Raw genomic sequence first — 44,609 nt, 5'->3', positions numbered from 1 at the left:
GCATCGGGATGCTCAGTCCCGACGATTACGAGAAGTCACTCACCGCGGCAACTAAAGCCGCTTAACCCCCTGTCCACGATTCGGGGGGAACCTCAAGATACCGGCCGAGTTGCCTTCGCGGCAGGGTAGATCCGGTGTCCGGCATGAAGTCCTCCCCACTTCGGGCGGGTCGCTCGACCCGCATCGGGTAGATCATGGCAACTGCCACGGGAGGTTTGCTGGGGATTCGGGTGACTTCATTCGGGCCGCCCGAAGCCGCGCACATCACCACCCAGACAGGTGTTTTGTTGATGTGCGCCCGGTGAAGCGGCAGAGAAGTCCACAGCAAACCTAGCAGCTTCATTGATAGCCGGGCGCACCCTTGGATCGGCGATGCGAGTCGAGGCTTCTCATGGACAACCTGATGTTCGCGGACACACCAACTTCGCGCTGCGCCTACTACCGGCGCACCTGTGGTCTACCCGCCGGCATCCACCCGGAGGCGGGTCGGATCATCGTGCGAGTAGGCATCGTCGGTGCGATCACCATGCCTGCCCCGCTCGGCCAGCGCGTCCGCGATGACCTGCTGCAGCACCGAATTCCCCTCGGCCCCATCATTTCCCATCTCCGATCCAGACGCTGGACCTTTCTCTGCCGCCCCGACCTGCCGAACGACATGACTTTGTTCGCGGAACTGTTCCGTCTCAACGTCACCCTGGTCCCGCCCGGCGCTGAGATCGCCTTGCCCGCACCCAGCGACACTCGTACCGGTCACCGGCACTGGATTGTTGCCCCGCACGACACCTTCCGACCTTCCGGCCGGATCGTTCTCGCCGCACTGCGCTCCTGTACCGCGAGAGGACCCCGGTGCTGACCGATCCACTGCCGCCGAAACACCAACTGCTGCAGGCTTGCCGGGGTGAACTCGCAGCGGACCATCCACTGCTGCGGCTCGCACGCGAACTGACCGACCTGCACGAGCGACGGTTGTGCGCGGCCAAGGACACCATTGCTGACCGCCGGTTTATCGACGACATCGACTCGCGGCGTGCCGGTTTGGTCCGCGACATCGACCGCTGGATCACCCTGCAACTGCCGCCTTCGCATGGTGCCGCACACGTCCATACCGAAACCCTCGGCGCCGTGATCGACCGTCTTGCTCAATTCACCGCCTGCGCCTTCGCGGCCCTGGCCAGTGCATCGCAGTGGGAACTAGGCAATGCGTGGGAGCATCTCGCCGAATTAGCTATTGGCTACGACGATTTGGCCGCCGAGGTGTGTGCCGGGCGCAGGCGCTTGCCCGGCGGACCGTAGTGCCCTCGGTGTTCACCACGTGGCTTTGGTCTGCTCGTTTTCCATGCGGTAGTAGCGACGGGTGAGGTCGAGGCGGCGGGCTATCTCGTTTGTCATCGAGGTGGGGCTCATGGGAGTCGCGACGATGGGGTCGCCGGACTTGATGTAGTAGCGGCCGTCGTCGGCGTAGTCGGTCCAGAGGAAGCCGCGGCCGTCGTTGGTCGGCCTGGAATCTATTGCGGGGCCGGGGAATACGGTGATCTCACCGACGGCGGTCCGGTCGCGCTTGAACATGCGGTTGAGTTGATCCTTGATGCTGACTTCGTTCGCGCGGCGGCTGTAGCGCTGCCGGTCGGCGGCGATCTCATCCCTGCGGAAACTGACCGCGGCATGGGTGCCTGCCTGTGCTTTCGGTAGTGCGGCCACCGCGGCGGCGGCCACCTCGTTCGGCGCGCACAAACCCATGATCACGTCGCCGCCGGTGTCCTCGGCGGTGCCGGGTAGCTGGATGAGGGTGGCGCCGGAGCCATTTCGGACCGCACCGTGGAATCGGAACACCGCAGCCAAGCCGGAGCCGCCGAAACCCTTGGATTCGACGCGGGTTTCGGGCTCCAGCAACGTCGACAAGGCAAGCTCCAGGTTCTCGGAGTACTGGGGGAGCAGTGCCTGAACCGCCGCTTCCCGTTGCCGCACAAGGTCATCCCAATCGACCGCCGTGGTCGGCCGAAATGCCAGCGGATAGGGCAACCGGTCGCGCCCGTAAGCCGACCAGAGGATGTCGAACTCCTGGCCGGTGAATCGCCAACCGCGCACGCTCAGTTTTCCCCGATCACCGGCGGCACGGCCTTATTCGGCTCGCCGAGCAGCTCCTCCGACCAGTCCCGGATCAAGTAATCCTTCGTCTGGTGCGCACCTTCGTCATCGTCCTTCTTACCGCCCGCACCACCCATCGGCACGCCACCCATGCCGGGGCGCCCCGCGGCGCCGGTGCTGGTGCCGACGCGGGCCGCCAGCGGGGCCACGGTTCCCGGCGTTTGCGGTGAACCGGGGATGCTGCGGCCCGGGGCCGGTGAGCCGGGAGTACTTGGGCTGCCGGGGCTTCCGGGCGAACGGGTGGTCGAGGGACTGCCCGGAGTCGTGCTGCGGTTTGGCACCGGAGTCACCCCTGGCGTGGTGCCAGGAGCGTTCGGGCTCGTCGTGCTGGCGGGTGTGGTGTTCTGCGTCGACGTGGGATTGTTTGCCTGAGTGGTGGATTGAGGTGTCCTACTGGACGGGTTCGTCTGCGAGTTATCGCTGGCCGTCTGCGTGGCGGAGTTCTGATCCTTCGCCGGATCCCCGGACTTGTCACCCGACTGATCCCCGGTCTTGTCCCCGGGCGAAGCCGCATTCTCCTGCTTCGGCTGATCACCCGTACCGGACGGACTCGGGGAGTTGGCAGCAGGTGATGGCGGACTGACCGGCTCATTCGGATTGTTCACCAGCGTAGGGCTATTCGGCACCACAGGTACACCGTTGTCGGTCTGATTCGCGACCTGCCAGTACACCGTCCGCAGCACACGCCGCGCTTCCGCGGTTGCCTCGGTTTGGTTGTGGTCGTCGACTTTCAGCACACCCTCGCTGGGCAACGTCTTGCCGCGCAGATCGGGGCTGCTATCTCCAGTGCGAGGCATCAGAGTCTGCGTTTGATGCAAGCCGGTATACAGCTCGTTGAGCTTCACCGAGATGAGCTCGGTGGCGAGTGTCAATTGCTGCGACTGATCGACATACCGGTTGACGGACTGAACCGCCTGCTTTGCAGCCTCGCCTGTCCACCCGTTGGTAACTGTCGCGTTGATCGCGTCACCGAACGTGCGCGACTTTTCCCGGAATGAGCTACTGAGGTTCTGCCACATCTGCGAGGCTTCCCACGCCTGAGCGGGTTTCATGGCGTCGACTTTGCTTATCAGGTCTTGCAAGGTACCGGTTTCAATCGCGAACAGGTCCTCGCCGGGATTCGTTATTGACGGCGGATCGTATCCCTGCTCCAGGTCTCGCGCTAGACGGCTGCTGTGCGAGTAGATGGCAGTGCGATCGTCGTTCCACTGCTGCTGAGCCGCGATGATCCGCGCTTGATAGTCATCCTGACTCATGAGGCACCCTCCCCAGGGATGTCGACGGCGATGGCTGCGATCTTCTGGCTGTTGCTTTCATCGACTGCCTGGTAGTTCGCCATCGCCTTGGCGAAGACCTGGCGCATCACTTGGACCTCTTCGATGTGGGTTTGGATCGATACGTCGATCGACTTTTCGCCCTTGCCCTTCATCTGGAACTTGTGTTCAAGAATCGGTCCGGAGGGCATTGTGCCGAAGCCGCCCACGAGGATGTTCAACTTCGTCATGTCCCGGACGTCATCGAGGCCGTCCAAATAGGCCTGGCATTTGGCGTCGAGTTCTTTGCCGACATCAGGGCTCAGCGCTAGCTCGCCAGCGTTCGCCTGGTCCAACAGCATCTGCCACTCAGCCACACTCTCGCCAGCCATGTCAGTTTCCTCCAGGCAGGAACTTCGCGAATTCGTTAGCGTGCCGCGATGCTTCGTCGCACGGCTCCCCAAGCTTGCCCACTGAAGCGCGAGTGAGGACGTAGAAGACTACGGTTCCTTTCGCCTGGCCCTGTGGCACTTCGACTGTCATACCGCAATCAAGACGTTTGTCGTCGCCGACGTCGAGGAACCGCACCGCTGGGCGGCCCTCGACCGTCATAGCCGTGAATTGTTCATATTCGGGCCGTGCTTGAAACTGCGCCAAAGTGGCTGTTCCTGAGGCCACTGCGAGGGTGTACCAGCGTGCAGAGGAACGCCAGCCGCAAACCTTCCAGCCCGTCGGATCGATACCTGAGACATCCTTGGTACGGGTATCTGGGCTTAGACCACCAGCCCGCAACGCATCGTCCGGCAGCGCCGTACACGGATCCCAAATCGCCGCATCCGGATCCTTCGACCCCGACGGCTTCGCACTCACGCTCGTCGCACCAGTCGCAGTCGCGCCCCCACTCGTCGTGGGCGACCCATCCGTCTTCTGACACCCCGCCAACACCAGCACAACACCCACTACCAGGGCGATACCGCGCAGCTTGTTCCCCCTGCTGGTCATCCGTTCCCCTAATCGCCGGTGCTGAAATCCATCAGAGGTGGATGTGTCCCGGTGCCCACCCCCGTTACCTGGGCAAACCGTACCGCTGACCCCGCGCGGGCCGCAACAACACGTGCTTATTTGGCAGCAGATCGGCAGCTCTCCTGGCGAGCCGGGAGTGTTATCCGCGCTGCGCCCCCAGCAACGTGCTGTCATACATCGTCCGCGGGCGATCGGGGTTGTCCCGAATGTGCTCGGTGGCTCGGGTGATCGCCTGGCTGTAGCGTGCGCTCGCCGCGTTGTGGGTGAGCAGCGCGACGCCGATCATCATCGGCGCTACCGCGTGCACGCCCGCGTCGAACCAGCGCGCGTCCCGGACATGCGGGTAGGTGTTCAAGCCGATGGTCAGCGCGAGCAAGACGATTTCGGCGGTGACGACCTGGGTGCGGCTGTTCAGCACGCCCCATTCGGCGAGCTTGGTGGTGCCGATCATGATGATCACCAGGCAGACGCTGATCATCGCCTCGACCAGGTAACTGAACCAGTACAGCGGATCGGTGACGCCGTCCGGTGCGATGTTGTGCTGCACGTTGACCGCCGACCACAGCATGCCCGCGATCACCACGCCCGCGAGGGCGCGCAGCGACCAGGCGCGGTGCCGGTACAGCGAGGCGAGCTGGGCGTGCGGGCTGGACTCGCGACGCTGTGCGGCAATGGCTTTGCGTGCCATCAGCAGGTCGCGGATGTCGGCCTTCTCGATGGCTTCTTTGGTCTGCCTGGCGCGGTCGGCGGCGTTGGAGACGGCCTCGGCGTACTTCCAGCGCTGCCCGCGGTCCTGGGTGCGGATGCGCTCGGCCAGTTCACGTTCGGCTTCCAGCTCGTCCTCGGCCAGTGCCTCGGTCAGCGCGGGATCGAACTGGTAGGCCAGTCGGCCGCGGGCCCGCTCGACCCGCCTTGCCAACTGCGCGACTTCGTCGAAGGGGTGTTCCTCGGGCATGCTGCTCCAAAAGTGGATGGGCTGAACGGAACTCGACAAATCGGGAGATGCCGGGCTGCCCGATCACCGGGAGCTGGGTAGTAGCTCGCTGCGAGGGTAGCGGACAGGTGGCATCGACACCTACTCTTCATAGTCGATTCCGCGCGCCGAGGACACGCTCCAGCGTTATCTGCGCCGAAAATCCCGGCGAGTCACTCGGCCTCGATGGCCATGTCTTCCTGGCTCCAGTAGGCGCGCATGCGCGTGATCTTGCCCGCGTCGTCGAATTCCATCACATCGATGGGGCTAAGGGTGAAGCGCTGTCCGGCGACCCTGGTGACGATGGTGAACTGGAAGGCGACCTCGTTGCCCGCCACGCGGACGGTGTCGGCCTGCAACTCGGTGTCCCGATCGAGCGCGCCGATCACGTCGTAGAACTCGCGGATCGCGGCGTGCCCGTGCCGGACCGGGGTGCCGACGGGGTCCTCGACGCTCGCGTCGGAGGCGTAGAGCTCGACGATGGCCTCGGTAGGCCCCGCGCCGACCAGCTTGACGTACTGCTCGACGGCATCGCGGATCTGCTCGGTCATCGGAACTCCTGTCGAATTGGAACGTGTTCTAATTCGGCACAGTAGCAGCACAGCCGCGGGGGCGGTCAAGGATCGGTTCCGCGCTCTCGATGCGCTGTCCACGACCCGGTCCAGGTGGCTCGGGCCGTGGGAAATCCCCCCGAAAGTTGGAATGCCCCCGCAGACGCTGTGCTGTTGTCGGCATCCGCGTGATAGGACACGGTGACGACCCGAAAACTCGATCGCGCCCGGTGCCGGAGATCGCCGTTGATCTCCCGTGGTTCGCCGTTGAACCTTTATCCCGCGCTGATGCTTTCGTAAATTCTGTCGCTTCCACCCGGCTTGTTGTTACCGCCGGTCCGTCCAGCGGAACAGGTGTTGTTTCGGTCCGCTTTGCCCGCTGATTACTGCTTTCGTCGGCCCCGAGCCAGGAAACTCATCGCTAACTCCGCCGAACCGGTCCCGGTGTGTCGGCCTTGTGCTGCCGGTGAAGTGCTGTTTACTCGGTCCGGTCAACCAGATGTTCGAGTGACGAGTGGAAGCGGAGGAGACATGGCACTGCCTACCATGACCGCGGAGCAGCGCACTGAAGCGTTGGCCAAAGCGGCAGCGGTCCGCAAGGCGCGCTCCGAACTGATCGGCAAGGTGAAGGCGGGCAAGGTTTCGGTCGCCGACCTGCTGAAGAAGGCCGACTCTGATGAGCTGGTCAAGAAGACCAAGGTCGCCGCGGTGATCAAGGCTCTGCCAGGTGTCGGACCGGTGAAGGCCGCCAAGTTGATGGATCAGGCGGAGATCCCGGAGGATCGTCGGATCGGCGGGCTCGGCGCACGTCAGCGTGCGGCGCTGCTCGACGCCCTGAAGGACTGACCAGCTAGATTCGCGGTTGATCTAACCGGGGAACGAAACCTCACGTCGGTGGCGCGGCTTTGCCTCGCGAAGGACCGCCTGCTCGCGGCCCTGACCACGTAGCTCAGCCCCCAGCCGCACAGACAGTGCAAACGCCCCACAGCGCCTCGAACGGCTGTGGGGCGTTGGCGTCGGTACGCCAGGGAGTGCGAAAGAGCGCCAGCAGCTGGATGCGTGCCGTTTGCTCAGCGCCGGCGCCGCGGGAACTTCACGTTGAACGGTGCCGGGTCCGACATGGTTATGTCGCCGCGCGGCGGCAGCACTACGCAGGCGAGGCCGAGGGCGATCAGCAGGGCGGCCGCGACGAGGCTGCATGCGAAACTGACGCCGCTCATGTCCATGGGCTGATGGAAGGCGTGGTAGACGAAATGCGGCACGCTGAAGACCAGCCAGCCGATGCCCGCGATGCGCGCCGCCGCGGTGCTGTTGAGGACGAGGGCCGCGATGGTGACCGCGGTGAGCGCCAGGAAGAACGCGCCGACGTCGCCCGCCAGGTGATGGTTGTACGGGCCGTCGGCGGCGATCCAGTGCATGCCGAAGCCGGGGAAGCTGGTGTACCAGGAATGCGGCGCGATGGTCGCCCACAGCCCGACGACGGCGCCCTGAAGGGCCAAGACCGCCAAGACTATTCGAGTGATCAGCAAGCGGCGCCGGTATTGCTCGAAGCGCATCCGCACGCGTAACCCCTCTTGCGTGCCCTGCACCGAAATCCGCATCGGTCTCTCCGTTCCCGCCGAACTGCTCCGATTACGTGCTGTCACGGTAAATCGGCCACCCGGTCCGGGCAAGGGGCGATCAGGCCAGCATCGATGTCGCGTTCGGTGCGGCGACGATCCGATCCGGATGGGTATAGACGTTCATCGTGTCGCCGCGCAGGAAAGCGGCGAGGGTGAGCCCCGTCTCGGCCGCTAGATCGACCGCGAGCGAACTGGGTGCGGAGACGGCACCGAGCATCGGAATGCCCGCCATCGCCGCCTTCTGGACCAGCTCGAAGGAGGCGCGCCCGCTGACGATGAGCACCAGATCGCTTGCGGGAACCAGGTTTTCCCGTAACGCCCAGCCGATCACCTTGTCCACGGCGTTGTGCCTGCCGATGTCCTCGCGGACCGCGAGTGCCGTGCCGTCGGTGGTGAACAGTCCCGCCGCGTGCAAACCGCCGGTCACCTCGAAGAGGATCTGCTTGCTGCGCAAGGTATCCGGCATGCCCGCCAGCACCTGCGTATCCACCGCGGCCCCGCCCTGGACGATCGGGTACTTGGACAGGGTGCGCACCTCGTCGAGCGCGGTCTTGCCGCACAGGCCGCAGGCGCCGGTGGTCAGGAAGTTGCGCGGCCGCATCGGGCCCGGGTTGCGCAGCGTTAGGTCGAGGACGTTGTAGGTCTGGCGGCCTTCGTCGTCGGTGCCCGCGCAGTAGCGGGCCGCCATGATCTCCTCGGCGACGCCGATCATGCCCTCGCTCAACAGGAATCCGTGCACGAGGTCGACATCGTTGCCCGGGGTGCGCATGGTGACGGTCAGCGAATCACCGCCGATCCGGATCTCGAGCGGCTCCTCGACGGCCAGGGTATCGGGGCGTTGGATCTCACCCGTCGACGAGATCCGGCGCATTCTGCGGCGGGCGGTGACTCTACTCATGGCTGGCCCGTTCGAGTCTGATGGTCACCGACTTGGACACCGGTGTATTCGACCGTGCCGCGACATGGTCGAGTGGGACAAGGGGATTCGTCTCCGGATAGTAGGCCGCCGCGTTGCCGCGCGGGGTCGGGTAGGCGATGAGCCGGAAACCCTTGACGCTGCGCTCGGTACCGTCGGTCCACTCCGAAATCACATCGACGAGATCGTCTTCCGCGAAGCCGAGGGCGGTGATGTCGTCGGGATGCACCAGCACTACCTTGCGGCCGCCGTGCACGCCGCGGTAACGGTCGTCGAGGCCGTAGATGGTGGTGTTGTACTGGTCGTGGCTGCGTAGCGTCTGCAAGATCAGCCTGCCCTCCGGCACCGGGGTCCAGTTGAGCTCGTTCACCGCGAAGTTGGCTTTGCCTGTGCTGGTACGGAATTCGCGGCTGTCCCGGGGCGGGTGCGGTAGCACGAAGCCGTTGCGGGCGCGCACCCGCGTGTTGTAGTCGGTGCAGCCGGGGACAACCCGGGAAATCGCGTCGCGGATGGTGTCGTAGTCGCGCCGGAAGCGCGCCCACGGGACCGGGTGGTCGGCGCCGAACAGGGTCAGCGCGACATCGCAGACAATGGCGACCTCGCTGCGCAGATGCTCGCTCACCGGCTTGAGCCTGCCGGTGGACAGGTGCACCATCGACATCGAATCCTCCACCGACACCTGCTGTTTCAGACCGTCACGCAGATCCTGATCGGTGCGGCCGAGAGTCGGCAGGATCAGCGCGGTCTTGCCGTGTACCACGTGGCTGCGGTTGAGTTTGGTGGAAACCTGCACGGTCAGTGCGCAATTGCGCAGCGCGGCCTCGGTCACCGCGGTGTCCGGAGTGGCCGAAACGAAATTGCCGCCCATTCCGAAGAACACTTCCGCCCGCCCGTCCCGCATGGCGCGGATAGCGTCGACCGTGTCGAAGCCGTGTTTGCGCGGGCTGGTGATGCCGAATTCCTGGTCCAGCGCGTCGAGGAACGCGTCGGGCATCTTCTCCCAGATGCCCATGGTGCGGTCGCCCTGCACGTTGGAATGCCCGCGAACCGGGCAGACCCCTGCGCCAGGCTTGCCGATCATGCCGCGCAGCAGTAGCAGATTCGTCGCCTCCTCGATGGTGGCGACGCCGTGCGCCTGCTGGGTGAGGCCCATGGCCCAGCAGATGATGATGTTCTTCGACTCGGCCAATTGCTTTGCGGTGCGGTCGAGTTCGGCCCGGGTCAGGCCCGTCGCCTCGAGCACAGTGGCGAAATCTACCGCACGGACCTGTTTTTCGTATTCGGCGAATCCGGCGCAGTGCGCGTCGATGAACTCCTGGTCGACCACCGTGCCCGGCGCGCGGTCCTCGGCCTCGAACAGCAGCCTGCCGAGGGCCTGGAACAACGCCATATCGCCGCCGAGGCGGATCTGCAGGAAGTCGTCGGCGATGGACACTCCGGTGGTGAAGCCCTTCACGGTCTGCGGATCGCGGAAGCCGAGCAAGCCGGTTTCGGGCAGCGGATTGATCGCGATGATCTTCGCGCCCTTGGTTTTGGCGTCGGCCAGCGCGCTGAGCATGCGCGGATGGTTGGTGCCCGGGTTCTGACCGGCGACGATGATCAAGTCGGCGGCGGCGAAGTCATCGATCGAGACCGAGCCCTTGCCGATGCCGATCGAGCTGGTCAGCGCGGCGCCCGAGGACTCGTGGCACATGTTCGAGCAGTCCGGCAGATTGTTAGTGCCGAAACTGCGGACCAGCAGCTGGTAGAGGAACGCGGTCTCGTTGCTGGTGCGGCCGGAGGTGTAGAAGACGGCCTCGTCGGGAGATGTCAAGGCGCCCAAGTGATCCGCGACCAATCGGTAGGCGTCGTCCCACGCGATGGGGGAGTAGTGGGTATCGCCGGGGCGCAGCACCATCGGATGCGTCAGCCTGCCCTGCTGGCCGAGCCAATAGCCCGACTTGTCCGCCAGCTCATCGATCGAATGCGCGGCGAAGAACTCGGGGGTCACCGTGCGCAGCGTCGCCTCCTCAGCGACCGCCTTCGCGCCGTTCTCGCAGAACTCGGCCGGACGGCGATGACCGGTCGGCTCCGGCCAGGCACAACCGGGACAGTCGAAGCCGTGCACCTGGTTGACCCGAGCGAGGGTACGGGCGGTCCGGATCACGCCCATCTCGTCGACCGCGCGCTTCAGCGACACCGCGACCGCGGTGACACCCGCGGCCTGCTCTTTCGGCGCGGTCACGCTCAGCGCGGACTCATCGATATCCTCGGTCGGCCCATTACGGTGCATAGTTCGTATTGTCCTCTTCGCGGTGTCTGAGTCGGGCAGGGGACCAGCTAACTTCGATGGTATGCACTCGGCGCGATGCTGGTGCGGAACACGCGCTGACCCTAATAGGCGTTCGGCATCGGCGCCCGTCCCCAGATCCCACACCCCAGCGCTGACTCGGCGATAGCACCACAACTGGACTCACCCGAGTTGACTCCGCACAGGCGCACACCGCATTACGATGCTAGGGATCGCACGCACGTAGGCGCGGTCGTACAGAGTCCGTCATCGAACCGTGCAGGGTCGGATCGAAGGCGGTGGTACGCCTAGCGAGAGCATGGCCGATGGGGACGCTGGCACCAATTGCTGCGCGTGCCGACGCAGTGCGTCGGCAGGTGGGGAAGAGGCGCGCGACTCGGGTATTGGTCGAGGGTGCCGGAGCTCTGTGTTGGGTTGTGCTGCTTGGGTTTCCGGGGGCGTCCGCGGTCGGGGACACGGGTTCAGCCGGGTCGCCTGAGGTGGTCGGGTCGCAATGGTGGTCGCCAGATGGCGGGTTGACGGACCTTGGCGCTCGTGCGGGGCCAGCGGTGCTGGTTCCCGTCCGGCTGCCGAACAGTCCGCTGCCGCCACCGCCGAGAGATGATGGTGGGCCGGTGTCGCCCCCTCCGGCGCAGCAGCCGCCACCGGATGGCACCGGGACGCACGATGGGCCGTCGCCGCGTCGGGCGCACCAGCCTTGCGGCGGGGAGGGTGGTCCTACTTGTCCGAGTGTTCCGCCGTCGAGTGAAACGAAACCGCCGGACGTCACGACTCCGTCCGTCACTACTCCGCCGGTCACGACATCACCTGTTACGACACCACCTGTTACGACACCGCCGATAACGACCACACCGCCACCCGATACCTCGACGACACCGCCTGACACGACGACCGAAGTGGCCCCGCCGCCCCCAGAAGAGGCGATCCCGCCGCCACCTCCGCAGATCAGGCCACCGAATATTGTTGTGCCACCGCAGAATACGTTTCGGACACCAGCGGTCGTGCCACCTGCTCCTGAAGTGTTGCCGCCTCCTCCGCCGCCCCGATTGCTGCCTGCTGCAATGGATCTCACGCCGTCGGCGGTGGAACCCGGTGCCGGTGTCACGGCCAGTGGGCACGGGTGTGATCCGCAGGCGCCGGTCGATGTGACGATGGGGGAGGTTGCCGTTGCCAAGACGGTCGCCGGGGCGGACGGGGCGTTCGAGGTGCCGCTGGCCACCGGGGCGGCGGATGTCGGCAGGTACCAGGTGACCGCGAAATGCGGGCGCACGCTGGTCGCGCCGCTGGACGTGGTGCTGGTCGGCAGTATCGGGACGGGCACGTCGACGCTGACCGTGATCCTGTTCTTTCTCCTGCTCGGCGGGTGGTATTACGGCCACCGCCTCGTTTCGCAGCTACCTGCGCGGAGGGGCGAATGAGCGGTGGCACCCATGGCATTCGGCATGTTGTCTGGCTGGTGCTGATCGTGCTGGTGTGGACGGCGGCGCAGGCGGGTGCGCGGCCCGATGGGGTCGACATGTCGGCGAATATCGATGAGCACGATATCGCGGGGACGTCGGTGGAGAAGCCGCTGCGGCTCGAGCCGGACAGCACCATCCGAGTCGCGATCGAGTTGACGAACAATACGAGTGACCCGCTGGAGATCCGGCACGTCGATCTCGCGGGGCACGTGCTCGGCCTGAGTTTCTACTCCTACTCCACCGCCGTCGAATTGACCGTTGCGCCAGGCAAATCCGAGTCGCTGCGATATCGCCTGGAGTTGCGCGGGCTGTCCGGGCAGGCCGTCGGCTTGATCGGCGGTGAGCTCGCGGTCTACGACGGGAGCGGCGCGGCGGTGGCCGCGATTCCGGTGATCACCGATGTGCGCGGCTCATTGTGGTCGGTGTACGGACTGTTCGGGATCGCGCTCGCCGTGCTCACCGCGCTCGGCATCGCGGACGCGGCATTGACCATTGCGCGACATCGGCTTTCGGCCAATCGATGGCGGCGCGGGTTGCGGGTGCTCGCGCCGGGGCTCGGCATCGGGCTGGTGTTCGCGTTCACCGCGTCGGTGGCCAGGTGGTGGGTGCCCGACACCGGTCTGTGGCTGGCCTTCGCGGGGGTCAGCGCGACGGTCGCGTTTCTGCTCGGCTACGCCTCGCCGACGCCGGAGCCGGACGAGGAACTCGACGACGACTCCGACGACGTCGATGAAAACGTCGATGAGGCCGAGCCCTACCGGTTCCCGGCCGAAGGGCCGAAGCCGTGACCGAGTAGGTACCGCAACGCGATCTGCGCCTCCGGCTCTTGCGAGCTGAGCCCGGAGCGCGCGGTCGGTAAACTTTCCGGGATGCGGATCGGCGAATTGTCCAAGCGCACGGGCGTGAGTCAGCGCTCACTGCGGTACTACGAAGAGCAGGGTCTGTTGAGCAGCTCGCGCTCCGAGGCCGGGCAGCGTCACTATTCCGATGCCGGGGTCCAGCGCGTATCGCTCATCCGGCAGCTGTTCGACGCGGGGATGTCCAGTCGGGTGATCGCGACCGTGCTGCCGTGCGTGGAGACCCCCGATGACGAGCGCGTCGTCGAGCTGGCCTTCGAGACGATGGTGCGCGAGCGGGATCGGATCGACGCCGACATCGTGCACTTGATCGAGACCCGCGCGGCGCTCGACGTGCTGATCAAGGCCAACAGTCAGCACCGGACGAAGCTGTCCGCGTCGACCTGATGCTGTGACCTGCACCTCAGCCGCTTGCCCCTTACATCTGTGTCAGGGATGAGGATGGCGACAGAGCCCGGAACCACCGGGGTCGGTCACGCAGGAGGCGGCAGAAGATGGGACAGGCGTGGGGTTTCGGCAGGTACGGCGGGCCCGAGGTGCAGGAGTTGTTCGATCGTCCCGATCCCGTCCCCGGTCGCGGCGAGGTGCTGATCCGGGTTGACGTCGCCGGCGTGAATCCACTCGACCATCTGCTGCGCTCAGGTCTGGTCCCCGGGCTCGACGGCGGGCGGCCGTTTCCCCGCGTGCTGGGCATGGAGGCAGCGGGAACTGTGCTCGCCCTAGGCGCGGACGTCGACGGTCTCGCGGTGGGTGACGCGGTCTTCGGCTTCGCATTCACCGGTGGCGGCACCTACGCCGAGACGACGGTGCTGTCCGCACCGAACACCGCGCGCATCCCGGCGGGTCTGTCCGCGACCGTGGCGGCAACGCTGCCGGTGGCCGGAACGACCGCGGTGGACGCGCTCGACCAGCTCGGCCTCCCGGCCGGTGCTACGGTCATGGTCAACGGGGTCGGTGGCGGGGTCGGTCTTGCGGTCGCCAGGCTGGCTGCTGGACGCGAGCTGCGGGTGATCGGCACGGGGAGTACCGCTAAGCGCGAGCACGCCGAGGCCATTGGGGTGCGCTTCATCGACTACTCCGCCGGGGACGTTGTCGCCGCGGCACGCGAGCTGGTTCCGGACGGCGTCGACGGGATCATCGACCTGGTCGGCGGCGTCTCGCTGCGAACGGTCGCGCCACTGGCCAGGGACCCGCGCAACGTGATCGCCGTGGGTGATTCGGCTGTGGCCGACCTCGGTGGGCGTTTCGTCGAGCGTCGCCTCGACCGCGCGAACCTGGACCGGTCCGCCAGGCTGGCCCTCGACGGCGTCCTCGCACCCGTGATCACCGCGGTCTATCCGCTCGCCGACGCCACGGCCGCCCTCGCGACCGTCGAGAACGGTCACACTGCGGGCAAGGTCGTTATCAAGGTGGCATGAGAAGTGCCCGGACGACCGCCGCCAACCCGACGGGCGGTCGATCCGGGAACGCGCGAACGGCGATCGGTGGGTGGCCCACCGATCGCCGGTCGTACTTATGGATTTGTCATCGCGAGAGCGAGTTGCGCAGATCGGCGATGGTGGCGCGGCGCTCGTAGGCGATCCAGGCGAAGATCGCGGCGAGCACCAGCGGGAAGATCGCCATTCCGGGCTGCCCGGCGATGAAAGCCTGTGTCCCGGCGGCCAATACGGTGAGAACGGACAGACCCGAGGCAGCCAGGGCGCTGAGCCGCGGCACCAGCAGGCCGATACCGCCCGCGACCTCGGCGACGCCGATGAAGATGAGCAGGCCGAGCGGGATGGTCAGATTCGCCGGGGCGCTTTCCATCAAGGTGTTCGGCATCACGAGCTTCGGCCCGCCGGAGGCGATGATGAAGAAGAGGCCGAGCACGATCTGCAGGGTCCACAGGACGCGGTTGCGGACCTTGCCCGGGCGGGCGGTGACGTTGTCGGCGAAGTTGGCGGTGGGGTTGGCGGTGGTCATTTCTCTGGTCCTTCTCGTCGGTCGCGCCGGGTTGGTAGCGCGTTCAACGGATAAGACGGGGCACCCGCCGAGAACTCATCGCTGTCCGCGAAAATTTTTGAAACCGCTGGGCCCGGTCGCTCGCGGCGGAACTTCAGTGGTCCTGGAAGACCTGAGCCACAACAGGTTTCGTCCGCCGGATGCCTCGCGGTATGCGCGGCGCTGTCCGGCAAGAACTTGCTCCCCCGATGTCCGGTATTGACTGTGCCCCTACGACCGGGTGTTTACTGCCACCCGCACCCATGCACGACAGCAGTAAGGACACCATGACCACCACAACCCATCCGGCACGTGCCGCCAGCCGGGCCTTGCACGCCGCGGTCCAGGCCCACGACAAGGACGCCTGGCTGGCTATGTTCGCGGCGGACGCCATCGTCGAAGACCCGGTCGGCCCTTCGGATTTCGATCCGGAAGGTGCGGGGCACCGGGGCCGCGACGCCATCTCGGCGTTCTGGGACAAGACCATCGCGCCCAACGAGTCGATCGAGTTCCTGTTCGACGACTCCTTCGCCTGCGGAAACGAAGTCGCGTTCACCGGCAAGGTCCGCAGCCGCAACGGCGGCCAGGTGATCGACGCCGAGGGCGTGTTCATCTATCGGGTCGACGCGGCGGGCAAGATCGTCGCCGTGCGTGCCTTTTGGGAGTTCGAGCGCACTATGCGGACCATGAGACCTGCCTGACTTCGCGCTGTCGGGCAATGCCAATCCACTCGCACGACGCTCCGCCAGATCGGATCGGTCAGCGCCCGGCCGCCAGGAACGGCAGGAACCGCGACAGGAATTCGTCGACGCTGGGCAGCGCCAGCACGCGAGTCACCGCGCCGCACACCGCGATCAGCTGCGCGACGGCGGGCACGGTATCGATACCACCCGCGACGGCGACCACGGGAATGAGCGAGGCCAGTGCGACCAGCACGGCGAAGACCGTGCGGGCGGTGGCCTGCCAGGGGTAGACGACCTGGGTAGGGGCAGCAGCCTCAGACATAGTGAATCTCCTTGTATTCGTGCACTTTCCGGCATTGCGGGCGGTGCGGACGCCATCGAGCTCGCGGTCGGCCTCCGCTACCGCTCCGCGCCACCCACCAGCGGCGTAAACCGTCGACCCAGGATGGCGGATCCCCGCCTGATCGGATACCGACTGTTCCGGCCAGCCGAACGGCGGCTGCTCAGCGCCAGTCGATCGCGCGGTCGGGGCCGCCGAGCGGATCGCCACTGACCACCGTTTCGGGCACCCGCAGGGTGGGTTCGCTCTCGAAAAGCTTGCGCGCCTCGGTGCCGTTGCCCGCCGCGTCGGTCACGGCTGCGGTGTGATCGAGCAGAGCCAGTTCCGCGTCGGTGAACGTCCGGTTGTCACCCCAACCCCAAGTGTCCCAGAGAATCATCTCGGTACGGTTGAGCGTTGCCAGGTCGTGGACGAGGTCGCAGGCGATCTGCGGCCAGCCACGTGTCTCCGGAATATCGAGCCCGGGATCGACGACGAACGTAGCCGGGTCGGCGATAGCCGCACGGCATTGCTGCCAAGCAGAGCCGGCCAGGACGAACTGATCCGTTGTCACATCGAGCGGGTCGATGGAGATGCCGTCCGGGCGGGTGTGGTCATCGGCGAGTTCGGCGTCAACCCTGCGCCACCGCCGTTCCGACGCGTCCCAGACCTCGGCAATCTCGTGGTCGATGCCGAAACCGGGGACGAAGTACGTGGCGAATCCCACGCGCGCGCGGGCCGGAATACCCTTGGCGCGCAGCAACGATACGAACAGCAAGGTGACGTCGCGACAGCAGCCGACCAGGCGCTCGGTGAGCGACCGTGGCGTGGTCAGCGGACCGTCGGCCAACTCGCCGAGCCTGGCGAGCATCGCCTCGACGTAGCGAGTATCTATCTCGCGCAGGCGCTCGACCGGAACGCCGTTCTCGACCGGGTTCTCGGCCCGGTAGTGGACGACCAGGCCCGCCACCACCCGCCGCAGCTCGGCGAGGTCATCGGGAAGGTCGGCCAACAGGTGGCTCATCCGGCCCGGCTCGGTCATGCGGCTCTGGAGGGTGTAGTACGAAAGGTCGTCGTCCATAACTGGATGCTAGGTCTGCGACGAGATAAGCGGAAGCCGTCGACATCCGACTTGGTCAGTGCCGCAACAGATTCAGGCGGTCGCGTTTCGTCATCGCCGTGTTGGTTCTTATCCGGCCCGCTGCCTTGATGTTGCTCTAGCTTGATCTCATGACCATCGAATCAGATCAAAACGCCGGGTGCGGCGTGGATTCGGTTGTCAGTGAGTTCGAGCGCACTATGCGAACCATGAGACCTGCCTGATTTCAGCCGGTTTGGCCGGGACGTGACTGCCGGATTCGGGGGACGATCTTCGGCTTGCACCTGACGTAAGGTCAGGTTCTAACGTCAGCGACACCGACGCATGGTGCGTCGGTGGAAGTGGGATGAAACGGATGGACCTACCCGAAACCGAGCGTGTATGGAAGGTCGGTGAGCTCGCGGCCGAGGCCGGACTGACGGTGCGGACGCTGCATCACTACGACCACATCGGGTTGGTATGTCCGGCGGAGCGGACTGGCACCGGCCACCGGCTCTACGTCGCGAGCGATGTCCAGCGTCTGTATCAGGTGCTGGCCCTGCGTCAGTTGGGCCTGGGACTGGACCAGATCACCGGCCTGCTCGAGGGCGCCGTACCGGTGACGCAGGTGCTTTTTGCTCATCGCGACTATCTGGCCGCGCAACTGGCCGCGACCCAGGACCTACACGCCTTGGTCGCTGCGCTGGCCGCCACGGCACAGAGCAGGCCGGACACATCCGCGGATCGCTTCCTGGAATTGATCAGGAGGACCGTCATGGTGGACGACACCATCAAAGAGCATTTCACCGAGGAACAGCTGACGCAGCTCGCTGAGCGCCGAGAAGCCCTGGGAGAAAAGCGCATTCAGCAAGCCGAAGCGCAATGGGGTGAACTCATCCCCAAGGTCGACGCGGCAATCGCCGCGGGAATGGACCCGACCGCACCCGAGGCACAGCAGTTGGCGGCGCAGTGGATGGAACTCCTGGAAGGGTTCCATGGTGGTGACCCAGGGTTGCGCGACAGCATGTACCAGATGCAGGCCAGCCGGACCGAAAGCGCCGCATGCGGCCCGTCACCCGCCCAGATCGAGTTCATCACGGCCGCGAACTCGGCACGTCGATAGCGAATTCGGGAGGCGCCAGCGTATCGATTGAGACGCGGGGCCGCACTGAGGTTACGCACGGCGCCTGTGCGCGAGAACCTTTCTCGCGCACAGGCGCCGTGCCCAGATTTCGGATGGTGTCGCAGAGCCTGCCGCAACTCTGCCGGACCCCCAGAAAATGGGGGGATAGCCGTCAGCGCTCGGTCGCAGCATGCTCGACGCACGCAGTGGCCCGCGGGTCATGCCGACGGGCCAGCGGAAAGGAATTGAGAATGAGTAGGACACCACTGCGGCTTTACATGTCCATGTCGGTCGACGGGTACATCGCCGGGCCGGACGACCGGCCGGGCCAGGAACTCGGCCGCGACGGCGGGCGGCTGTTCAACTGGCTCGACGACCGGATGTCCGAGGGCATCAACGGGCAGGTGTACGCCGAGGCCTCGTCCACCGGTGCCGTGATATCCGGCCGCCGCACATTCGAGCTGGCCAACCGATGGCACGGCGACCACCACGACGGCGTGCCGATCAACGTGCTCACCCACCACATCGACCCGGCCGACGAGCCACCCGGCAGCGCGAAGTTCTACACCGACGTCGACGCGTGTGCCGCCGACGCTCGAGCGGCAGCCGGAGATCGAGCCGTGCTGGTCCATGGCGCCGGTGCGGCACAGGCTTTGCTGGCAGCAGGTCAGCTCGACGAGCTCGAACTGCATCTGGTCCCCGTGCTGCTTGGCGCGGGACGGCGGCTGTTCGAGCCGACCGGACTCGGCCACGTCGAACTCGAGCTGGTCCGGCGACTCGAAGGACGCAACGTCACACATCTGCGGTACTTGGTCCATCGAGAAGAACAACGGCCCTGACTGCTTTCGGCGTCAGAGTTGCCCGTAGGCAGCGGAACCTCGGTAGCGGCGGCCTCCGGTGAAAGGCGACGGGTATCGCACCGGTTAGATCAGGTGTCGCGGTGGTCTTCGGTTTGGCAACGGTAGGTGAGGACTCGTTCGCTGATGCGGACGCTCCAACCGGGCAGAAGTTCGGTGGGGGAGGTGCCTATTCGGGTCCACTGGTCGGTGCCGGGCGGGGCGATGTAGGTGCCGGAGGTGGCGGTGGCGTCGCGGACGAAGACCTTGCCTCGGTCGACCGAGACGTAGGCGTGTACGCGGGAGACGTGGCGGTCGCGCTGGATGACGATGGGTGCGGCGCTGGCAGTGCGCACCGCGTCGTCGGTTTGCGGGCCACGACCGATGACGTAGGGGCGGTCGAGCGGGTAGGCGGTGCCGTTCTCGAGGACCAAAGTGCCTGCGGCTTGGTCGTGTTCGGCGGCAGGGCGGATGAAGCGGGCGGCACGGTCGGCCGAGGTCTTGTGCAGCGCAACGGGTTCGGGGCGTGCGCCGGGCTGATGGGTTTGGGACCAAGCGAGTTGGCGGTCGGCAGCGGGACGGTTGCCGATCGGCGGGCGTGGTCGCGCCCGTGGTCGCGCTGATTCGCTCGGACGGAGTGCGGTGGCGGAGGTGGCCGACGATGCGGGCGCGGTGGTTCGGGTTGCCGAGCGTGCGGGCGTCGACGAGGAGGAGTGTTCCGCGCCGGATCGCGCGGCCGACGACACGCCCGCGGTCGAGGACGTAGCTGAAGCCGCGGCAGTCGGATTATCGGAGGTAGGAGAATCAGACCTGTCCGAAGTTGCCGAGGTCGCAGGATCGATGGCATCGGCGGCGCCGGTAGGTTCGGGCATCGCGGCGAAGCCGGCGGCGACGGTGGGCGGGGGCTCGGATGTCGATCGGGCGGTTGTCGCCTTGGATTTGGAGGTAGATCCGGTGGTGCTCGCCTTGGACTCGGGTGCCGACACGGCGGACGGCTGCGGCGCCGAGGCACCCTTGGCCGCTTTGCCCGCGCGGCGAACGGCGACGTTCAGGACGAAACCACCGCCGGGCACCACACCAGCACGTAGATCGGTGCGCGGCAACGCCTTCAGTGTCGCGCCGATGTCCGTGCCAACGGTGATCCGGCGCAGCGGTTCGCGCACGATCTCATCGACCCAGGTGAACGCTCGCGCCCCGTCGAGCCGCCGGGTTCCTTCCGCACCGTTGATCTCGGCGAAGACCGGCCCGCGCAGCAGGATCAAAGTGCCGTCGCCGGTCGGTGCCACCACGCCGAACGGTGGCACCTCGGAGGTGCCGCCGAAAACCACGGCCGCCAGCCGTTGGGCCAGCGCCGCTCCGGGATGTTCTGCCTCCGCGACGGCCTCGACGGTGCCGAGGATTCGATCGCTGGAGGCGGTGTCACCAGCCAGATAGACAACTATGCCACCGAAGCGCGCGACAAGGCCATGACCTTGCGCGATACCAACGGTCGGGGGTTTGCTGCGCATCCGCGCCCTCCTTTCCGGCGCACTTACCGACATTCGAGCCCAGCATAGAGCGTGTGCCTCGCGCGGATCGGCGCGTGGCGGCGGCAATGGGCTGCACGCGGATACGTTGTCGTCCTGGGCCGCGGGAATTGGTGGGCCGCCTAATTCGGTAGTGCCGCCAGGATTCTGGTCGTGCATCGGGTGGCGGTCCGATCGGCGCGTGGAACTCGATGGCGCGATGTTTGTCCCGGCCGCAAGTGTGGCGACCATCTCGCTCGACACCTGCGCTTCATCGCGCGGTCGTGTCGCACTCCGCGTGTCGGCACGCAAAACGTCTCTGCCAGCCATCGGGTGGCTGGCAGAGACGGATCAGTGAGCGTGACCCACGGTGTTCAGCTGGTGAATTCGGCGGCGTGCTCCTCGAGCCAGCTGGTGAAGGTGCGCGGCGGGCGGCCGGTGAGGGTGGCGACGGTGTCGTTGACCTCGGTCGGGACGCCGTCGCAGCGACGCCAGTAGTCGAGCAGACCGTCGGCGTAGTTGGCGGGCATGTAGTCGGCCATCTGCTGTTTCCAGGCGTCGGGCGTGACCTGCTCGACAGCGATGGTGCGGCCGGTGATCTTGGCGACGAGGTCGATCTGCTCGGTGAAGGTGAGCGTTTCGGGACCGGTCAGCGTGTGCTGTCCGCCGCGGTGTTCCGGCGCGGTGAGCAGGGCGTACGCGGCAGCGGCGACGTCGATTTCGTGGATCGGATCGGCGTAGGCGTTCGGGTAGGGCAGGTTGATCGGCCGACCGGCCTTGATCGCCCAGGCCCAGCTGCGGGCATTGCCTGCGAAGGCACCCGGACGCAGGACGCTGACCGTCATCGGGGCGTCGGCGAGCCCGAGCTCGGCGTCGAGATGCGACTTCGCGACCGGGTTGGTGGCGGCGTCGGGATCGAGCACCGAGGACGAGGACAGCAACACGATGTGCTCGACCCCGGCCTCCGTTGCGGCGGAGACGAATTCGTTGATCGCGGCGGCTTCCGCATAGAGGAACACGGAGGTGACACCGGCGAGGGCGGTGGGAAACGTGTTCGGGTCTTTGAGATCCAGGGCTACGGCTGAGACGCCGGCGGGCAGCTGGAGTTCCTCGGGTCGGCCGGAGCCGACCCGGACGGCGAGTCCATCGGCGTGCAGGAGGGTGCAGAGCTTGGTGGCGACCGCGCCGCGGCCTCCGGTGATGAGGATCATGAGAAGTCCTTGCAGAGTGGTGAATTGGGATAGTTGACCATGAAAAGCGTGGGCTCAGTGCTCGGCGGGCGCGTTGCGTGGCAGCAAACGAACCAGCCCGCAGCTGGCGAGGGTGATGGCGGCGACGAGAACCAGGCTGATGGTCAGCGCGTGGACCTGGCCGGTGTCGGCGGAGTGGAAGTACACCGTGGTGATGGCGGCCGCGCCGACAGCGTTGGCGAGCTGTTGCACGGCGGTGAGTGATCCACTGGCACTACCGGTTTCGGCCTGTTCGATGTCACCGATGGTGACCCGATAAATGGTGCCGAAGCAGGTGCCGAGACCGAGGCCGAGGATCAGGATCGGCACGGCCAGCGCCCATGGGGCGACGCCCGTTCCGGCGGTCACGGCGAGCACCAGCAGCAGCCCGGTGCCGACCAGGGTGATCAGCAGGCCGACCAGGATGAGGTTGCGGCCGAGCCGGGCGATGAACTGGTGTGCCGCGACCGAGGAGACCACGATGCCGACGGCCAAGGGCGCGAGGCCGAGCGCGGCACCGGTCGGCGGGTAGCCGAGACCGAGTTGCAGGAACAGCGACAACACGTAGAGCAGGCCGGAGACCGCGGCGAAGAACACGAGACCGAGCAGCAGTCCGGAGGTGAAGCCCCGGTTCTTGAACAGCGTGGGTTTGATCAGCGGGTTGGTGGCGGTCAGCTGGCGCCGGGCGAACAAGCCGAAGCAGACGAGACCTGCGGCGAGGTAGCCGAGCGGCACGGCGCTCCAGCCATGGGCAGAGCCGTCGATGAGGCCGAACAGTGCGCCGAACATCGCGACGCCGAGCAGCCCGGCGCCGAGTCCGTCGATGGACACCGTGCGGTCGCCGCTGTCGAACGGCAGCAAGCGGTAGGCGGCGGCGAACGCGGCGCCGCCGAGCGCGATATTGATCAAAAACATGGCGCGCCAGCCGAATCCGAACAGATCGGCATCGATCAGGAAACCGGCGAGGATCGGGCCGCCGACCCCGGAAAGGCCGAGGGCGGGGCCGAACACGCTGAACGCCTTGCCGAGCTGTTCGCGGGGGAAGACGGCCGTGAGGATGCCGAAACCCTGCGGAATCAGCAGCGCGCCGAACGCGCCCTGGATCAGCCGGGCGGCGATGATCGAGGTCGGATCGAAGGCAAGGCCGCAGGCGACCGAGGCGACGGTGAATCCGGCCAGGCCGATCAGGAACAGGCGGCGCTTGCCGAAGCGATCGCCCAGTCGGCCGCCGACGACCAGCAGCACGCCGAGCGCGAGGGCGTAGCTCGCACCGAGCCACTGGATCAGCGACTCGCCGCCGAGTAGATCCCTGGCGATGGTCGGGGCGGCGATGTTGGTGATCGTGGAGTCGAGCAGGTCGAGGATCTCGACCGCGAGGATCACGGCGAGTACGGCCCACATCCGGCGGTTGACCTGGGGTGTTGCGGGGGTGGACGTGATGGTGGTCATGGGCACCTCCTTCGAGGTGGAGTAGCTTCGATCGAACTGCGATCGTTACGAACGTTGTTCGTTGATGGAACAATACGAGACGAACGCCGTTCGTGTCAAACGGCGTTCGTTACGGGCGTATGCTCGACACCATGAGAGAGAGCGGAGAGCGACAAATGAGCACAGCCACCGCTGCGGTCATGGCGGATTCGAGCGCTGCAGAGGCCCAGGCATGAACACTGCGCCCGTCAGCCGCCGGGCCCGTCCGGCGAAGGCTCCGCTGAGCCGTGACGTGATCATCGAAACCGGCCTGCGCATCCTCGATGAGGACGGCCTCGCCGCGCTGACCATGCGCCGCGTCGCGCAGGAACTGGATACCGGCGCGGCTTCGCTCTACGTCTACGTCGCCAACCGCGACGATCTGATGGCCGCCATGCTCGACCACGTGCTCGGCACGCTCGCGGAACCGACCGGCGGCACCTGGCGCGAGCGTCTGGTCGCGCTGGTCGACGCGGCGGTGGCCGCGATGAGCCGCCATGAAGGGCTGGCGCTCGTCGCGCTCGGTTCGATCCCGACCGCGCCGAACACCCTCTTGCTCATGGATCGGATGCTGGCCCTGTTCGCCGAGAGTGGGGTGGACGAAATGACCAACTCGTGGGCCGTCGACCTGCTGTTCCTGCACGTCACCGCGGCCGCCGCCGAACAGAGTGCCTACAACACCAAGGGCATGCGCGCCGAAGAACACCTCGCCGAGGTCGCCAAGCGGTTCGCCGAACTACCGGCCGATCGCTATCCGATGATCGTGGGGATGCGCGAAAGTCTGATGACCGGCGACGGCGACGCGCGCGGAAAGTGGGCGCTTCGGGTGCTTATCGAGGGCATTCTCGCCACACCGGTCACCTGAACTCTAAGATGTCAGGGGTGTCCGTGATCCGACCGGCGACCGAGGTCGATTTACCAGCCATGCAAGAGATCGAGATCGCGGCGGGTAAACCGTTCGCTGATATCGGCATGACCGCCGTGGCGGAGGATGAACCGCCCTCGATCGAAACGCTACGCGAATTCCAGCGCGCCGGGCGCGCGTGGGTGTGGGCCGACGAGGGCGACCATCCGATCGGCTACCTGGTGCTCGGCGTTGTCGATGGCAACGCTCATATCGACCAGGTGTCGGTCATGCCAGGATATCGGGGCAAACGCATCGGTAAGCAACTGATCGACCACGCCGTTTTCTGGGCGAAAGACCATGGGATGCAGTCGATCACCCTCACCACGTTCATCGACGTCGCCTGGAACGGCCCCTATTACGAGCGGCTCGGTTTCCGCTACCTGAGCGACGCGGAGCAGACGCCGGGTCTGCAAGCGATCCGCGCGGCCGAGGCGGCGCACGGCCTGGACGGCTGGCCGCGCGGCTCCATGAGCGCCGATCTCGACTCGTGGTCCTTCGACGGGACCGTCTCGGAGACCTAAGACGCGGGTGCCAGCGCGGCCATCGCGGCCGGGGTGGCGGCCGCGCGGTCTTCGGCGACCAGGCCGATGCGGGTGCGACGGTCGAGCAGATCGTCGGCGTCCAGCGCCGCCTCGTGGGTGACGGCGAAGTGGAATTCCGCTGCGGTGACATCGATTCCGGCCGCCACGGGCTTGGCGAGGGCCGGATTGTGTTGTGCCGCGGCGAGCACGGTGGCGGCTTCGCTGCCGTAGCGGTCGATCAGGACCGGTGCGGCGTCGATGCGGTCGCGGGCGGCGCCGGAAACCGCGCCCACCAAGGGAAGTCGTTTGGTGCGGCACGGTCCCGCGGCGAGTCCGGCGCGGGTGACGGCGGCGTCGACGACGTCCTCGGCCATCCGGCGGTAGGTGGTGAGTTTGCCGCCGACGATGGTGATGACGCCGGTGGGGGAATACAGGACCGCGTGTTTGCGGGAGATGTCGGCGGTGCTGTCGTCGGCGGTCTTCAGCAGTGGGCGCAACCCCGCGTAGCTGCCGCGAATGTCCTTGCGGGTCAATGGTTCACGCAGGGCGGTATTGATGGTGTCGAGGAGGAAGTCGATCTCGGGCTCGGTCGGTTCCGGCTCGTCCGGGACCGGGCCTGGCGCGTCCTCGTCGGTCAGGCCCAGGTAGACGCGGCCGTGCGCGGCGGGGAAGGCGAACACGAAACGGCTGGTGCTGCCCGGCACCGGGACGGTCAGCGAGGCGGTGAGGCCGCCGAACGACTCGGCGGCGAACACCAGGTGGGTGCCGCGGCTCGGGCGCAGCTCGATGCTTGGATCGACCTCGTCGGCCCACACGCCGGTGGCGTTGACGACCGCGCGGGCGCGCACGGTCATCGTCTCGCCGGTCATGGTGTCCCGGAGGTTCGCCGAATTGCCGGTCACGTCAAGGGCTGCCACGCGGGTCAGTACCGTCGCGCCCTGCGCGGCCGCGGTGCGTGCCAAGGCGACCACCAGGCGGGCATCGTCGACGAGCTGTCCGTCCCAGGACTGCAGCCCGCCGCGCAGTCCGTCGCGGCGCACGGTCGGTGCGAGCCGCAGCGCTTCGGCGGCCGCGACGCGGCGGGAGCGGGGCAGGATCGCGGCCGGGGTACCCGCCCCACGGCGCAGCGCGTCGCCCGCCAGGAAACCCGCCCGCACCAGGGCGCTGTGCGTGGCACCGATGCTGGGCAGCAACGGCACGAGCTGCGGCAGTGGACGCACCAGGTGCGGTGCGGTGGTGCGAATGAGAATGCCCCGCTCCACGGCACTTTCGTGGGCGATGCCGACCTGACCGCCTGCCAGATACCGCAGCCCACCGTGCACCAGCTTGGAACTCCACCGGCTGGTGCCGAACGCCAGGTCGTGCCGCTCCACCAGCACGGTCCGCAATCCGCGTGCCGCCGCGTCGAGTGCGGCGCCGACGCCGGTGACGCCGCCGCCGATAACCAGGACGTCGACCTCCGGCTTATCGCCGAGCCGTCGCAGTTCGCGGGTGCGCCGGTCCGCGTTGAGCGCGGAATCTCCCCTCGACAGTGAATCCGCCATCGTCACAGCACCTTTCGATCGGTCGGTACGAGATAGCCGTCGAGCGCGTTGGCCAGTTCGGTGTCCAGGTCGGTTCCGGCAAGCAGCGGGGCGACCGTGCCCGCCGACTGGACCGCCGACTGCGCGATCAACAGCAGCATGGTGGCCAGCTGCTCCGGGTCGCCGTCGCGAATCGACCCGTCCTGCTGACCCTCGCGAATTCCCGCGGCGAACAACTCGATCAGTGCGCGCTGGTTGCGGCCGAGACGGCCGAAGACGTAGGTGAGCATCAGGTCGGTGTCGGTGCGGAAGATCTTGCCGAACAACGGATTCGAGCGAATCTTGACCGCGCCCGCGACGATGCCCGTGACCAGCTTGGTGCGGCCGATGCCCGCGCTCGGCATGGTGGCGGCGACGATCGCGCGCAGCTCGCGCACCAGCAGTTCGGCGACCAGCGCTCCGGTGTCGGGCCAGCGCCGGTAGACGGTCGGCCTGCTGACTCCGGCCCGCCGGGCCACCTCGGTGAGGGTGGTGCGGCGCACGCCGAACTCTTCCACGCAGCGCCGGGCCGCGTCGAGGATCGCCAGGTCGATGGCGGAGAGCGCGTCGTCGTCGGCGGGGCCGGCTGGAGCGGTCAAGGCGTCACCTTCGGGAGGTCGGGTTCGTTACTGCTTGACATTCTATGTCAAACTGTAACGCATGGTCGAGACGCAGAAGCACACCGGCGAGGGATCGGCTCCGGCAAAGAACTCGGGCGTAACCGGGGGCGCGGCGAGTATGGTCTGGGATGCCTGGGGCATTCCGGCCGGACACAAGCCGTTATCGGCACAGATCCGGGGCCTCCTGACGCAGGTGTTCGGAGTGTCCGGCGACCCGGTGGCGCGCCGCGATGAGGGCGAAGTGTCACTCCGAGAGTCGGCGCTCACGCCTGCCCAACGAGACGGGTTGGTCGAGGTGGTCGGCGCGGACAACGTCTCGGCCGACCACCAAGATCGGCTGCGGCACGCGGGCGGCAAGAGCACCCCTGACCTGCTGCGTCGCCGGGCCGAGGGCCCGCAAGACGCACCGGATGCCGTCGTCTTCCCCGCCGATCACGACCAAGTACTCGCCGTGCTCGCCTACTGCGCCGAGCACGCCATCGCGGTCGTCCCGTTCGGCGGCGGCACCAGCGTGGTCGGCGGCGTCGACCCGGCCCGCGGGCGCTTCGACACGGTGATCGCGCTCGACCTGCGCAGGCTCGACGCGGTGTCGGAGATCGACCCGGTCAGCGGCATGGCCACCCTCGGGGCCGGACTCACCGGGCCGCGTGCCGAGGAACTGCTTCGCGCCCAGGGACTTTCGCTCGGGCACTTCCCGCAGAGCTTCGAATTCGCCAGCATCGGTGGATTCGCCGCTACTCGGTCGTCCGGGCAGGCCTCGGCCGGCTATGGGCGCTTCGACGACATGGTGCAGCGGCTGAAGATCGCGACACCCACCGGTGCGGTGGAACTCGGCCGCCCACCCGCGTCTGCCGCGGGTCCAGACCTGCGTGAGTTGTTCGTCGGCTCGGAGGGCGCGCTCGGGGTGATCACCGAGGTCACGGTGCGGGCACACCCGGTGCCGGAAACCACTGCCTACCAAGGATGGTCGTTCCCCGACTTCGAAACCGGCGCCGCCGCACTGCGTTCGGTCGTGCAGGCAGGTGCGGCGCCGACGGTGCTTCGACTATCCGACGAGGCCGAGACCGGGATCAATCTGGCGCGGGCCGGCGATATCGGCGGCCAAGCGATATCCGGCTGCCTGGCCATCACCACCTTCGAAGGCTCGGCGGCGCACGTCGCCGCACGCAGCGCCGAAGCGGGCGCACTGCTCACCGCCGCGGGTGGCACCGCGCTCGGCGAAACTCCGGCCGAGGAATGGGAGCACGGCCGCTTCGGCGCGCCGTACATGCGCGATGCGCTGCTGGACGTCGGCGTGCTGTGCGAAACGCTGGAGACCGCGACCACCTGGGCGAACCTCGCCAACCTCAAGGCGAAGGTGACTGCGGCGCTGACCGATTCGCTCGCCGGACAAGGCACCCCGCCGCTGGTCATGTGCCACATCTCGCACACCTACCCGACGGGTGCGTCGCTGTACTTCACCATCGTCGCCAAGCAGCTCGACAATCCGATTGCCCAGTGGCACACGGCGAAACAGGCCGTCGGCGACGCGATCGTGGCGGCAAGCGGCACCATCACGCACCATCACGCGGTCGGCACCGACCACCGCCCGTGGCTACCCGCCGAGATCGGTGACCTCGGGGTGCGCGTATTGCGCGCGGTGAAGGCGGAAGTGGACCCCGCGGGCATCCTCAATCCTGGAAAGCTGGTTCCGTGACGCAGAATTCATCCCGAGCCGTGCGTGCGGTCACCGTGGTGACCAATCGGCACGCGGGGCTCGGCGCCGGCCAGGACGTCGCGACCGCGGCGCTGGCCCGGTTACGCGAACGTGGGATCGAGGTCGCCGAGGTGCGGGCACCGTCGGCCGCCGAAACGGTACGGCTGGTGCGGGATTCGATCGAGCGCGGCAACTCCGACGCGGTGGTCTGCGTCGGCGGCGACGGCCTGATCAACGTGACCCTCGACGCCGTCGCGCGAACGGGCGTGCCGCTCGGTTTAGTCCCCGCGGGCACCGGCAACGACCTGGCCAGAGAACTCGGTGTGCCCACCGAGGATCCGATCGCCGCGGCCGATGTCGTGGCCGACGGGCGCACCAGGACCATCGACCTCGGCCAGATCGACCTGCCCGCACCGGAATCCGCGCCGATGTGGTTCGCCACCGTCACCGGCACCGGGTTCGACGCCCGAGTCACCCTGCGCGCCAACGCCATGCGCTGGCCGAGGGGACGACTGCGGTACACCGTCGCCGCGCTGGCCGAGATCTCCGGCCGGTTCACCGTGCCCTATCGGATCGAGTTGACCGGCGCGGTCACCGAAGGCCTGACGAACCCTGGTGCGGGCTCGGCGTTGGCGTCGAACGCGGTGATGGTCGCCGTCGGCAACACCCGCACCTACGGCGGCGGCATGCTGATCTGCCCGGACGCGGCGCTCGACGACGGCCTGCTCGACCTCACCGTGGTCGGCGCGCTGTCCCGATCGGAGATGCTGCGCCTGCTGCCCGCGCTGTCCGCGGGCAAGCGGCAGAATCACCCGGAGGTCAAGCAGTATCGAGCCGCCGAAATCACCCTGACCGCGCCCGGTGCTCCCGCGACCGCGGACGGCGAACCGGCGGGCATGCTGCCGATCACTATCCGTGCCGTCCCGGGCGCGCTGACAGTGTTGGTCCCCTGAGACCTTGACGCCCTGGGCTGTGTTGACGGGCAAGGCTTTCCGATGACCGCAGCGGTCTGCTATGCGGCGAACGTGACGCGCCGCATGCGATCGACGGTGATCCGGTCGATGATCACCAGCGACTCCGGCGTGGGTCGCAGGCCACCACCGGCGCGTAGGCGTTCCATCAGCCGTCGCCAGCGAAAGCAGTGCAGCACGAAGGTCATTCGATTGGACCGCCGCCCGCGTGCGTGCTGCCCGGCGCGGGCCACCGCGGTCGGCACATCGAGCAGGATCAGGTGCAGCTCCCTGCCGTAGCCCGCGGCCCAGAACGAAATGATCCGCCGCGCCCAACCGGTGGTCGCACAGTCGTGGATGACCACCGGCCCGTCCGTATCACGCAGTGCCGCACGAATTCCCGCGAAATGCGCGACATGCACGACCGGTCGCCACAGCGAATACGGCAGCCAGCCGAGCCGGTGCCGCAACCTGTTCCGGGCTTGCAGCGAGTCCAATACCATCGACCCCTCCGGCCCGCAGGATGGATCCTCGGCCTCAGTGGTCGCGCCGAAGAATCGGCGCAGCACCGTGCTCTTGCCCGCCCCGGGTATCCCGGCGACGACCAACGCCGACATGGGCGGATAGTGCAACTCGTCGACCGCCCTACCTCGTAGATCGTGCACGGCATCCGGCGCGAGGCGGGGCAGTAATGCCTCGGGGGCGAGGGCGAGCGGAGGGTTCACCTCTTCCAGGGTCCCCAGCGGCCGCCCGTCCGACAACGGGGAAAACCCTGCATTTTCACTGAGATCTCCCTGAATCGGACTAGCGGATGCGTTCACGCCTTCCAGGGTCCGCACCTGCGGCCGATCTGGCAAGAACGGACAATATGGACACGTTCGTCGACCTCACGCTAGCCGCCCAGGTGCCCGTTTTCACCGGTTAATTCGGAGATCAAGGGTAGAAAATGCCAGATTCTGAGAATTGCTTATGGATTCCCGATCCCTTCCAGTTGGGACGGTAGGCTTTCAGGTGTAGGCGGAGTCTTCGGTGTCCCTCATCCACCGAAGACTCCGCCTTCCTTTCTGTCCGATCCCGTTGTGCGGCACCATGAGCAGCCGCAGGTACGACTGCTCGGCCTCGGTCAGCAGCAGCGCACGCGCGATGCCGTCGAGTACCTGATCCGAGACGCGGGTCACTCTCCCCAGCTCCAGCCGGGTGTACTGATCGACGCTCATCGAGGCAAGCAGCGCGACCTCCTCGCGGCGCAACCCGCTCACCCGTCGCGGATTGCCGACCGGCGCGAGGCCGACCCGCTCCGGCACGATCGACGCACGCTTGGCCCTCAGGAATTCGCCGAGCTCACTCACACCGGCAAGTCTCACACGACGCGCAGGACATAACGCCAACCATGGGCATTCGGCCCGACCGTCCGGTGCCGCCTCACACCCTGCGGAAATCGATTGAGCCGGACCACTAGAATCGTCGGGTGACCAGCGCAGCCCCTGACAAGACGCGTAATCGTGCCGATGCCCTCCCCAAGAGCTGGAACCCCGGCGAGGTAGAGGCCTCGATGTACGAGCGCTGGGTAGCCGCTGGCTATTTCGCGGCCGACCCCGCCAGCGACAAGCCGCCTTATTCGATCGTGCTGCCGCCGCCGAACGTCACCGGCAACCTGCACATGGGCCACGCCCTCGACCACACCATCATGGACGCGCTCACCCGCCGCAAGCGCATGCAGGGCTACGAGGTGCTGTGGCTGCCGGGCATGGACCACGCGGGCATCGCCACCCAGACGATCGTGGAGAAACAGCTCGCCGTCGACGGCAAGACCAAGGAAGACTTCGGCCGCGAGCTGTTCATCGACAAGGTCTGGGACTGGAAGCGCGAATCCGGCGGCGCCATCCAGTGGCAGATGCGCGCGCTCGGCGACGGCGTCGACTGGAACCGCGACCGGTTCACCATGGACGACGGCCTGTCCCGGGCCGTGCAGACGATCTTCAAGCGGCTCTACGACGCGGGCCTGATCTACCGCGCCGAGCGACTGGTCAACTGGTCGCCCGCGCTGCGCACCGCCATCTCCGACATCGAGGTCAACTTCCAGGAGATCCCCGGCGAACTGGTCTCGCTGCGGTACGGCTCGCTCGACGACAACGAACCGCACGTGATCGTGGCGACCACCCGCGTCGAGACGATGCTCGGCGACACCGCGGTGGCCGTGCACCCCGACGACCCGCGCTACCAGGCGCTGATCGGCACCACCCTGGAGCACCCGATCACCGGGCGGCAGATCCCGATCATCGCCGACGACTACGTCGACCCCGAATTCGGTTCCGGCGCAGTGAAGATCACCCCCGCGCACGACCCCAACGACTTCGAGATGGGCGTGCGGCACAACCTGCCGATGCCGAACATCATGGACGAGCGCGGCCGAATCATCGGCACCGGAACCGAATTCGACGGCATGGACCGGTTCGAGGCGCGCGTCGCGGTGCGTGAGCGGCTGGCCGCCGAGGGCCGCGTGGTCGCCGAGAAGCGGCCGTACCTGCACAGCGTCGGGCATTCCGAGCGCAGCGGCGAGCCGATCGAACCGCGACTCTCCATGCAGTGGTGGGTCAAGGTCGAGTCGCTGGCCAAGGCCGCCGGTGACGCGGTCCGCAACGGCGACACCGTGATTCACCCGGCCAGCTCGGAGCCGCGCTGGTTCGACTGGGTCGACAACATGCACGATTGGTGCATCTCCCGGCAGCTCTGGTGGGGACACCGCATCCCGATCTGGTACGGCCCCGAGGGCGACGTGATCTGCGTCGGCCCCGGCGAGACCGCGCCCGAGGGCTACGTGCAGGACCCGGACGTGCTCGATACCTGGTTCTCCTCGGGTCTGTGGCCGTTCTCCACCATGGGCTGGCCCGACGCCACTCCGGAACTCGAGAAGTTCTATCCGACAAGCGTTCTCGTCACGGGTTACGACATCCTGTTCTTCTGGGTGGCGCGGATGATGATGTTCGGTACGTTTGTCGGCGACGACCCGGTGCTGACTGCGGGCAAAGAGGGCCATCAGGTTCCGTTCAAGGATGTGTTCCTGCACGGCCTGATTCGCGACCAGTACGGCAAGAAGATGTCGAAGTCGCGCGGCAATGGCATCGACCCGCTGGCCTGGATCAACGAATACGGTGCCGACGCACTGCGATTCACCCTGGCCCGTGGCGCGCAGCCCGGCGGCGACCTCTCCGTCGGCGAACAGCACGCGCTTGCCTCGCGCAGCTTCGTGACGAAGCTGTTCAACGCCACCAAGTTCGCGCTGATGAACGGCGCACGGACCGGTGAGCTGCCCGATCGCGCCCTGCTCACCGATGCCGACCGCTGGATCCTGGATCGGCTCGAAGAGGTGCGCGCCGAGGTGGATTCGGCGCTGGACAGCTACGAGTTCGGCAAGGCCTGCGAGGCGCTGTACCACTTCGCCTGGGACGAATTGTGTGACTGGTACCTGGAATTGACCAAGGTGCAGTTCGCTGAGGAAGGCCCGCGCACCGACGCCACCCAGGTGGTGCTCGGCACCGTGCTCGACGCGGTGCTGCGCCTGCTGCATCCGGTCATCCCGTTCGTCACCGAATCGCTGTGGCAGGCGCTGACCGACGGCGAGTCCCTGGTGATCGCCGCGTGGCCGCAGGCCTCCGGTGTGCCGACGGATCAGGTGTCGGCGCAACGTATTTCGGACACCCAGCGGTTGATCACCGAAATCCGCCGGTTCCGCGGCGATCAGGGCCTGGCCGACAAGCAGAAGGTGGGGGCCAAGCTGATCGGCCTGGACACCGCAGGCCTGACCGCACTGCACGACTCGGTCGCGAACCTGGCCCGGCTCACCGAGCCCGGCGACGAGTTCGCGGCGACCGCGACCGTGGAGGTCCGGCTGAGCGGTGCCACCGTCACTGTCGAGCTGGACACCTCCGGCGCCGTCGACCTGGACGCCGAACGCCGCCGCCTGGAGAAGGACCTGGCCGCGGCGGAAAAGGAATTGGCAGGCACCGCAGCCAAACTCGGCAACGAGGCGTTCCTCGCCAAGGCGCCGGAGCCGGTGGTCGCGAAGATCAAGGACCGGCAAGCGGTCGCCGCCGCCGAGGTGGCGCGCATCGGTGCCCGACTCGCAGAACTGAGCGGTAAATGAACCACGAACCCGAACCGCAGTACGGCGACGACCTGCGCCACCCGGCCGCCGGGCCGCGGCTGAGTTCCGGGCCGTCGCCGGTCGAGCTGGCCGAAATGGCGCTGGTGGAGGCCGAACTCGACACCCGCTGGCCGGAAACCAAGATCGAGCCGTCGCTCACCCGCATCGCCACCCTGATGGACCTGCTCGGTTCGCCGCAGCAGAGCTATCCGGCGATCCACGTCGCGGGCACCAACGGCAAGACCTCGGTGACCAGGATGATCGACGCGCTGCTCACCGCGTTGCACCGGCGCACCGGCCGGATCACCAGCCCGCACCTGCAGCTGGCCACTGAGCGGATCAGCATCGACAACGCGCCGATCACGCCGGCCAGGTATGTGGACACCTACCAGGAGCTGCAGCCGTTCATCGAGATGATCGACGCGCAGTCGGCCGAGGCGGGCGGTCCGGCGATGAGCAAGTTCGAGGTGCTCACCGGGATGGCGTTCGCCGCCTTCGCCGAGGCGCCCGTCGACGTGGCGATCGTGGAGACCGGCATGGGCGGCACCTGGGACGCCACCAACGTGATCGACGGGCAGGTCGCGGTGATCACCCCGATCGGCCTCGACCACACCGACTACCTCGGCACCGACCTCACCGCCATCGCGGGGGAGAAGGCCGGGATCATCAAACGCGCACCGGAGAGCCTGGTGCCGCGCGACACCGTCGTCGTCATCGCCGAGCAGGACCCGGAGGCGATGGACGTGCTGCTGCGCCGGGCCGTCGAAATGGACGCCGCGGTGGCGCGCGAAGGCGGCGAATTCCGAGTACTGGCAAGGCAGATCGCGATCGGCGGCCAGCAGCTCGAACTGCAGGGCCTCGGCGGGGTGTACGACGAGATCTTCCTGCCGCTGCACGGCGAGCACCAGGCACACAACGCGGTGCTCGCGCTCGCGGCGGTCGAGGCGTTCTTCGGTGCCGGTGCCGACCGGCAGCTCGACATCGAAGCCATCCGGGCCGGTTTCGCGAACGTGACCAGCCCGGGCCGGCTCGAGCGGATGCGCAACGCGCCGACCATCTTCATCGACGCCGCGCACAACCCGGCGGGCGCGCAGGCGCTCGCCGCGACGTTGACCGCGGAGTTCGACTTCCGCAAGCTGGTCGGTGTGGTCTCCGTACTCGCCGACAAGGACGCCGACGGCATCCTCACCGCGCTGGAGCCGGTGCTCGACGAGATCGTCGTCACCAGCAACGGTTCGCCGCGCGCGATGGACGTCGACGTGCTCGCCGACCGCGCCGTGCAGCGCTTCGGTGACGAGCGGGTGATCACCGCGCCGACCCTGCCGGACGCGCTGGAGACCGCGATCGCCATCGCCGAGGAAGTGGGCGAAGCGGGGGAGATGGTGTCCGGTGCCGGCGTAGTGGTGACCGGCTCCGTGGTGACGGCAGGCGCGACGCGCGCGCTGTTCGGAAAGGACCCCGCATGACCGAGCCTGCCCAACCCGATTCGGTACCGGCACCGACGACCGATCCGTGGAAGGGCTTCCGCGGCGTCATGGCGGGCACGCTGATCCTAGAGGCGATCGTGGTGTTGCTCGCGCTGCCGGTCGTCGGTGCGGTCGGCGGCGGAGTCACCTGGGCGTCGGGCACCTACCTGGTGGTGCTCGCCGTGGTGATGTTCCTCGGCGCGGGCGTGCAGCGCCGGTCGTGGGCGATGCCGTTCAATCTCGGGCTGCAGGTGTTCGTGCTGCTCGGCACCTTCATCCATCTGTCCATCGGGGTCATCGGCATCGTCTTCGCGGTGGTCTGGGGCTTCATTCTGGTGCTGCGCGCCGACGTGCGCGGCCGGATGGAGAAGGGTTTGCTGCCGAGTCAGCGGGCCCCGCGTTCCTCCTGAATCTGGCCGCTCCAGGACGGTTTCCGGCCGTTCGCCGCAGCGCGCCGGTGCACCGATCTCACCGCGAGTTCGGTACCCGCCGGGGGTGCCGGTTAGAGTGTGCGCCGTGACTGAGCAGACGTTGGTACTCATCAAGCCGGACGGTGTGGCCCGTGGCCTCGTCGGCGAGGTGCTGGTACGAATCGAGCGCAAGGGCCTGAAGATCGCGGCCCTCGAGCTGAAGCATGTGTCCGAGGACCTGGCCAAGGGCCACTACGCCGAGCACGCCGAAAAGCCGTTCTTCGGCTCCCTGATCGAATTCATCACCTCCGGCCCCGTTGTCGCGGCCATCTTGGAGGGGCCGCGCGCCATCGCGGCGTTCCGGCAGATCGCCGGCGGCACCGACCCGGTGGAAAAGGCCGTGCCGGGCAGCGTTCGCGGCGACTTCGCCCTGGAAACCCAGGAGAACTTGGTACACGGGTCCGATTCGCCCGAATCGGCCAAGCGCGAGATTGCTCTGTGGTTCCCGGAGTTTCCGGCCTGAAAATAGTTTGCGATTTGAACACAGTTGTGAGTGAGCGCTGCGGGCGAAGCAAAGACATAGCGCCCAGCGGTGTGCGACTGACCGAACCTCGGCGAGGTTAGTCGTGCGCCGCGGTCAGCCCGCGGCGCTCGGTATGGGATACTGACATCGGCTGCTTTTGATGCCGACTGTTCGCGCAGGTACGTGGACTATCGGGGCCATCGCAGCCGGATGACACACCGCGGTTCGATGCCGATCATCGCTGCCACGGACAAAAGGCCCGGTCGCTGGGCCCGCTGTTCGCGTCGGCACGCTGGATGAGCGCTCACAACTGTGGAGTTCAGCCAACAGCCAGGCGCCGCGTGACCAGTTAGCCCAAACCGACGAACACCATGGTGATAACCGGACATGCGGGGCGAGACCATATGACCTTGCGCCAAGCGGCGTGAGGCGAACGGACAGTGCCCCCGCGTCGGCCGCTTCACTCCTTACCGGGAGGGACGCGCCCGGGGGTCCGAGGAGACTTCGTGGCCGAAAAAGAGCCATTGGAAACAACACCACAGGATGCCGAACAATTGCCGGAGCGAATCCGAGTTCACGCACTCGCCAAGCTGCTGGGGGTAACGAGCAAGCGCATCCTGGCCAAGCTCACCGAGTTGGGGTCCGACGCGCGCAGCGCGCAATCGAACGTCGATCGGGCGATCGCGGAATCTGTCCGCGACGCGCTCGGTCCGCCGGAGGGCGACGCCCAAGCGCCGCAAGCCGCGGCCGAGCAGCCGGTCGAGCCGCCGCCCGCGGCGCCGGTCGAAGCCCCGGCCGAGCCGGAGCCCGCGCCTAGCCGCGGTCACGGCGGGCTGGTCTTCTCCGCGCCCGAGCCGCTGATCGGCAACTCCGGCGCCGAGAACCCGAACGAAGTCGCGCACCAGCCCTCGGTGCAGCTGTTCACCCACCCGGTCCGGGAAGAGCCGCACGTCGCCGCGCCGGTGGTCTTCGAGTCCGCCGCCGTCGTGCAGGCACCGCTGTTCCTGCCGCCCGATGCCGCGGCCGCCGAGCAGACCCGCCGCAAGCGCCGCACCGAGCGTGTTGTCCAGCGCGAAGAGCCGGTGGTCGAGGAGCCGCAGCCGGAGGAAGAGCCCGAGACGATCGAGGACGACCAGGAGTCGACCGATCAGCAGGGCGACGCCGACGGTCAGCCGCGTCGCAGGCGCCGTGGCCGTCGTGGTCGCGGTCGCGGTCGCGGCGAGCAGCAGGGCGACGCCGACGACGAGAACGACTCGGACGACAACGAGGACGAGCAGAGCGGCGACACCGCCGACAACACCACCGCGGACGCCGGCGACTCGTCCGATGACACCAGCGATTCCGACGACGACGAGAACGAGCCGGAGGGCGCGAGCCGTCGCCGCCGTCGTCGTCGCCGTCGCAAGGTGGCGGGCGACACCGCCGAGGCCGAGGCCGTCGCCGCCACCGAGGACGACCCGCCGAACACCGTCGTGCACGAGCGCGAGCCGCGGAACAAGAGCCGCAGCCGGGCCACCGCCGTCGACGAGGTGCAGGGCATCACCGGTTCCACCCGGCTCGAGGCCAAGCGGCAGCGCAGGCGCGACGGTCGCGAGGCCGGTCGGCGTCGGCCGCCGATCCTGACCGAGTCGGAGTTCCTGGCCCGTCGCGAAGCGGTGGACCGGGTGATGGTGGTGCGCGAGAAGGCGTTCCCCGACCACCCGACCGCCACCCAGGTCGCCGTGCTCGAGGACAACATCCTGGTCGAGCACTTCGTCACCAGCACCGGTTCCGCGTCGATGGTCGGCAACGTCTACCTCGGCAAGGTGCAGAACGTATTGCCGAGCATGGAGGCGGCGTTCGTCGATATCGGCCGCGGCCGCAACGGCGTGCTGTACGCGGGCGAGGTGAACTGGGAGGCCGCCGGTCTCGGCGGTAAAGAGCGCAAGATCGAACAGGCGCTCAAGCCCGGTGAACTCGTGCTCGTGCAGGTCTCCAAGGATCCGGTCGGGCACAAGGGCGCCCGGCTGACCACGCAGATCAGCCTGGCCGGTCGCTTCCTGGTGTACGTGCCCGGCGGCACCTCCACCGGCATCAGCCGCAAGCTGCCCGACACCGAACGCAAGCGGCTCAAGGAAATCCTGCGCGACATCGTCCCCAACGACGCCGGTGTGATCATCCGCACCGCGTCCGAGGGCGTCGCCGAGGACGAGCTGGCCCGCGACGTGGAACGGCTGCAGGCGACGTGGCGAACCATCGAGAAGGCCGCCGAAGGCAAGAACGACGGCCAGCCCAAGACGCTGTACGAAGAGCCCGACCTGCTGGTCAAGGTCATCCGCGACCTGTTCAACGAGGACTTCTCCAAGCTCGTCATCGAGGGTGACCGCGCCTGGAGCACGGTCGAGAAGTACATCGGCACCGTCGCGCCGGAAATGCTCGCCAGGGTGTCCCGGCACGAGAACAACGGCGTCGACGTGTTCGAGGCCTACCGGATCGACGAACAGCTCGCCAAGGCGCTCGATCGCAAGGTGTGGTTGCCCTCGGGCGGCACCCTGGTGATCGACCGCACCGAGGCGATGACCGTGGTCGACGTCAACACCGGCAAGTTCACCGGTTCCGGCGGCAGCAACCTGGAAGAGACGGTCACCCGCAACAACCTGGAGGCGGCCGAGGAGATCGTGCGCCAGATGCGGTTGCGCGATATCGGCGGCATGATCGTCGTCGACTTCATCGACATGGTGCTCGAATCGAACCGGGACCTGGTGCTGCGCAGGCTCACCGAAGCACTCGGCCGGGACCGCACCCGCCACCAGGTGTCCGAGGTGACCTCGCTCGGCCTGGTGCAGATGACCCGTAAGAAGCTGGGCACCGGCCTGGTCGAGGCGTTCTCGACCACCTGTGAGCACTGCCATGGGCGCGGCATCCTGGTGCACGCCTACCCGGTCGAGCCGTCCTCCGGCGACGACGGGGGCGCACGGGGCGTCGCCCGGGAAACCGGATCGCGTCGCCGCCGTGGCCGCGACAAGGGTGCGGCACCGGCCGTGCCGGTCGTCGCGACCAACGGGACCGCGCCGGTGGAGTCCGAGGAGGACATCGCCGTCAAGCGGGCGCACCCGGTCGCGTTGGCGATGGCCGCGCACCACGGTGACGCGGACGAGGCGGATATCGCCACGGACGAGTCGGTGGCGGGTCCGGACGAGTCGATCGCCGCGGCGAGTGCGTCGGTGTCGGCCGAGCCGCTCGAAACCGAGGTCGTCGCAGCCGAGCCCGACGCGCCCGTTGCGGACGCGCCCACCGAGGCCGCACCGGTCGCCGAGGCCCCGGAGCCACCGGCTCCCGCGGAATCGACGGCACCGCCCGCCGCGGATCGTGCGGTAACCAACGGTGCGCCAGAGGCGGCACCGCGCACGAGCCGGCGGCGCAGGGTCGCTCGTTCGGCCGCGGCTCCGGCCGCGGACAGCAGTGGTGCGGTGTTCGTGCTGCCGACCGCGGATCAGGCGCCTGCGCCCGCTGTCGACTTCACCGCCGATGTCCCGGTCGAGGTGCCGGTCCGCAAGCCGCGGCGTCGTGCCGTCGGACGTCCTGCGGGCCCGCCGCCTGCGGAGTCGTAGCAGCTGATCTGACAGCTTCGACGCGGCCGATCACACCCTTGGGTGGGATCGGCCGCGTCGTTGGGTACCGGCCGCACAGGGCCCCGCTACGGCGGTGTCCGAGGTGCTTCGCCGCAGCGCCGGAAACGCACGGGCAAAGGGTTGCTCGCAGGCTGCCGACGGGCGGATTGTGTCGTTGAAGGGGTGCTCTGGTAACCTTGGTCGGTCGCTGCCTGGCGATGGGCGTTATACCACGCCCCGCGCAGCAAGCCAGCCAAGAACATCTCGCGTCGCGCAGTTGTGTCGCGAGAAGAAACATGACTGTACTTAATCGAGTGGAGGAAGCCGACCGATGGCAACGTACGCGATCGTCAAGACCGGCGGAAAGCAGTACAAGGTCGCGGTCGGTGACCTGGTGAAGGTCGAGAAGATCGAGGGTAAGCCGGGTACTTCCGTCGCCCTGGATCCGGTTCTCGTCGTTGACGGGGCCGACCTGACCACCGACGCCGCAAAGCTGGCCAAGGTCTCCGTGGCCGCAGAGGTCGTCGAGCAGACAAAGGGCCCGAAGATCCGCATCCACAAGTTCAAGAACAAGACCGGCTACCACAAGCGTCAAGGTCACCGTCAGCCGCTGACGGTCATCAAGGTCACCGGCATCAAGTAAGACATCCCGAGGAGATTCAGCTATGGCACACAAGAAGGGTGCTTCCAGCTCCCGGAACGGTCGCGATTCCAACGCCCAGCGCCTCGGCGTCAAGCGTTTCGGCGGCCAGAAGGTCAACGCAGGCGAGATCCTGGTGCGTCAGCGCGGAACCCACTTCCACCCCGGCGTGAACGTCGGCCGTGGCGGTGACGACACCCTGTTCGCCCTCGCGGCGGGCGCGGTCGAGTTCGGCACCAAGCGCGGACGCAAGACCGTCAACATCGTCGTCCCGGAGCCGGTCGAGGCCTAGGCCTTACCTCTCCAGACAACAGCCGAGCGGGTCAGGGTCGCAACCCTGGCCCGCTTTCGCGTTTTCAGAAGACGGCGCGCGTTTTCAGAAGACAAAGCGCGTTTCCCGCGCACCACTGCGATCGACCAGTCCTGAAGGAGGATGATTCGGAAATGTCCAAGTTCATCGACCGCGTCGTACTGCACGTGCGTGCCGGCAAAGGCGGACACGGGTGTGCTTCGGTACTCCGCGAGAAGTTCATGCCGCTCGGCGGCCCCAACGGCGGCAACGGCGGCAACGGCGGGGACGTGATCCTCGAGGTCGACCCCAACGTGCACACCCTGCTCGACTTCCACTTCCACCCGCACGCCAAGGCGGGCAACGGCAAGCCGGGCGAAGGCAGCAACCGCGACGGCAAGCAGGGCACCGACCTGCTGCTCAAGGTGCCCGACGGCACCATGGTGCTCGACGGCGACGGCAAGGTCCTGATGGACCTGGTCGGCGCGGGCAACCGGTTCATCGCCGCCCGCGGCGGCCGCGGTGGCCTCGGCAATGCCGCACTCGCCTCGAAGGCGCGCAAGGCCCCCGGCTTCGCGCTGCTCGGCGAGGACGGCGAAGAGATCGACCTGGTCCTCGAACTGAAGTCCGTCGCCGATGTCGGCCTCGTCGGCTTCCCGTCCGCGGGCAAGTCCTCGCTGGTGTCGGTGCTGTCGGCGGCCAAGCCGAAGATCGCCGACTACCCGTTCACCACCCTGGTGCCCAACCTCGGTGTGGTACTCAGCGGAGACACCACCTTCACCGTGGCCGACGTGCCAGGCCTGATCCCCGGTGCCAGCGAAGGGCGCGGCCTCGGCCTCGACTTCCTGCGGCACCTGGAACGCTGCGCGGTGCTCGCGCACGTAGTCGACTGTGCCACCCTCGAACCCGGCCGCGACCCCGTCTCCGACGTGGACGCGCTGGAAGCCGAGCTCGCCGCCTACCGCCCGGCGCTCAGCGCCGACGCCGACCTCGGCGACCTCGCCGACCGGCCGCGCGTGGTGATCCTGAACAAGATCGACGTGCCCGATGCCGCCGAGCTGGCCGAGATGGTCACCGCCGAATTCACCGCCCGCGGCTGGCCGGTCTTCGAGATCTCGGCGGTGAGCCGAGAAGGCTTGCGGCCCTTAACCTTCGCGCTCGCCGACCTGGTACTGAAATACCGGGAGGCACATCCGAAGGCGGCGCCGGCGCGCCCGGTGATCCGGCCGATCGCGGTCAACCAGACCGGCTTCAGCGTGATCGCGGATCCGGCGGAGCCCGGTGGCTTCATCGTGCGCGGTTCGCAGCCCGAGCGCTGGGTCGTCCAGACGCAGTTCGACAACGACGAGGCCGTCGGCTACCTCGCCGACCGCCTTGCCCGCCTCGGCGTCGAGGACGAGCTGGTCAAGCAGGGAGCCGAGCCGGGCGCCCCGGTGACCATCGGCAACGTGACCTTCGAATGGGAGCCGCAGATCACCGCGGGCATCGACCGGGTGCCCACCGGCCGCGGCACCGATATCCGCCTGGAACAAGACGATCGGATCAGCGCCTCCGAGCGCAAGCACGCCTCCCGGGTGCGCCGCGGGCTGGTGCAGGACGACGAGGAGTAGCCGTGCGCGCTTCGGCATCGGCGAGTTCTATTGCTGCGCAGGGAGTTCGATTGCGATGACAGTGAGTTCGGGTGCTACCGAGTCGGATTCGGGCCTGAGTGAGGCGCGTCTGGCGATCGCGTCGGCGCGCCGGGTCGTGGTGAAGATCGGGTCGTCGGCGCTGACCAGTCTGAAGGGTGGGCTCGACACCGCGCGCCTCGATCTGCTCGCCGATGCGGTCGAGGCGCGGATGCGCGCGGGATCCGATGTGGTGGTGGTGTCTTCGGGCGCGATCGGCGCGGGGATCGCACCGCTCGGACTCAGCAGCCGCCCGCGCGATCTGGCCACCAAGCAGGCCGCCGCCAGCGTCGGTCAGCTCGCACTGGCGCACGCGTGGGGTACCTCCTTCGGCCGTTACGGCCGCACAGTCGGCCAAGTCCTGTTGAGCGCGGACGATTTCGCCCGCCGCGAGCACCACCGCAACGCCCAGCGCACGCTGGACCGCCTCCGTTCCCTCGGCGCGATCGCCGTGGTGAACGAAAACGACACCGTCGCAACGGAAGAGATCCGCTTCGGCGACAACGACCGTCTCGCCGCCCTGGTCGCTCACCTGGTTGGTGCCGACGCCCTGGTCCTGCTCTCCGATGTCGAAGGCCTCTACGACGGCGACCCACGCAAGGGTGCCGCCACCTTCATCCCCGAGGTGCACAGCAGCGCCGACCTCGACGGCGTAATCGCAGGCAGCGGTGGCGCACTCGGCACCGGCGGCATGGCATCCAAACTCTCCGCGGCCCGCCTCGCCGCCGACGCGGGCGTCCCCGTCCTCCTGGCCGCGGCCACCTCCGCAGCCGAGGCCCTGACCACCGGCCAGGTCGGCACCGCCTTCGCCGCCCGCCCAATCCGCCTGTCCGCCCGCAAGTTCTGGGTCCGCCACGCCGCCGACAGCCGTGGCGCCCTCCTCATCGACGACGGCGCCGCCCAAGCCGTAGCCGCCCGCCGCTCCCTACTAGCCGCAGGCATCACCGCCCTAAAAGGCCGCTTCTACGGCGGCGACGTAGTAGACCTGATAACCACCGACAACCACATAGTCGCCAGGGGCGTGGTCGCCTACGACAGCACCGAACTAACCCCCATACTCGGCCATTCCACCGCCGAACTCCCAGAAACCATGCAACGCCCCGTAATCCACGCCGACGACCTCGTAAACGTCTAACCCCCAACGACTTAACGTACGTTGCATGCTCATGACGTAGGTTGCAGCGTGCGTCAAGAGCATGCAGCGTGCGTCAAGTGGGTCTGCCGTAGGCGCGGGTTCGGTGGCGTCGGTGCGGTGGTCACTTTTGGGAGGGCACTACGCCGGGTTGGTTGGTGGTTGAGGGGGGTTGCTGGTCGCCTTCGGGTGGGATCGGGCCGGTTACGCCTGGCTGGCCGCCTGGGTCTGGGAGGGGGACAGGCGGTTGGGCTGGGGCGGGGGGTGGCGGTTGTGGCGCTGGGGGCGGTGGTGGTGGCGCGTGTTCGGTTGACGATGGTGGTGCTTGTTGAGTTGGCGGCGGCGCCTGTTGTGGTGCCGGGGCCGGTTGCGTCGACGGGGGTGCGTCGGGAGTCGGCGGGGCGGGCGGAGGTGCCTGCTGGGTCGACGGTGCCTGCTGAGTGGGCGGGGGTGCGTCGGGGGTCGGCGGTGGTGGGGCGTGCTGGGGGGTCGGGGGTGGTGTCGGCTGCGGGTCGGGGACCGGGCGTGGCGGCGTTGTAGTGCTCGGTGGCGCTTGGGATTCCGGTACCGACGGAGCGGGGGTCGTGGGGTGACCGTTCGGTTGTGCGGGGGGAGGGTTTTGGGGTGGCGTGTATTCCGGCTGGCGTTGCGGCGTCGGCCGACGTTGTTGTGGCACAGCGGGTGCGGGTTTGGCTTGGTCCGACGACGCCGGCGGCGAAGGCAGCGCCGGAACGGCCTTGCCTGCCAGCCCGTAGGCCGGTTTGTACACCATGTTCATCGCGAGCACGGCCTCTTGGCGCAGCGCCTCCTCGGCCATTTTCGCGTCGATGACGTGCGCGGCCTCGAGTAGTCGTGCCACCGCGCCGATCGGACCGGACGAGCCGGGCGGTGCTACCGCGATCTTGACCGCTTCGGCCGCCGCGGCGACACCGCCGAGCCGGGCACCCACCTGGCCCATGACGGCGGCGAGTTCGTCCGCCGAGGCGGCGAAGCTGCGGATGCTGGCGAACGCGGCGTCGGCGGTCGCACCCTTCCACTCCATCGAGTTCATCACTCGGTCCACGCTGCCGCGGGTGAGCGGGAAGGAGGTGCTGAGCGTGCCCGCCACCTCCAGCCACGCGACGGACGCGCGCAAAACCTCCGCGGCATCGATCTGCTGGGTCTTGGCGTAGATCTCTTCGT

43 protein-coding genes (1 of these 43 only partly in view) are annotated in these 44,609 nt (G+C 67.5%); 22 read left to right on the top strand and 21 right to left on the bottom strand.

All coding sequences use genetic code 11. The features are described 5' to 3' along the window. Window positions 1-457: 457 nt before the first annotated feature. Entirely contained in the window at window positions 458-604 is a 147-nt protein-coding gene (locus ACIA8C_RS33575) for a hypothetical protein (RefSeq protein WP_397141695.1), read from the bottom strand. Window positions 605-846: 242 nt separating this feature from the next. Between ACIA8C_RS33575 and ACIA8C_RS33570 the strand changes: the two genes are divergently transcribed. After that, window positions 847-1,293: a DUF4254 domain-containing protein gene (locus ACIA8C_RS33570; protein ID WP_397141693.1), complete on the top strand. Its 447-nt coding sequence runs from the start codon at window positions 847-849 to the stop codon at window positions 1,291-1,293. Between the two features lie 12 nt (window positions 1,294-1,305). Here the strand turns inward: ACIA8C_RS33570 and ACIA8C_RS33565 are convergent, their stop codons facing one another. The 6 genes from ACIA8C_RS33565 to ACIA8C_RS33540 all read right to left on the bottom strand — a co-directional run bounded on the left by ACIA8C_RS33565 (window position 1,306) and on the right by ACIA8C_RS33540 (window position 5,945). Further along, window positions 1,306-2,085, bottom strand: coding sequence for an ESX secretion-associated protein EspG (locus ACIA8C_RS33565; protein WP_397141691.1), 780 nt, complete (start codon window positions 2,083-2,085; stop codon window positions 1,306-1,308). A 2-nt stretch (window positions 2,086-2,087) separates the two neighbouring features. Next, a complete protein-coding gene (locus ACIA8C_RS33560; protein WP_397141689.1) occupies window positions 2,088-3,401 on the bottom strand; it encodes a hypothetical protein in 1,314 nt (437 codons plus the stop codon). Then, window positions 3,398-3,790 (bottom strand): hypothetical protein, encoded by a 393-nt coding sequence (locus ACIA8C_RS33555; protein ID WP_397141687.1) that lies wholly within the window; start codon window positions 3,788-3,790, stop codon window positions 3,398-3,400. Before ACIA8C_RS33555 ends, ACIA8C_RS33560 begins: the two co-directional genes overlap by 4 nt. Window position 3,791: 1 nt before the next feature. Continuing rightward, the gene (locus ACIA8C_RS33550; protein WP_397141685.1) at window positions 3,792-4,400 is read right to left on the bottom strand and encodes a DUF3558 domain-containing protein; all 609 of its coding nucleotides are present in this window, start codon (window positions 4,398-4,400) and stop codon (window positions 3,792-3,794) included. A gap of 160 nt (window positions 4,401-4,560) precedes the next feature. Next, entirely contained in the window at window positions 4,561-5,376 is an 816-nt protein-coding gene (locus ACIA8C_RS33545) for a hypothetical protein (protein ID WP_397141683.1), read from the bottom strand. A gap of 191 nt (window positions 5,377-5,567) precedes the next feature. Next, window positions 5,568-5,945 carry a nuclear transport factor 2 family protein gene (locus ACIA8C_RS33540; protein WP_397141681.1) on the bottom strand — a complete coding sequence of 126 codons (378 nt, stop codon included), beginning with the start codon at window positions 5,943-5,945 and terminating at the stop codon, window positions 5,568-5,570. Window positions 5,946-6,476: 531 nt separating this feature from the next. Between ACIA8C_RS33540 and mihF the strand changes: the two genes are divergently transcribed. Then, the gene (mihF, locus tag ACIA8C_RS33535) at window positions 6,477-6,791 is read left to right on the top strand and encodes an integration host factor, actinobacterial type (protein ID WP_029895202.1); all 315 of its coding nucleotides are present in this window, start codon (window positions 6,477-6,479) and stop codon (window positions 6,789-6,791) included. Between the two features lie 224 nt (window positions 6,792-7,015). Here mihF and ACIA8C_RS33530 read toward each other — a convergent pair whose 3' ends face one another. The 3 genes from ACIA8C_RS33530 to ACIA8C_RS33520 all read right to left on the bottom strand — a co-directional run bounded on the left by ACIA8C_RS33530 (window position 7,016) and on the right by ACIA8C_RS33520 (window position 10,755). Beyond that, window positions 7,016-7,546 carry a hypothetical protein gene (locus ACIA8C_RS33530; protein ID WP_397141679.1) on the bottom strand — a complete coding sequence of 177 codons (531 nt, stop codon included), beginning with the start codon at window positions 7,544-7,546 and terminating at the stop codon, window positions 7,016-7,018. 79 nt (window positions 7,547-7,625) lie between these two features. Continuing rightward, window positions 7,626-8,465, bottom strand: coding sequence for a formate dehydrogenase accessory sulfurtransferase FdhD (fdhD, locus tag ACIA8C_RS33525; protein ID WP_397141677.1), 840 nt, complete (start codon window positions 8,463-8,465; stop codon window positions 7,626-7,628). Next, entirely contained in the window at window positions 8,458-10,755 is a 2,298-nt protein-coding gene (locus tag ACIA8C_RS33520) for an FdhF/YdeP family oxidoreductase (RefSeq protein WP_397141675.1), read from the bottom strand. Before ACIA8C_RS33520 ends, fdhD begins: the two co-directional genes overlap by 8 nt. A gap of 1,079 nt (window positions 10,756-11,834) precedes the next feature. Here ACIA8C_RS33520 and ACIA8C_RS33515 point away from each other — a divergent pair. The 4 genes from ACIA8C_RS33515 to ACIA8C_RS33500 all read left to right on the top strand — a co-directional run bounded on the left by ACIA8C_RS33515 (window position 11,835) and on the right by ACIA8C_RS33500 (window position 14,508). After that, on the top strand, window positions 11,835-12,191 hold the full coding sequence (locus tag ACIA8C_RS33515; RefSeq protein WP_397141673.1) for a hypothetical protein: 357 nt from the start codon (window positions 11,835-11,837) through the stop codon (window positions 12,189-12,191). Beyond that, a complete protein-coding gene (locus tag ACIA8C_RS33510; protein WP_397141671.1) occupies window positions 12,188-13,021 on the top strand; it encodes a hypothetical protein in 834 nt (277 codons plus the stop codon). Before ACIA8C_RS33515 ends, ACIA8C_RS33510 begins: the two co-directional genes overlap by 4 nt. Before the next feature lie 81 nt (window positions 13,022-13,102). Beyond that, window positions 13,103-13,477, top strand: a complete 375-nt coding sequence (locus tag ACIA8C_RS33505) for a MerR family transcriptional regulator (protein ID WP_397141669.1) — start codon at window positions 13,103-13,105, stop codon at window positions 13,475-13,477. Window positions 13,478-13,584: 107 nt separating this feature from the next. Continuing rightward, window positions 13,585-14,508, top strand: a complete 924-nt coding sequence (locus tag ACIA8C_RS33500) for an NADP-dependent oxidoreductase (RefSeq protein WP_397141667.1) — start codon at window positions 13,585-13,587, stop codon at window positions 14,506-14,508. A 106-nt stretch (window positions 14,509-14,614) separates the two neighbouring features. Here ACIA8C_RS33500 and ACIA8C_RS33495 read toward each other — a convergent pair whose 3' ends face one another. Further along, entirely contained in the window at window positions 14,615-15,052 is a 438-nt protein-coding gene (locus ACIA8C_RS33495; protein ID WP_397141665.1) for a DoxX family protein, read from the bottom strand. A 305-nt stretch (window positions 15,053-15,357) separates the two neighbouring features. Between ACIA8C_RS33495 and ACIA8C_RS33490 the strand changes: the two genes are divergently transcribed. Continuing rightward, window positions 15,358-15,771, top strand: coding sequence for a nuclear transport factor 2 family protein (locus ACIA8C_RS33490; RefSeq protein ID WP_397141663.1), 414 nt, complete (start codon window positions 15,358-15,360; stop codon window positions 15,769-15,771). 58 nt (window positions 15,772-15,829) lie between these two features. Here ACIA8C_RS33490 and ACIA8C_RS33485 read toward each other — a convergent pair whose 3' ends face one another. Both ACIA8C_RS33485 and ACIA8C_RS33480 read right to left on the bottom strand, forming a co-directional pair. After that, a complete protein-coding gene (locus tag ACIA8C_RS33485; RefSeq protein ID WP_397141661.1) occupies window positions 15,830-16,075 on the bottom strand; it encodes a hypothetical protein in 246 nt (81 codons plus the stop codon). Between the two features lie 181 nt (window positions 16,076-16,256). Continuing rightward, entirely contained in the window at window positions 16,257-17,153 is an 897-nt protein-coding gene (locus tag ACIA8C_RS33480; RefSeq protein ID WP_397141659.1) for a transglutaminase domain-containing protein, read from the bottom strand. 364 nt (window positions 17,154-17,517) lie between these two features. On the opposite strand from ACIA8C_RS33480, the gene ACIA8C_RS33475 reads away from it, so the two are divergent. Both ACIA8C_RS33475 and ACIA8C_RS33470 read left to right on the top strand, forming a co-directional pair. Continuing rightward, window positions 17,518-18,273, top strand: a complete 756-nt coding sequence (locus tag ACIA8C_RS33475) for a MerR family transcriptional regulator (protein WP_397141657.1) — start codon at window positions 17,518-17,520, stop codon at window positions 18,271-18,273. A gap of 251 nt (window positions 18,274-18,524) precedes the next feature. After that, window positions 18,525-19,112: a dihydrofolate reductase family protein gene (locus ACIA8C_RS33470; RefSeq protein ID WP_397141655.1), complete on the top strand. Its 588-nt coding sequence runs from the start codon at window positions 18,525-18,527 to the stop codon at window positions 19,110-19,112. 89 nt (window positions 19,113-19,201) lie between these two features. On the opposite strand, the gene ACIA8C_RS33465 is transcribed toward ACIA8C_RS33470, so the two are convergent. The 3 genes from ACIA8C_RS33465 to ACIA8C_RS33455 all read right to left on the bottom strand — a co-directional run bounded on the left by ACIA8C_RS33465 (window position 19,202) and on the right by ACIA8C_RS33455 (window position 23,292). Then, complete coding sequence (locus ACIA8C_RS33465) at window positions 19,202-20,617, bottom strand: FHA domain-containing protein (RefSeq protein WP_397141653.1); 1,416 nt, start codon at window positions 20,615-20,617, stop codon at window positions 19,202-19,204. A 371-nt stretch (window positions 20,618-20,988) separates the two neighbouring features. Further along, the gene (locus ACIA8C_RS33460) at window positions 20,989-21,825 is read right to left on the bottom strand and encodes an NAD(P)H-binding protein (protein ID WP_397141651.1); all 837 of its coding nucleotides are present in this window, start codon (window positions 21,823-21,825) and stop codon (window positions 20,989-20,991) included. Between the two features lie 54 nt (window positions 21,826-21,879). Then, a complete protein-coding gene (locus tag ACIA8C_RS33455) occupies window positions 21,880-23,292 on the bottom strand; it encodes an MFS transporter (RefSeq protein WP_397141649.1) in 1,413 nt (470 codons plus the stop codon). 211 nt (window positions 23,293-23,503) lie between these two features. Between ACIA8C_RS33455 and ACIA8C_RS33450 the strand changes: the two genes are divergently transcribed. Both ACIA8C_RS33450 and ACIA8C_RS33445 read left to right on the top strand, forming a co-directional pair. Beyond that, entirely contained in the window at window positions 23,504-24,175 is a 672-nt protein-coding gene (locus ACIA8C_RS33450; protein ID WP_397141647.1) for a TetR/AcrR family transcriptional regulator, read from the top strand. Between the two features lie 17 nt (window positions 24,176-24,192). After that, window positions 24,193-24,738 carry a GNAT family N-acetyltransferase gene (locus ACIA8C_RS33445; RefSeq protein WP_397141645.1) on the top strand — a complete coding sequence of 182 codons (546 nt, stop codon included), beginning with the start codon at window positions 24,193-24,195 and terminating at the stop codon, window positions 24,736-24,738. Here the strand turns inward: ACIA8C_RS33445 and ACIA8C_RS33440 are convergent. Both ACIA8C_RS33440 and ACIA8C_RS33435 read right to left on the bottom strand, forming a co-directional pair. Then, window positions 24,735-26,282 carry a glycerol-3-phosphate dehydrogenase/oxidase gene (locus tag ACIA8C_RS33440; protein ID WP_397141643.1) on the bottom strand — a complete coding sequence of 516 codons (1,548 nt, stop codon included), beginning with the start codon at window positions 26,280-26,282 and terminating at the stop codon, window positions 24,735-24,737. The genes ACIA8C_RS33445 and ACIA8C_RS33440 overlap by 4 nt on opposite strands. 2 nt (window positions 26,283-26,284) lie before the next feature. After that, window positions 26,285-26,899, bottom strand: coding sequence for a TetR/AcrR family transcriptional regulator (locus ACIA8C_RS33435; RefSeq protein WP_397141641.1), 615 nt, complete (start codon window positions 26,897-26,899; stop codon window positions 26,285-26,287). A gap of 139 nt (window positions 26,900-27,038) precedes the next feature. Here ACIA8C_RS33435 and ACIA8C_RS33430 point away from each other — a divergent pair, with 139 nt between their 5' ends. Then, entirely contained in the window at window positions 27,039-28,616 is a 1,578-nt protein-coding gene (locus ACIA8C_RS33430) for an FAD-binding oxidoreductase (RefSeq protein ID WP_397141717.1), read from the top strand. Then, entirely contained in the window at window positions 28,613-29,569 is a 957-nt protein-coding gene (locus ACIA8C_RS33425; protein ID WP_397141639.1) for a diacylglycerol kinase, read from the top strand. Before ACIA8C_RS33430 ends, ACIA8C_RS33425 begins: the two co-directional genes overlap by 4 nt. 59 nt (window positions 29,570-29,628) lie before the next feature. Here the strand turns inward: ACIA8C_RS33425 and ACIA8C_RS33420 are convergent, their stop codons facing one another. After that, window positions 29,629-30,291, bottom strand: coding sequence for an AAA family ATPase (locus ACIA8C_RS33420; protein WP_397141637.1), 663 nt, complete (start codon window positions 30,289-30,291; stop codon window positions 29,629-29,631). Window positions 30,292-30,573: 282 nt separating this feature from the next. Next, on the bottom strand, window positions 30,574-30,915 hold the full coding sequence (locus ACIA8C_RS33415; RefSeq protein ID WP_397141635.1) for a helix-turn-helix domain-containing protein: 342 nt from the start codon (window positions 30,913-30,915) through the stop codon (window positions 30,574-30,576). A 119-nt stretch (window positions 30,916-31,034) separates the two neighbouring features. Between ACIA8C_RS33415 and ACIA8C_RS33410 the strand changes: the two genes are divergently transcribed. The 9 genes from ACIA8C_RS33410 to proB all read left to right on the top strand — a co-directional run bounded on the left by ACIA8C_RS33410 (window position 31,035) and on the right by proB (window position 43,430). Further along, a complete protein-coding gene (locus ACIA8C_RS33410) occupies window positions 31,035-33,710 on the top strand; it encodes a valine--tRNA ligase (protein WP_397141633.1) in 2,676 nt (891 codons plus the stop codon). Beyond that, the gene (locus tag ACIA8C_RS33405) at window positions 33,707-35,176 is read left to right on the top strand and encodes a bifunctional folylpolyglutamate synthase/dihydrofolate synthase (protein ID WP_397141631.1); all 1,470 of its coding nucleotides are present in this window, start codon (window positions 33,707-33,709) and stop codon (window positions 35,174-35,176) included. The genes ACIA8C_RS33410 and ACIA8C_RS33405 overlap by 4 nt, the downstream gene beginning before the upstream one ends. Then, window positions 35,173-35,586 carry a DUF4233 domain-containing protein gene (locus tag ACIA8C_RS33400; protein ID WP_397141629.1) on the top strand — a complete coding sequence of 138 codons (414 nt, stop codon included), beginning with the start codon at window positions 35,173-35,175 and terminating at the stop codon, window positions 35,584-35,586. The genes ACIA8C_RS33405 and ACIA8C_RS33400 overlap by 4 nt, the downstream gene beginning before the upstream one ends. A 106-nt stretch (window positions 35,587-35,692) precedes the next feature. Then, a complete protein-coding gene (gene ndk / locus ACIA8C_RS33395) occupies window positions 35,693-36,109 on the top strand; it encodes a nucleoside-diphosphate kinase (RefSeq protein ID WP_069167833.1) in 417 nt (138 codons plus the stop codon). Between the two features lie 506 nt (window positions 36,110-36,615). After that, window positions 36,616-39,699: a translation initiation factor IF-2 N-terminal domain-containing protein gene (locus tag ACIA8C_RS33390; RefSeq protein WP_397141627.1), complete on the top strand. Its 3,084-nt coding sequence runs from the start codon at window positions 36,616-36,618 to the stop codon at window positions 39,697-39,699. A 331-nt stretch (window positions 39,700-40,030) separates the two neighbouring features. Continuing rightward, the gene (gene rplU, locus ACIA8C_RS33385) at window positions 40,031-40,342 is read left to right on the top strand and encodes a 50S ribosomal protein L21 (protein WP_040732804.1); all 312 of its coding nucleotides are present in this window, start codon (window positions 40,031-40,033) and stop codon (window positions 40,340-40,342) included. A 22-nt stretch (window positions 40,343-40,364) separates the two neighbouring features. Continuing rightward, window positions 40,365-40,631 carry a 50S ribosomal protein L27 gene (gene rpmA / locus ACIA8C_RS33380; RefSeq protein ID WP_040732806.1) on the top strand — a complete coding sequence of 89 codons (267 nt, stop codon included), beginning with the start codon at window positions 40,365-40,367 and terminating at the stop codon, window positions 40,629-40,631. 152 nt (window positions 40,632-40,783) lie between these two features. Then, on the top strand, window positions 40,784-42,238 hold the full coding sequence (gene obgE / locus ACIA8C_RS33375; RefSeq protein WP_397141625.1) for a GTPase ObgE: 1,455 nt from the start codon (window positions 40,784-40,786) through the stop codon (window positions 42,236-42,238). A gap of 55 nt (window positions 42,239-42,293) precedes the next feature. Further along, complete coding sequence (gene proB / locus ACIA8C_RS33370) at window positions 42,294-43,430, top strand: glutamate 5-kinase (RefSeq protein WP_397141623.1); 1,137 nt, start codon at window positions 42,294-42,296, stop codon at window positions 43,428-43,430. Window positions 43,431-43,551: 121 nt separating this feature from the next. On the opposite strand, the gene ACIA8C_RS33365 is transcribed toward proB, so the two are convergent. Further along, a protein-coding gene (locus ACIA8C_RS33365) for a hypothetical protein (protein ID WP_397141621.1) crosses the window boundary here: on the bottom strand, window positions 43,552-44,609 show its 3' portion. Its footprint extends 58 nt past the window's final position; the window shows 1,058 of its 1,116 coding nt (coding positions 59-1,116); the start codon falls outside the window, past its right edge; its stop codon occupies window positions 43,552-43,554.

The organism is Nocardia sp. NPDC051321 (assembly GCF_044455225.1).
GTDB lineage: Bacteria > Actinomycetota > Actinomycetes > Mycobacteriales > Mycobacteriaceae > Nocardia.
This window is presented reverse-complemented; position numbering and strand designations above follow the sequence as displayed.

Bases quoted from the DNA above. Each gene is read 5' to 3' on its own strand.
- ACIA8C_RS33575 (WP_397141695.1), bottom strand. From the start codon at position 604: ATGGGAAATGATGGGGCCGAGGGGAATTCGGTGCTGCAGCAGGTCATC.
- ACIA8C_RS33560 (WP_397141689.1), bottom strand. From the start codon at position 3,401: ATGAGTCAGGATGACTATCAAGCGCGGATCATCGCGGCTCAGCAGCAG.
- ACIA8C_RS33555 (WP_397141687.1), bottom strand. From the start codon at position 3,790: ATGGCTGGCGAGAGTGTGGCTGAGTGGCAGATGCTGTTGGACCAGGCG.
- ACIA8C_RS33550 (WP_397141685.1), bottom strand. From the start codon at position 4,400: ATGACCAGCAGGGGGAACAAGCTGCGCGGTATCGCCCTGGTAGTGGGT.
- ACIA8C_RS33545 (WP_397141683.1), bottom strand. From the start codon at position 5,376: ATGCCCGAGGAACACCCCTTCGACGAAGTCGCGCAGTTGGCAAGGCGG.
- ACIA8C_RS33540 (WP_397141681.1), bottom strand. From the start codon at position 5,945: ATGACCGAGCAGATCCGCGATGCCGTCGAGCAGTACGTCAAGCTGGTC.
- mihF (WP_029895202.1), top strand. From the start codon at position 6,477: ATGGCACTGCCTACCATGACCGCGGAGCAGCGCACTGAAGCGTTGGCC.
- ACIA8C_RS33530 (WP_397141679.1), bottom strand. From the start codon at position 7,546: ATGCGGATTTCGGTGCAGGGCACGCAAGAGGGGTTACGCGTGCGGATG.
- fdhD (WP_397141677.1), bottom strand. From the start codon at position 8,465: ATGAGTAGAGTCACCGCCCGCCGCAGAATGCGCCGGATCTCGTCGACG.
- ACIA8C_RS33520 (WP_397141675.1), bottom strand. From the start codon at position 10,755: ATGCACCGTAATGGGCCGACCGAGGATATCGATGAGTCCGCGCTGAGC.
- ACIA8C_RS33515 (WP_397141673.1), top strand. From the start codon at position 11,835: ATGGATCTCACGCCGTCGGCGGTGGAACCCGGTGCCGGTGTCACGGCC.
- ACIA8C_RS33510 (WP_397141671.1), top strand. From the start codon at position 12,188: ATGAGCGGTGGCACCCATGGCATTCGGCATGTTGTCTGGCTGGTGCTG.
- ACIA8C_RS33505 (WP_397141669.1), top strand. From the start codon at position 13,103: ATGCGGATCGGCGAATTGTCCAAGCGCACGGGCGTGAGTCAGCGCTCA.
- ACIA8C_RS33500 (WP_397141667.1), top strand. From the start codon at position 13,585: ATGGGACAGGCGTGGGGTTTCGGCAGGTACGGCGGGCCCGAGGTGCAG.
- ACIA8C_RS33495 (WP_397141665.1), bottom strand. From the start codon at position 15,052: ATGACCACCGCCAACCCCACCGCCAACTTCGCCGACAACGTCACCGCC.
- ACIA8C_RS33490 (WP_397141663.1), top strand. From the start codon at position 15,358: ATGACCACCACAACCCATCCGGCACGTGCCGCCAGCCGGGCCTTGCAC.
- ACIA8C_RS33485 (WP_397141661.1), bottom strand. From the start codon at position 16,075: ATGTCTGAGGCTGCTGCCCCTACCCAGGTCGTCTACCCCTGGCAGGCC.
- ACIA8C_RS33480 (WP_397141659.1), bottom strand. From the start codon at position 17,153: ATGGACGACGACCTTTCGTACTACACCCTCCAGAGCCGCATGACCGAG.
- ACIA8C_RS33475 (WP_397141657.1), top strand. From the start codon at position 17,518: ATGAAACGGATGGACCTACCCGAAACCGAGCGTGTATGGAAGGTCGGT.
- ACIA8C_RS33470 (WP_397141655.1), top strand. From the start codon at position 18,525: ATGAGTAGGACACCACTGCGGCTTTACATGTCCATGTCGGTCGACGGG.
- ACIA8C_RS33465 (WP_397141653.1), bottom strand. From the start codon at position 20,617: ATGCGCAGCAAACCCCCGACCGTTGGTATCGCGCAAGGTCATGGCCTT.
- ACIA8C_RS33460 (WP_397141651.1), bottom strand. From the start codon at position 21,825: ATGATCCTCATCACCGGAGGCCGCGGCGCGGTCGCCACCAAGCTCTGC.
- ACIA8C_RS33455 (WP_397141649.1), bottom strand. From the start codon at position 23,292: ATGACCACCATCACGTCCACCCCCGCAACACCCCAGGTCAACCGCCGG.
- ACIA8C_RS33450 (WP_397141647.1), top strand. From the start codon at position 23,504: ATGAACACTGCGCCCGTCAGCCGCCGGGCCCGTCCGGCGAAGGCTCCG.
- ACIA8C_RS33440 (WP_397141643.1), bottom strand. From the start codon at position 26,282: ATGGCGGATTCACTGTCGAGGGGAGATTCCGCGCTCAACGCGGACCGG.
- ACIA8C_RS33430 (WP_397141717.1), top strand. From the start codon at position 27,039: ATGGTCTGGGATGCCTGGGGCATTCCGGCCGGACACAAGCCGTTATCG.
- ACIA8C_RS33405 (WP_397141631.1), top strand. From the start codon at position 33,707: ATGAACCACGAACCCGAACCGCAGTACGGCGACGACCTGCGCCACCCG.
- ACIA8C_RS33400 (WP_397141629.1), top strand. From the start codon at position 35,173: ATGACCGAGCCTGCCCAACCCGATTCGGTACCGGCACCGACGACCGAT.
- rplU (WP_040732804.1), top strand. From the start codon at position 40,031: ATGGCAACGTACGCGATCGTCAAGACCGGCGGAAAGCAGTACAAGGTC.
- rpmA (WP_040732806.1), top strand. From the start codon at position 40,365: ATGGCACACAAGAAGGGTGCTTCCAGCTCCCGGAACGGTCGCGATTCC.
- obgE (WP_397141625.1), top strand. From the start codon at position 40,784: ATGTCCAAGTTCATCGACCGCGTCGTACTGCACGTGCGTGCCGGCAAA.
- proB (WP_397141623.1), top strand. From the start codon at position 42,294: ATGACAGTGAGTTCGGGTGCTACCGAGTCGGATTCGGGCCTGAGTGAG.